The sequence below is a fragment of the Candidatus Pseudomonas adelgestsugas genome (assembly GCF_004124255.1).
GTDB classification, from domain to species: Bacteria; Pseudomonadota; Gammaproteobacteria; order Pseudomonadales; family Pseudomonadaceae; genus Aquipseudomonas; species Aquipseudomonas adelgestsugas.
The window spans coordinates 749,731-807,401 of record NZ_CP026512.1 but is presented as its reverse complement, the minus strand read 5'-3'; the positions used below and the strand labels follow the sequence as shown (position 1 = coordinate 807,401).

The window sequence follows — 57,671 nt, the reverse complement described above, 5'->3', positions numbered from 1 at the left end:
CGTTGCGCAAACAGTTACCGCTAGTTTGAATCGCATGCATTTGCACGGTAGCTAGCTCAGCTAGAATATCCGGCACGTCTTCCAGCGCAAGCCAGTTAAATTGTATGTTCTGCCTGGTGCTTATATGGACATAGCCCTTATCAAAGTCGCGGGCAATCTTAGCCATCATGCGCGTCTGGCGCGAAGTTAATTGACCATAAGGTACAGCAACCCGCAACATAGGCGCAAAGCGCTGAACGTAAAGACCATTTTGCAGGCGCAGAGGGCGAAACTCTTCCTCGCTCAATTCACCGGATAGATATCGTTTGGTCTGATCACGGAACTGCTTGACACGGTCTTCGATGAGGCGCTGATCATATTTGTCGTATACGTACATATAGGTATTTTCTCAGTAAAATCTACGCGTACGTAGACGCTAGCTCAATGGAGTTAGGATGTAATACTATTTTAAATGTATGCGTAAAAGTCATATATAAATTTATATAAATAACTAAATTGATTAATAATAATTAGTAGCACAATAATAACGTTTATCATAAAGGAAAGCATGAACTTTACTATATTTATATCTTTGTACAATCACTAATCAAACCGATCAACCTAACATCATCATTAATATTTGTACCATTATATTTTTTATCATCCTGATGGTCATGACTTACGTCCTTTAAATGACATACTATAAAAAGTTTTTTAACCTCTATTGATTATCGCGTTGTCAACATGAATAGTTGCTTAAAATTTATGTCATAAACAAACATATTAAAAGTTCTTATTACGCATATGTGCATATTGCTAAAATCAATGGCCAAAACAATGTTAGTGGTATATCTCACAGTTGAGATATACCACTAAAACTTTCTGAGCTAAACTACGCGCAATTAATATAGGCTACCGCAAAGATATCAGCTTAAAGTTATGCATGCGTTATTCCAAGTGTAACCAAAACATTAGTATTGACAAGGCTTATAAAACGATGCAAGCTAGCAATAGCTAGTGCCAAAATCACTAGGTGTTGGTCGATAATAAATACATAGCACTGTAAATTCTGAGCCTTGAGCAAGTCGCAGAATGAAGCTATTGATTGTGAACAATACGTTACTTAATGACCAGTTATCTAATACTCACTGAGCTGCTACTTAGGTATAACCACCTACAAGTTGTGCCAGACGACTTTCTTGATCTATTAAATATTTATGGCGCCAGAATACCCCCCTTAGCCACATAGAGACGCAAGCGCCGTTCAAGTGTCTTGTCTATGATTGTTAATCAACAACTTACTTAACCGTTGAGAAAGCTTTAAGTGTTCCTAGCTAATCAACGCCAGTCTGGCATAACGCTATAAGCAGTTTAGTCGCAACCGTATCCAGAGTGACCAATATACGGTTTGCGTCTGCAACTTGTTTAATTAATGATTTAATCGTGAAGAGTCGCTGCACTGGAAACTTGCAATAGCCTTAAGCTTTATACTGTATGCACATTTTTTTCACGTACAGTATATTCGCTTAGAAATTTACCCGTTATGGTCAGCACTTAACTTATAATCAGACTAGTATCAACAAAACCATCACTCCACAGACCAGGAGATACTGGACACTTATAGTAATTACTACTTACGATCTTCAGCGAATACCTTATACGTTAGCATTTCGCTGTTATGCTTATTGTGGATCAGTATTATTGGCTAGCCTAGCCAGGCTGAGGTGGATTAATTTATATGAGAGTTTGGCTAGTCTCTTGACTGAGTATGTCTGGTACGCTGGTCTAGCCATCCTGTAGACATAATAATGCTTTCTGAAAGAATTTTAAGGTTAGCTAGAGCGCGGCATTATTAACACTATCGGGAACCTGTATGGCTTATTGACAGCGCTGCCGCAATAGTTTTTTATAAAAACCTGTACCAATACAATCCATCTTTATGGATTTACTAGTAGTAAATAGCTATAGTATATCCGGTAACCTCAATCTGTTTATCCGAAAAAAACTGCTGAGTACCTATTGCTAAGGCATGTACAACCTCTCACACTAGAGCACTTTTTGTTGTTAGTCTTGAAGATTCACCTTGTAACCTGTTTAGTGTAGCTAGAGGTAAATATTTATGACTGATCGACTAATCTAGTTTATATAGACATAATTAGTTGACTAAAAACATGCCGCTACTTTTACTAGTTTAGTAAAAGTAGCGGCATGTTTTGTTTGATGTAAAACCAGATGTAAACAGAATAGATATTCTAATTAAAGCAATATTATTGCAATTCACATTTTCGCAGTAGCGAGACAACCTTATTTCAGCGTTTTACTAATAGCTCTCGCAAAAGATTTCCTATTCAATTCTAACGCTAGCAATTGTGAGCCATCTTTAATTTATAGCGCGCTGTAGATTTAGGTGCTACAAGTTGATGCCGCTAAATCATGCATTACACTTTGAACTAGAACAGCGACCCCCCCTTTAGCGAGGTTAGCGTATTTTAGGAATTACCATTCCAATATATGGTGCAGACTTCTGAACAGTCTACCATATGCCTGCGGCATTAGCAAATACTCCAACAAAGTATGCAGACATCAAGCGACATCTTTAATAGCGTTGTACTTATCTATGAGATTACAAACAAGATGATGGTATCTAAAAAGATGTGTGAACTTAACTCATCGTACAAAGCCCACACAAAATTACGTGCTTATTGTGCATGATAATGATGAAGTAGCGACAAGTCACTAAAATATTACAGTATTGCACAACTAATCAATGAATACCACTAGCTTACAAGTGATCAAATTACTAATAACGGTGCCCGTCAAATCCTGTTCTAAGCTGACAACATAACCAATCATTTCACTAAGCAGCAACATTATGGTGTTGAACACCAGGCAAGCTCATAATCTAAATTTTGCGTATCAATGGAGAGTATATTTTGGACTGATAATAATCTATTCGTTTGCTATTAAAATCTAATTTTTTATCACTTGGTTGCTAGTCGCTGATAATTTACTGATCACTGACGTAGCCTATTTACTATTGTGCATGGCTAGCGTTTAAATTTTTTTAAATGTGCAGCATTGCATTTATCTATTTTGTACTAGATGCAAAAGTTTGCACACGTATTTTAACGTTAATATCAAGCTAATTTGTACTGCAGTACATGGATTACCATAATATTAGCTATGTGACTTGCCGGCAGTTTGAGGCGTTGCACAAACTACACATTATCTTTGTAGCAGTTAATTAATCCCATAATTCTGGCTATCTGTGTTGGCTATTGACATTTTAGAGTAGATATTATAATCTATACAATTTATCAAACGGCTCAGCCGGCATATTGATGTAGTGGTAGGCAATATGTAACACTGAAGATTTGCGGTCAGCGCTGTAGCAAAATAAGCTGCAGGTTCAGTAGCGCACATATTACTTTTAATGGCTTAAAAGCAAAGAATCGTGCTTTAAATCAGTTAGTATGCTAGTGTATACTGGTCAAAAGGTATTTAGATACGCTCGCAGCGTTTGTCTATGCCAGCACAGATCAGCCTAGTATGCCAAACAAAATCACCATACCCAATTAGAAATAATTGCTACCAGCTACATAAATATTGTAAAAGTAGCCAATATTAACTAGATTTATATCTATTGACTACTTAGTCACCAATCTTGCTGAATAGCAGCAAGGCAACTTTTCCAATAACTTAGCTAGTCGATAAAAACAAGTTAGCACGTGGCCGTGCAACACAGTTTTGCCAGAATACAGCTAACTAGGTATATCATGTATATAGTGATGTTGATGTAATCAAAGGTATATGGCAAAGTAACAAAACACTTTGCGAAAGAATTTATAAAGTATATTGTGTATTAATTATGTCATTCACTATAGTCGTAAGCTTAAACAGATAAGCAGCCTTCTTTTAATATTTTTTTCATAGCAAAGTAGCACGGTCTCTGCTAGGTGGGGCAATTTCAAAAAAAGCTATATGTAGCTAGAATAATCTTCGTATTGTAGAAGACCAGCCTATATGATAGCCGAGCTTTTATATACACCACCAGTATACAAACCTAAGGTTTGTACAAGACAGTTCTTTTATAGCGCTATTCTTAGCATAATACCAACGCAGACAGGTAATGTACCGATCTTGGATATATCACTGCATTATATTAATCATCAGCACTGCTGACTTTCTTACCGAAGCCGAATATCTTTATATCCGGTAGGCTAAATAAGCTAAAGGCAGTCTAGCTCGCTCCTAACTTTGCCATACTTAATATATTCAAATATCTAGAGATATTAGCACCCAAGGTTAACTACAACCAGTTATTACAGGCTACACTGGGACACATTTTTTCTTAGCTGAGCGCTTTAGCGTACTACTGAGTAGCTGTTCAACTGCAGCAAACGCAATAGCGCTGCGCTCTTCCCAGTTGCCGCAAATCAGTACAACTGGCTGCTGATGCTGCTTGATCCAGTTCAGGCTTCCATGAAAAAATGTGCGGCGATCTGTCAGTTCAGGCTGACAGCGCTGACCGTCAGCTGTCCATTCTACATCATCAGGAGATAACAGCAGATGCAGATCATAGTACCTAGCTAGCAGCTCATCGTCCAGCCATGCTGGGTAATAGCCGAACAAGGTTTGGCCCCACAGCCTATTATTCAACAGGTGTGTATCAAGAATTAATAAAGCAGGCTGCTCAGCGCGAGCTGTATCTTCCCAACCTAATTGGCCACGCGCTATCGCCGGTACGTCTGCTAGAGTAATATCACGTTGGTAATACTCGATAAAATATCGAGCGTATTCACCGATCATTAATCCACCGAAATGAGTATGTAGCTCCTGTGCTAGCCAACTTTTACCACTTGATTCAGGGCCGACTAGTACAACTACTTTCATGCTTCTAACACCGAACCGGCACGCCACTCACGCCAACCATGCACCGCAATGAAAGTAAAAAGTGCGTACAGTGTGCTGGTCAAGTATAGGCCATTATAAAGGAACAGCCAGAAAAAGATTACGTCTACGGTAATCCATAATGGCCAACATTCCACATGTTTTTGCGCCATCCATATTTGTGCTACCAGGCTAAAACCGGTCAAAGCAGCGTCAAGCCATGGTTGCGCAGCATCAGTCCAGTTGGCCATAGCAGCGCCTAGTAGCAGGCTAAACAAGGTACTGCAGGCGAGACTGACCATAACTCCTAGCCAGCCTAGATTAGTGACTTTACGCCCTTGTTTAGCCTCACTCACACAAGTCCATTGCCACCAGCTGTATAGTTGCAGGCCAGCGTAGACTAATTGCAGCAACATATCTGAATAAAGTTTTACTTCGAAGAAGACCCAAACATAGATTAAAACCATCACCAGGCCAACTGGCCAACACCAAGGGTTTTGTTTGACCGTCAACCAAACAGAGATTACCCCAAGAGCGGCGGCGAATAATTCAAGTCCGGACATAGTGGTTCCCTGGGCAAACTAAAAAGCTGGATGATTGCAACTAAAGATAAGCAATTTTCAAACTTGGCCAGCTAGCTAGTGTAGAATAAAGCTAGCCAATCATATTACGTTCTGATTAATGTTTTTGCTATATCTCTACTTGTTGAAAAATAATTCTGACAAATGAAGTATTACAGGTCATTGGTTTCTTTAATGCTGAACCAATACTAGCCATGCCTGTACGAGCTTGACTGATTTTCCTAATGATCACTTTCAAGGCACGAAGACTGTCTATGTACGATCGTATACTGGCAACTACACTGCATTGATTACTACAGCAAAACGACTTCAGCTAGCACTAAAGTTAATGCTCAGCTTTGTGAATCATCAGCCCCAGCGCGTTAATATACACCCATAACCAGCCAACTACCTGACGCAGTGTGTTTATGGATATCAAATGTGCAAATTAATCGCTTCTATTACTTGCAAATAATGTCACTAACATGGCTATCACAACGTGATAAATACCTAGATCAATCAGTTTAGGCGCTCTACAAATGGGCTCGGCATACAGTATGCAGATACTATCTGCGTACATACTAAAGTTGATCATCCAGTCTTATGATACTTTGAATGTAAATCCTCGATAGTTAGTAATGCCAGTGCTCTTAGTTTTAGCAAGGATCAAGAGTGTTTCTTGAAAACAGCAGAATAGTCCATGTTAAGGATAACTGAGAGGTCTTAGCTCTCAAGTTTAAAATTAGCCACTTACATGATCACCATAGGGATCAATTAGTTCTCATTCTATGCTTGTATATAATTATGTGCCGCATCAATAGCTCTGATTGACCAGATAAACTATTAGTCTATACTCAAAAAAATCTGAGCGTTACTTGATTTTTTAATATTTTTTTGAGCACAGATTGTACAACAATTAATATTATGTCTTCGGCATATTCGCTTAAGTGCGCCACCCAAAAAGATGGGCAAAGACCATGCCACAGCGCATAATCTTTTGAGGATAACATGAATTTTTGGGTCATCATACAGGCATTAATTCTTGGTGTAGTGGAGGGGCTAACAGAGTTCCTACCAATCTCAAGCACCGGACACCAAATTATCATTGCCGAACTGATCGGTTTTGAAGACAAACACTTCAAACTGTTCAATATTATTATTCAACTAGGCGCAATCTTAGCTGTTATATGGGAGTTTCGACGTAAGATCCTAAATGTAATACTTAGTTTACCAAACCAACGCAATTCTCAACGTTTGACAGTTAACTTGATCGTTGCGCTATTACCAGCAGTCGCACTTGGAATGATTGTTATCGACCTAATGAAGCATGACCCATTCAGTCCTATTATCGTAGCAATTACACTTGTGGTAGGTGGTATGATCATGTTATGGGTCGAGAGCCGCCAACATTTAGTTCACGCTAAAACGGTGTATGATATCACTTGGAAAGATGCGCTCAAAGTCGGCGTAGCGCAATGCTTTTCTATAATTCCTGGTACCTCGCGTTCTGGTGCCACTATTATCTGCGGCTTACTGAGTGGCCTGTCACGTACAGCTGCCACCGAGTTTTCTTTCTTTTTAGCCATACCGACTATGATCGGTGCAGCTGTGTATTCGTGTTACAAATACCGTGACCTATGTCAACAGGATGCTTTGCCATTGTTCGCCATAGGATTTGTCGCCTCATTTATCTTTGCGATGATGACGGTCAAAGCCTTACTCAAGTTTATTGCTAGCCATAGCTACGCGGCGTTTGCATGGTATAGGATTGCGTTTGGTTTGATAATCTTGACTACTTGGCATTTTGGATGGATTAACTGGACAACTGTTTTACCATAAATATTCAGTCGTCTTTGAGTGGTTGTGAAACGTAGATATGCTTTGGTCAGCACTGATAGGATATTGCGGTCAAAGCTAAAATTCATTAATTACCAGGCAAATACTTTATGACAAAGTATATAGTTATTATGTTAGACAATAATTTAGGCAATCATGTTACTGCATCAAATATAATGCTAAATATTTATAGATTGACCATCGTTTAGTCAAGAAAAATTTCTATATACATTTGCACTCTCACAGCATATTCTTGACCGCATCACAATGCAAATATATAGGTGGTATAAAATATAGATTTTATACAAAAACTATCCGTTTGGCGGAACATGATACCATGACCTATTCATTAAGTGATAAGCTACCTACTTACATAACTAGATACTACCTGACATTAAATTATTTTATTTCACTAGGCTATAATTTACTCGCGCAACATTAACAGCCACACCTTTTACCTATGCTGCTCCTTTTGATCACCTTAAAGCTTGTAGTCTTATGCGCTTTATCTGCAGTTAACCATCAGCCAACCACATTATTGGAGTATAGATCTTGTCCAGACTAGCCGAATTTCGTGCAGTAAAAAAAGCCCTTCAAGAACAGTTGGCCAAGCTTGAATCATTGAAGAAAGATGCTGGCTTGCAGAAAGAAATTGAATTCGAAGAAAAACTACAAGACTTAATGAAATATTACAGCAAAAACCTGTGCGATATTATTTCTATCCTTGAGCCTAGTTATGGCAAAGCCAGTACCGCTACCATCGCATCAAAACAGCGCAACATACGTGTTGTTAAAGTGTACCACAACCAGCATACAGGTGATCTAATTGAGACTAAAGATACAAACCATCGCGGCCTGCAAGCATGGAAAGAACAGTATGGCGCTGCCATTGTAGATTCTTGGTTGTGTGGCTGATCAAAAGGTAATGTACATTATAAAATGTACTGTTCCATTTTCGATAATGACATAAATAATTTTTTACCGGCATCAGAATAGTTAAATATAGTAGTGTGCTCTAATGGGGCATATATGCTCATTCATAACTAATATAAAATTATTGTAGTATGCATGTTTTGTGATGCCTATTTCGTGATTTTTTTGATTGAAAGCGTTTAGCACGTGGCTTATTGATTACTAATTTTGTATAGGATACATGCAAACCATGTCTGAAGCTTACAACAAAAAGCTACACGCATCATTGCCATAAGTGTTCAGGTCTGCTCTGTATAATAGACTGCCTATGGTCCTGCAAAAAAGTATTTCCTAAGACCTTACATCGTCATCAAGAAATATGCAGACATTAATAAGCTGGGCAGGATCACTGATGCCAAGTATCACTTTGACTAAGCTTTTAGATTAGCACCTCACATACGGGAAAGTTTTCTATCCATCCAGTTTAGCACATAAAAAAGCCATAGCAAATCCTGCTATGGCATCTTGAGGAAAAATCATAGATTAATGAGTATTATGGCATATAGCCTTAATTAAAGTCTTTGCATACTTAAATCTTGCCGACTAGGTCTAGAGACGGAGCTAGAGTAGCTTCACCTTCTTTCCACCTGGCTGGGCACACCTCGCCGGGGTGTGCAGCTACGTACTGCACAGCTTTTATTTTACGTAGCAGCTCAGACGTGTCACGGCCAACACCGCCGTCACTCAACTCTACAGTCTTGATCTGACCTTCTGGGTTAATGACGAAAGTACCACGTTCTGCTAGACCAGTTTCTTCTATTAGTACGTCAAAGCTACGGGAAATGGTTAGAGTTGGATCACCGATCATGGTGTACTGAATTTTGCCGATAGCTTGTGAAGTTTTGTGCCAAGCAGCATGGGCAAAATGGGTATCAGTAGAAATACTATAAATTTCAACACCAAGTTTTTGGAATCCGGCATAGTTATCAGCTAAGTCCTCTAGTTCAGTTGGGCACACGAAGGTAAAATCAGCCGGATAGAAGAAAACTACAGACCACTTACCTTTCAGGTTAACATCAGTTACTTCTACGAAGCTGCCATTTTTAAATGCAGTAGCCTTAAACGGTTTAACTTGGCTATTGATAAGAGACATCGTTGACTCTCCGTTATTGGTTGATAAATTCATATTTTGAATTATACTTGTTTTTTAATCTTTTAGTCTATGACTCATTGATAAGTCTGATATTAATGATTTATTTTGCATATAAAAGCTAGGTTAAATAGAAAAAAGGCTAAGATCGATAGCCAGGTTGCTATGCTTATCTTAATAAAAAATATCTCTTAAACATAGCACATAGTAGATTTTATGTTGTTTCAATCAAGTTAACCAATTAGTAATCTTTAATTATAGACAGTGAAGTTTCTTCCAGTCCAGATCGCTACAGCAGTCAACTGCACGGAATACAAGACTGCATAACAAGCTACTAAGGATAGCAGCTCTTTTTGATGTGATCCTGATAGCTTTGGATGTACGATAAATGTCAGATGATGCTAGCGCCGATATAACCTGCTACATAATTTATATGTAGGATACGAAAAGAATCACAGAGAAAGTCACGCCAAAATCCAATAAACCCAGGACATAGCGTCTATCTTATATAGAGTATAGCAATCGCTATTTATTGTAAGCTATAATTTAATATCCTGGCCGCTTATGCTAGCTAAAAATTGGCTAGCATTTAAGAATAACCTCACAGTAAATCTGGTATTACAGCAAAAATTAAGTAAATAAACTACACCTGGGAACACCTATAGGTTACTCTGCTATTAAAATTAATGACGACTGGTAAATAATCACTAGCAGCAATATTAGTTTACTGATCAGGCAACCATAGGCGTACGCATGGTAACGAACTCTTCCGCTGCAGTTGGGTGTACACCAATAGTTTCATCAAAATGTTGCTTTGTTGCGCCAGACTTCAGCGCGATCGCTAAGCCTTGAATGATCTCTCCAGCATTTGGCCCAACCATATGGCAGCCCAAAACTTTGTCTGTATCGGCGTTAACTACTAGTTTCATCAAGGTTTTTTCTTGGCAATTAGTTAAAGTAAGATTCATAGGCCGAAAGCGGCTTTCGAATATATGCACTTTATGACCACTATTTTTCACCTCTTCCTCAGTCTGACCAACAGCGCTAATATTTGGCTGGCTAAATATTACAGTCGGAATCATCGCATAATTCACTGGACGGTACTGCTTGGGCCTAAATAGACGGCGCGCTACCGCCATGCCTTCAGCCAAAGCCACCGGCGTTAGTTGCACACGACCAATGACATCACCAATGGCTGAGATCGATGTTTCAGTAGTCTGGTACATGTTATCCACCTGTACAAAACCACGCTGATCTAGTTTAATACTAGTATTTTCCAGGCCCAGATTATCCAGCATCGGACGACGTCCGGTAGCGTAGAGCACACAATCAACTTCTAGTATACGGCCGTCTTTTAGTGTAGTTACTAGACTGCCATTCGCTTGCTTGTTGATGCGCTCAACATCAACGTTGAATTTTAGGTCGAGACCACGCCTGGTCAACTCTTCCCTCAGGTGCATACATACCGAGTTATCAAAACCACGCAGGAAAAGGTCACCTCGATACAGTAGGGTAGTTTGTGCGCCTAAACCATGGAAGATGCCTGCAAACTCAACGGCAATATAACCACCGCCTACTACTAATACGCGTTTAGGTAATTCTTTAAGAAAGAACACATCATTAGAATTAATGACGTATTCACATCCTGGAATTCTTGGAATATTTGGCCAGCTACCAGTCGCGATCAAGATGTGTTTAGTGGTAAAAAGTTTGCCATTCAACTCTACCTGATGCGGATTCATCAAGCGTGCATGACCTTTATGTAGGATAACACCACTATTAGTCAATAAGTTGCGGTAGATACCATGCAAGCGGTTAATTTCACGGTTTTTGTTTGTGATCAAAGTTGCCCAATTGAAATTTACTTCATCTAAAGACCAACCAAAACTGCTAGCCAACTCAAAGTATTCAGCAAAATATGCACTATAAACTAATAGTTTTTTTGGTATGCAGCCAACGTTTACGCAAGTACCACCTAAATAGTGGCTTTCTGCTATCGCTACCCTAGCGCCAAAACCTGCAGCAAAACGCGCTGCACGAATACCGCCAGAACCGGCACCAATTACATACAAATCAAAATCATAAGCCATGTTACTTTCCTGCGTAAAAATATCAAGATACTAACTTGCTGGACTTAAAAATAAAAAAATCACAAGAAGACTAGACTTTGAAGCAAGTCAAGCACGTGCATCAGTAAGCTTGGTTAGCTTTATAAAAGTATTTATAACAAAAGTTAATTGCTTCAATATATCCTTCGGCACCGCCGCAGTCAAAACGGCGGCCTTTAAATTTATAAGCAATTACGCAGCCGTTTTTTGCTTGCCTCAGCAACGCATCAGTGATCTGAATCTCACCGCTTTTGTCTGGCTTAGTTTCTTCGATTAATTTAAAGATATCCGGCGTTAGAATATAGCGACCAATGATTGCTAAATTCGAAGGAGCATCTTCTAGTGCTGGTTTTTCGGCCATGTGACGCACGCGAATCAGGCCATCGCTGATGTAATCGCCAGCAATAATACCGTACTTATTGATTTCCTGCGGGTTAACCTCTTGAATCGCAACGATGGTACAGCGGTACTTTTGGTACAAGTTAACCATCTGGGTTAGTACGCCTTCACCTGTTACGTTAACACATAAATCATCAGTCAAAACTACGGCAAATAGTTCGTTGCCGATCAGTGGTCGGCCAGTTAGGATCGCATGACCAAGTCCTTTTATCTGAGTTTGACGGATATATGAAAACGAACACTTGTTGAGTAGCTTGCGGATACCGGTCAGGTATTTTTCCTGATCAGTGCCCTTGATCTGGTTTTCTAGCTCATAGCTAATATCAAAGTGATCTTCCAATGCATGCTTACCACGACCAGTAACAATAGAAATTTCGCTCAAGCCGGCATCGAATGCTTCTTCAACGCCATATTGAATTAGTGGCTTGTTTACCATGGATAGCATTTCTTTAGGTATAGCCTTAGTGACTGGCAAGAAGCGAGTGCCGTAACCGGCTGCTGGAAACAAGCATTTCTTAATCATCAGAGTCTTGACAAAAGGATACATGTACGTAATATAGCGCAGTTGAATAAAGCTCACCTAAGCCTATAATGCGCTTTATACCTAATAGGCGCTGCGATATTATTGTAAATAATATGTAAGTAGGTTCCGCAAAAAAAACTAATAGTTCACATTACCAATGTGAACAATAAAGCACTTTAAAACCATGAATAATTATAGTGAGCTTTTCGCTTCTAGGCGCTGATTAGTAACAACTTACCTTCCCTTTACTCATTTATCTTTACCATGTATTAAGTGCTTCAATGTACACTACGTGATTAATAAATATTGAAACTACAATAACTGCACCGCCACCTACTTTGCACAGTATACAAAGGGCTATCAATTAATCAATTTCTACAGCGACACTACCATCAGTAGTAACTATCAGATTATTTTCTGCTAATATGTGAGCTCAAGCATACAATTTATGCTGATCGTTATGCTGATTGTCTATCATACACAAGATACAAAAATAAGTCAACATCTTTGAGATGTATATCAAACCCAGATCATGATGAGTTTTTATGCGTTAACGTATGCTAAAATATGAGCGCTAAATTATAAGTTTATGGTTCACTTAAAAAGTATTGTTTTGTATAATGACAATACTTTTTAAGTGAGCTTTATACACATATTATAATATTTATTATTCATGAGTCGTGTCATTTAATTCCTAAAGCTGATATTCAAATATAATTATCCTTATGACTCACGATATTATATAAATACATAACTAAACTAACTAATTAACTAACTACATCAACTATGACTATAGTTTAAATGCTATCTCTAGTTGCAATATAAATAGACATAACTATTCTTTTTAGATCTGTCTACTCACATGCTTATTTGATCAAGCTAAACTTTGGCAAACAGACCATTTGTGATATTATTCAGAGTAATTTTAATATTGTAACTAATGTCGATTCACCTTATAGGTATACCTTCGTCAGTTACTTTCGACTGGTAATCCAGCTTGAGGACGAGAATATTCTCGAACATAATCGCATTACCTTTGATTTGTGTAATATTATATGTGACTTCATTCAATAACTTTAGTTGGAATTAACTAGCAAAACCTACAAAGCAAGCTAAAACGCAGCCAGCTACTGATTAGTGTAAACATAGAAGAATGCACAATATTTGCAAAACTGATGCTGATGCAGTCAATCCATAATCATGACATTCCTGCAAGCAAACATTCATGGTTTATTTTCGGCGGTGGTAGCAATGATTCACTTGCGCTGCAAGATGCCTGCATAAATCTACATGTTAACAACAATACTAATATCGCCAATGAATTGGTTGGCATCATCTTTCTAAAAAACAACTTAATAGTTTTGTAAAGAAGGCGTACTCAAGAATTGAGCAATATCATAAAGTACCTAAATATTATCATTAGTTTTAACCTTTAAAACACGCCTTTAGCGTTGATAACCAGTGCATTTATCTAGTTTACGCCAATATCGATGCATCTGCCGCTATAAAGCCTGATGCAGCATATCTCCTAGCTAGATATGCTGCAAAACACTATAGACAAGAAATACCTAGCCAGACCACGCAAACTGAATGCGAAAAAATATCAACCTCTTCAAACAGTAGTATTGATTGCTCTAGCTAAAGGACATCGCAAGAGATGTTAACTATGCGCTTACCGATATATGAGTTGCCATTACGGTAAAACCAAAAAAAGTCCATAAACATGCTAAACGCTTGGCATAGATTGTGCCAGTTACAAATATTGATTCACTTGAGCAACTCATGCCTCAGCAGTGATATGAAGAATATTGGCAAGGAAAAATACTATAAATATAGCTTGTTGCCATATTTCATTAGCAAAACTATGTTAAATAGGAAGAAGATCAACGAAACTATTTCATAGTCATTAGTCATCCAACTTAACATACTCATCGCCTTACCAGTAGTAACTACGCCTCGACACTGGCCTGATAAGCCACAGCAAATAACATTTTAATGCCAGCCATAGCAAACTGCTTATGCAGGTTAGGGATATAATTCGCAAAAACAAACTCTACATGTACCCAGACTGGATTGACAAATACTATGGCTAGTCTGTTATTATGCGAATGCATTAAGCCAAGCATTGTTGCTTGCCAAGACTACGCTATCAAAGTAAATATACGTGAACTGATCAGCATGGTGTAGCAGCTCTATTAACAAGAAGCTTTGATGTGACCAAAAAACATTACTTTTACTAATCGGTAACGCGACAAGCTGGGGTGAAGCTGATGGGGTAATCTAAGTTAAAAGTGGAAGCACGCTCTAAATGCATAATACCAGTTTCTGATAAAAGCGATTTGGCGCCAACAAAGAACCTTAAGACTCAGCTAGGGCTTTTGTTTATATAGCCTATTTAACAAGTTATTTTAGCTCTATTTTAATGCTAAAATAGCAGCTATTGAACTTGCATCCCAATATATAAATCTATATACTCTAACCCCAGTTTACTGCTCTACCGCCCGAATGGCGAAACTGGTAGACGCATGGGACTTAAAATCCCCCGCCCCAAAAGGCGTCCCGGTTCAATTCCGGGTTCGGGCACTATGAATTTACTATAAATCTATACCTGGGAGCCAGTTACGCTCGACCTTAATAACAGATTCTCTTGCAGACATCTAACGTACCTGTTATTAATACGCATAAGAGCTTCTTGCCAATCTTTTCTATAAAGCTAATGGCCAACACATATTGTGAACGTTGATATTGAACTGTAAGGTATTTACCATTTGAAGGTAGCGTTACATTTACCCTTGTCGCCGCATTTTCTAACCTAGAACAACCTAACCGAAATCACTGCACGCGTGTCCTCATTAAGGTAGCAAGGTTGCAATAACTATAAGCATACAATAATTTATTAGCTAATATTATCGCTATAATATCAAGCATAGCTGATTTTACGCTTGATCGCGCGGCTAATCAGCCACTAAAGCTATTAAGCTCCTATGGTATTACTAAGATTTAGATTGTACAAATCTTTTGTCCTGGCTGGATTGTGCGCTCAAGCAAGCCAGATCTATATACTTTAATAGTCAACATACGACGTACTAGTTACCTTTAATGTTGGCGATAAATCCACTGCACACAGCAAGATTATAGGCTCGACTTCAGCATAGTCTAAATACATTAGATAGCTGCTTACTAGACAATTATAAATCTAGTCAATTACTTAAACCACCATGACACATGAATTGTTAGGGATTACTCTGTTAACTATAATAGAGTGTAGTAACAGATATCAGTAGCAAACAATAGCTGCTAATGATTTTATGCTCATATACTCGGCTAACGTTCCGACTCGTACCGCTCAATGGCTGCTGCAGTGAGGAGTCGTTTGGCTGCGTAGTTTTTTGTGCTGACAGTAACAATAAACTTACCAAACAGCTTCTGTAGCTAATCTGACCTAGCGTTAACCTGACGAATCAATGCTACTGCATTTAATGCAGCCCGTTACCCACAACTACCAGTGTTTATTACAACTAACTACTCAAAGTAGTTAACGTAGTTGTGCTTGCAGCAATACATATTACTATTGGTAGACCATCCGTGCTAACTCTAGAAATTTTATGAATCATAATTTAAACTTTCCTTGCAGCTCACCAATATCATATTTTAGTTTGATTTAAATCTGATTGGCGCGTGGCTATTTCAGCGCAATTAAAACGACCTCAACTCTAGCAATTATCTAAATTTGATATGCAACATTATTACCCTAGAAATACTAAATTTGTCATGTAAATGTAGCAGATCAGCAGGACAAAGTACGCTAAGAGAATTAGCGATCGTCTAGGTATATGCCGTAGCTATTAGTAGCGATAGCAGTACTTCCATGACCTGCCACTAGAATTGAACATTCTAGACATCAACTGCTGCAAAATTATTAGTTATCCTCTAGATGTATGTAAAAGTCATAAACTTTACGTAGGTTACGTTAAGAAAAAGTAGTGCACGCTATTGTCTTAGTGCTGCACGCCGTTCATTGCACCAGCTGATTTGATTCTGCGCTCTACCAAAAATAGACACGGCTGACGATAGGTGCTAGGTTAATATTGGATTATAGTAGATGTGACTACCAATATATCAATGTGCTAATGTAACTATTGTTTATAACTTCAGAAAATCCTGACAGGTACAAAGTATATCATACATTTAATGTCGATTGAGCCATAAACTGCGGTATGCGATTTTAACTACTGCTTGCCTTAAACTATCTTTATTATGTTGGCAGTTGCTGCTGTATCTTAATAGCTAGACCAAGCAAAAATTATAGCTACTACAGCTTAGATTTTCCGGAACTTTACTAAAGATTTATTATTTATTGGTATAACCGTATACTTTTCTAGAACTTGCCAAGTATGATGTTACTAGCAGTAGTATATGTGGCACTGGAGTGATTCTTTGCAAAACACTTTTATTCAAAGTACTCAGTGAGCATTTGTACTCAGTATACGTACTGCACTTAGTAGTGTTTTTAGCTAATAGCTATACTTACCAAGCACTTACGATAATAACCATTATACTGTACTGGCCGTGTTATGTGATGACCGTTTGTCCGTGTAATATAGACAGCTACTGATGACTAGAGCATAGTAGCTATGCTATTAATCAAAGACTAGTTTGATCAATAGAATAATGATTAGATGTTAATCTAATAAAAAACACACAGATTGTGCACCTTCATAGTAAATTAGCACAAAATTTTAGGAAGCCTCTGAGGAGTTTTCATGACTGCCATAACCATTACTGACGCGGCCCATGATTACCTGGCTGACCTATTGTCTAAGCAGAATACCCCAGGTATAGGAATCCGCATTTTTATTACCCAGCCAGGCACTCAATATGCCGAAACTTGCATTACTTATTGTAAACCTGGCGAAGAAAAATCTAAAGATATCGCTCTTAAGCTTAAAAGCTTCACGGTGTACATAGATTACTTCAGTAAAGTTTTTCTTAAGGAGGCGGTTGTTAACTATACTATAGATCGCATTGGTGGTCAGCTAACTATTAAAGCACCTAACGCTAAGGTACCCAGCATTACTGTCGACAGCCCTATCAACGATCGTATTAACTATTACTTGCAAACCGAGATAAACCCAGGGCTAGCTAATCACGGTGGCCAGATCAGCTTGATTGATGTAGTCGAAGACAGTATTGCCGTACTTAGATTTGGTGGCGGTTGCCAGGGCTGTGGCCAGGCTGATAAGACTTTGCGTGAAGGTATAGAGCGCACTCTAATAGAGCGTATTCCAGAGCTTAAGGGCGTCCGCGACATAACTGACCATGCACAGAAAGAAAATGCTTATTACTGAGCAAGATACTTATGGTGAATACGAACAGCGCCCACACTAGAAACGTCTTTACTGAAACAAGGCTATATTAATTTATAGCAGCTAGTGTATTACGCACATGCGCAGTATTTCTGGTCAATATATCCACTTCTGAATTGCGCAGTATATCGTTGACCGGCTGATTCAGCTGGTCAACTTAAACAGTCTTCATCTAGTTTAAGTTGACCGATTGCCCGTAAGCAATCGGGTAGTCTGTACCATAGTACGGCGACAAGCTCAACTGTGGTTTTCTTTGAGAAATGTACAGCAGAGCTATTTTAATCGCCAGCAATTATAGTGCAAGCAGACACCGTTGGCACGCTTTAAAACGATATTTACATAAAATCTAGACATAATCTAAATCTGCACAGGTTTGCTGCATTTTATAAAACTCAAAATTCTTAATTAGAGTTAAGCCTAATGTTAAATTATAAAGCTCTTATGCCCAACCACACAGATTCTTAAGGAACGCATCCTAGTTCTTCATAATAGGTATGGGCACCATAATTTATTGCTATCAGCTAGATAATAAGATTCATCGTAGTGTAGCAAGCATTTCGTTGACTAGCTAAGTAACATCAAAATCAACAACGACTAATTAATATTCATCCTATCCGTACATGCCTGGATACTAGCACCAATATTTTATATATTAACATGTTCAACACTACGCGTATTTTACGATTAATACTATACACATAGTTGACAAGCATGGCTCATGAATGTAACGTTAGAAACGTGTACGATTAGCGCGCAGGTTATCGATAAATTGCACTTCCAGCTGCTTATATATTTTCCAGTAAAGATCTAGCTAATTACTGGAGTAAGGTCAACAGTGACAGTAATAACCGTCAGAAGTGGTTAGAAGAGTTTCTCAATGAGATAATAACCTTGTGCCTTTACCTGATGCCTGTAATATAAGCCAACTACGACAATTGTATTGACTTACTAGCGCTAGCATAAATCATGGCCGCTCATTTTATAAAAAATATATAAGAAGCGTTAGCGTTATTTAACCATAAGTGCCATCACGCTCATGACTTAGGCTGGATACTTTATTATGTAAATGGCAAAAATAGACGTAAATATACTATATCGCTATTATAATTAGCATAACTCGCGATTGACGTGCATCACAACTAAAAATGGCTTAAGTAAATAAGCTCTTCATCTAGCGCTAATATATATTAGCAAAATGCTTTTATAGGTAGCGTGAACCTCGGTAATGCGCTCACGATTAACCAGTCAACGCGGCAAATCTAAAGTACCGACATGCATAATTAGAATCAACCCAATCTTAACAATTAGAGGCGCGAGTATCTTGCGCCGGATGTCATCATCAAGCTAAGCGAAACAGAAACCACCAAAAGACAGACTGATCAATGCTAATTAAGCCTTGCTAGAAAACATTATTACTTTTAACGGATCAATATAAACTAAACATTGCTTATACATTGGATGGTCGGTGCTTGGAATACCGTAATTACAAGATTCTTATCGAAAAGCATCTAATTTATAGGTAATTATACAAGGTCGTACTTTGAGCCTTAACATACATGTTTAACTTTTTGCTGCATCTAAAAAATAAGCATTCAGTAAAGATAATTTTTTTGTTTATACTGAAGATATGTTTTAGGTCTAATACCTTAGTCTATATCACAACTGCATAAATAAGTGGACACATTAAACAACATATTATTAGCAAGTTTTAATATTTCGGTTTTCATTCCTTAAACGGATGTATATGCCAACTAAACTGAATATATTCCAGCATGTCACCATGAAGCTCGATTCAGGATAGTCGGTTAGTCGAACATGTCGCTCTATGCATGGAGAAATACAGCCTTCAAGTGGTTTTATGCCAAATATAGCTACGGCATCAATAGAAAAAATATTGAAGTCTCTCAGCTAGTATACCAGCTTAATCAGCCCAGAACTACGTCAGATATATACATGCCAACAGCTTGGCTCATTTCCTAAAATAGTTGAAAGATCAGTTTGCAAGACAAGCTAGCATGTCTTCTTCATTAAACCATTCAAGAAAGCGCTTCATGTAAATTACTTCCCATGATAGCCTTAGCCATGGACTTAGCTCTATTCTAGGCTTAAGTAGTTAACTATGTCCTGTTAGCTGCTAACGCAGGTTAACTTACTAAGCAGCAACACGTTACGCATTAATGATTAGCGTACCATGAGTATTAACTGAATACGCTGTCAATAAGCCTCATGCTGGGTTATTAATTATCGATATAGTCGACTAGTATAAATTAGCTAGATCATAGCCATGTCCTTATTGAGGTTAAAACAGTCTAGGCTCTCAGATAAACCTAGCATAAGATGCGTTTAACGGCTGTATAACAGTTAAACTATACCCACTCCACGCCAAAGTATTTACGTTCTAACTTATGTGCAGTGTTTAGTTAGGTATTGAAAGACTGCTCATGCACTGTTAGACTGTTTAAAGTTATCAATTGCCTATCAACATTACATCGAAACCAGGATAGTTTGCTATTTATGCTTAGTTAAGATATATTTGAGACTTACTACAGATAGGCACTAAATAATTGCACTTATGCGCCATAAAAGAATTTATCTTCTAGGATGCTTAAAAAATTTTTTTAGACTGTGTTTTTTGCCAGATTGTTACGACTTAAGTATTTTTTTTGCAGGAGCTACATGTATTTATGCATTTGCATTACTGTCTTGACGCTCCTACCGTGCATGCTAGCATTAAAGTAATGCAGCATAAATACATCTGCATAATTCATGCCTAGACAGCTCAATAATATTTTCATACCATCAATTTTGTATACATACAAATAGTCGCAAGCGTTGACGCTACTGCCGATACCGTAATTAACTTTGATTGATGATTGTAATTTCTTTACACGGCGCTATGCACTTAATGGCGCCAATCAGATTACTTTGCTTTTCATAGAAAATTTTTTAGTTTTCAGCCTAGAGCGATTTATATTCTTTGTATCTAAAGTTCACGAGTGAACCTGCCGTCAAGCTATTATAGCGGATATACTCGAAGCTGTAATTAGCCTGTATAGGTTTTTTCTACGGAACCTTTATGCACACTATGTGGATAGTGTGGACCGCTTCCAGTATAGCTGATCAAATTAGTATTTTTTAATGCCATGAAAATCTTATCGATCGTCAATTAACTCCAACTTTTATAGCTTTATGAGTGCTAAACATCAATGCAAGACACATATATACCGTATGTTGACTTGCCTGGCTATGCACTATATATTGTGCTATTAAAAATAAATAGCACAATATATAGTGCACATATTATACTGATATCTACCAACTATTACTGTGCTCAGTATTTCAATACCATAAAGTTTGCAAAAAACTTTTTTGGGCATTTAAGAAGGAAAAATCTTATGTTGAATTGGGATGAAGTCGACAGCGCAACTACTGATGCGTTAGCTATCAAAGGCACTAACACTGGCTATACAAGCAAAGACAGCACATCTCACCTCGACAACGCAGGTATCTCTGCCGCCTGGGAAGCACGCAACGTGACTGACAGCGACTCTGCTGCGGTTGTTCGCGCAAAAGCAGCACTGGAAAAACTTGACGTCGATAAAGGCCTTGCTGAGCGAGAAAGTTCCGCAGCCCGTGTCACCGTTGATGAAAAGCGCATGATTAACTGTCGCGCAGATCTCAACCAACTTGTACCGTTCAAATACGACTGGGCTTGGCAGAAGTACCTTGACAGCTGTGCCAACCACTGGATGCCGCAAGAAGTTAACATGACTGCCGACATTGCTCTATGGAAAAACTCCACAGGATTGACCGATGACGAGCGCCGCATCGTCATGCGCAACTTAGGCTTTTTTTCGACCGCTGACTCCCTAGTTGCAAACAACCTAGTACTAGTTTTGTATCGTTTAATTACTAACCCAGAGTGCCGCCAGTATATCCTACGCCAGGCTTTTGAAGAAGCAATCCATACCCATGCCTACCAGTACTGCATCGAATCATTATCAATGGATGAAGGCGAGATCTTCAACATGTACCACGAAATTCCGTCAGTCGCTAAGAAGGCTGCCTGGAGCCTCAAATACACTCGTTCAATCTCCGAACCAAAGTTCGAAACAGGCACCCTAAAGAATGACAAAGCACTGCTACGCAACTTGATTGCCTATTACTGCGTCCTGGAAGGAATTTTTTTCTACTGTGGCTTCACTCAAATCCTATCCATGGGCCGCCGTAATAAAATGACCGGTGTGGCTGAGCAATTCCAATACATTTTACGCGACGAGTCAATGCACTTGAACTTTGGTATTGATGTTATCAACCAGATTAAAATTGAAAACCCACATTTGTGGGACGCTAAAATCAAGGAAGAAACGACCCAAATGATCCTGCAGGGCACTCAGTTAGAAATTGAATATGCTCGTGACACTATGCCTCGTGGTGTGTTAGGCATGAATGCAGCGATAATGGAGGATTACCTCAAGTTTATCGCAAACCGTCGTCTATCGCAAATTGGTTTAAAGCAAGAATATCCAGGGACCACCAACCCATTCCCATGGATGAGTGAAATTATGGACTTGAAGAAAGAAAAGAACTTCTTTGAGACTCGGGTTATCGAATATCAGACTGGTGGAGCATTAAGCTGGGATTAGTCAATAATATATTTAGAAATATATAAGGGAACTTACCTACGTAAGTTAACATCTGCTACATATTCACGAGCAAACTAATTTATAATATGAAATATTTTTTCCGTATATTGACTGATAAAGATGTATATATAATCAAACTATTATAATACCTTGCGTCAGTCTAAACTGTACCTTTTATGGAGGCTTAGTATACCGTGGCTGCAAGCGTTATCACTATGAAATCATCTAGTGGAACAGTTCAAGTGCTACCAAAAAACAAAAAAAAGTATAGCTGCGCCTAAAGCTGCGCTTTCAATAGTTGCCAGCAGGTAATGGTCGTCAAGGTATCAATACCTGATAAACGCCTCTTGCATCAGCAACTTGAATCTCGTAAGATTTACTTTATATTGTACCGGTCACCAATTAATGCTAGACATACTAGCTAATTTACGAGGCGCGCGGTTAATTTTTTAGATTGGATACGCATATATTAGCGTTATTGCCGAATTTACGCGAGTACTATATAGTAATAGTGGATTTACGAGATGCGATTAACTGTGGTTTTTTACTATCCTAGACACACTGTAAACAAGCATGTCGTATCTTAGCTTCCTAAAAACGTATTGATCAATGCTACTCATGGATCTTCTAATAAACAGCACAAAGTAGTGCTGGAGGTTGTTTATATGCTTCCATATTAAATTTTTGTTACCATGGAGCCTTGTGTAAGCTTTACAATCTGCTAGCAAGCCATCCAGCCCCAATGCTTAACCTACAATACTTGTATCTTCAGAATTATCATTCTGCACTTGCACTGTCAGCGCAATCAATATAAAGCTATACTAACAGGCTAGTAATATACACCATATAGCGACCCATCTACTAAACAACGGTAGCGTGTTTAGTTAATTATATAAGTTCATCATGTTAAACTACTCTACATGACATTTCTTTGATTAGGAATTGTGCGCTTTGAGTTCACAAAAGACTGTGACTGTTACACCACCTAAATCACCTATAAATGGCAAAGTATTACTCCCAGGTTCAAAATCTATTACTAATCGTGTTTTATTATTAGCAGCTCTAGCGAAAGGCACTAGTCGTCTAAGCGGTGCGCTAAAAAGCGATGATACTAACTACATGTCAATAGCTCTACGCCAGATGGGAGTAACTATAGATGAGCCAGATAACACTACATTCGTCGTAACCGGTTCCGGCAAACTACAAATGCCTACGCAGCCACTGTTTTTAGGTAATGCCGGTACCGCGATGCGTTTTCTTACAGCTGCATCGGTATTAGTTGAAGGCATTGTTGTACAGAACGGTGATAACAACATGCATACACGTCCGATAAGCCCGCTGCTAGCAGCTCTTAGCCAGAATGGAATTCGTGTCGATAGCCAAACCGGTTACCCACCAGTGATTGTGCATGGCGTAGGTAAAATGCATGCTAAGCGTTTTGAAATCGATGGGAGTTTGTCTAGCCAGTACGTGTCAGCACTACTAATGCTCGCAGCATGTGGCGAAGCACCGGCCGAGATAGTGCTGACCGGTAAGGATATCAGCGCCAATGGCTATATAGATCTGACGCTCAACTGTATGCGGGCCTTTGGCGCGAAAATTAAAACAGTAAATGATACCACTTGGCATGTGGCTCCAACTGGTTACACTGCACGCAACTACCTTATCGAACCAGATGCCTCTGCTGCTACCTATCTGTGGGCCGCTGAAGTGCTAACTGGTGGGCGTATTGATATCGGCATAGATGCGCCAGACTTTACCCAACCAGACGCCAAAGCCAAGGCCATCATCACCCAATTTCCGAACATACAGACAATTGTAGTTGGTTCAAAAATACAGGATGCAATCCCAACTCTAGCGGTGCTAGCTGCGTTCAACAACACTCCAGTACGCTTTACTGAATTGACAAACTTACGCATAAAGGAATGCGATCGAGTGCAGGCATTATACAACGGTCTCAATAAGATCTGCCATGGCTTGGCCAGCATCGATGGGGACGACCTGCTAATTGCCAGTGATCCGACATTAGCTAACATATCGAGTAACGCTCTAATAGATACTCAAACTGACCACCGCATTGCCATGTGCTTTGCGCTTGCTGGGTTAAAAATAACTGGAATCCGCATTCAGAACCCAGGCTGCGTGGCCAAGACCTACCCTGAATACTGGAAGACCTTAGTTAGTCTTGGAGTTGTACTGTGCTACTGAATCTAAGTTAAAATCTAGGCACATACAGACCATGAACATGATAAATTGCCAACTTATATACTCAACCCCCTAGCCAGTTATTAGTGTCTGCGATCGCTAATAACTAATATAGGCGCAAATAGATTACTCCATTGTACGCGCCTTTAGCTTGATACGTCAGGTAGGTAACAATTTACTCGGGCACTTTAACAGTCCTCTAAAACCTAAACAACTGTAAATACACATAACACAAAAGCCAGTGTATATGCATCTTATTTAGTATTTATATGCATATTACGCTGCAGCATATCAGCATTGATGCATGCTCCCAGACATGCACTATACGGACATGCAAGCAATTCCAACATGCATCTTTGTAGATGCATATAAAAAGCCAGGAATGATCTATTGCTAATCTTGAATAGTCATGATCTATTTCGCAACAGATCACTCGTTCTGTAACTGCTTCATTTTTGTGAAGCTGGCCTTACCTTGTGGTGCTACCATGTACTAATGCATCGGTTTAATAAAAATGGCTGGTATAATACCAAGTCACCAATGATGGCGCATAAGTTAGTTATGGCAGTGTAAGTGAAGTTATGTTAGCAGAAAGCTAAAGGTCAGGAATATTATAGAAATAAATCAAACATCGACATACCGTGAACAGTATAAACTTCACATAAGTATTATTTTACTAGTACTAAAAATCACTTGCAATTCGCCTCAAGTTCTTTCCTTGTGCTACCTGTATAGCAGTCAAACTATAAAACGTGTCAAGCTTGCGTCTCACCTTTTGACTACCTTATAGAATCTGCGCAATGATTGTACTCGATACAAATATCATTGTCGCTAGATTTACTGCAAGCAATAACTGACCTAATTTACTTAGGTATTTTATACTTTGCTTTTGGCTGTACTAAATTATATTAACTTAATTGTTTAAGGCAATTTATAGCCCAACCAAAGATATTGGCACAGCTTTACTGCTAACATCAGCGCTCGGTATTAGTAACCCACACCTTTGACGATGAAGTTGAGCATGCCAAAGCCTAAGAGTTCCATAGCACCCATATGCGTATCGCAATAATGACGGTACTTACCTTAAGTAATTTCATTACCTATACTTCGTTGGTTGCTGACGCTAGCTTTTACCTCAACTGCTACCAATTATTTTAACGATTGCCGTGATTGGTTAGTTAGTGCTAACTAGACTTTATAACAATACACAGAAAAATATTTCTGGCCTACGTGCCAGGTGACCGTGTAGGATCATTTTTTAAAAAATGCTCAATATATTGATATTAGCAAAATCATACTAGCTATACACAAGTCTATATAAGACATTATTAAGTAAATATAGCTACTGTGGACAAATATAGGTACATAACAAACTTTATAGTAATTGACTTACACCATGCGTATTGGCACGTTGCATGAAAAGCAACCTTGAGGAACTTATTATCAGCTGTAAATAGACAACGTCTGGTCTTATAGATTAAGTGCAAGTTGAGCGCTTAAGTAGTGTAGTTATTATTAGTATGGAAGTCTGCTGGTAGCACTATCGTATCATTACCAGAACCTACGCTGGGTCAATCGACGCCACCAGGTTAGCAATACACGATCTACTGCACTGCTAGCAGCTAGGCCTATACGCTCCTTTAAACTTTTATGCTCAGCATAGTGCAGGTGAAACACTTCAGCTGTCTCAGCCTTAATAGATAGGTATTCATCACTGGTTTGCAGCTTATCAACAAGCTGTTTATCTAGGGCTGCAGTACCTAGCCACACTTCACCAGTGGCTACTTCATCGATTGCTAACTGTGGACGATAACGTGCCACGAAATTCTTGAACAGTTGGTGGGTGATATTTAGGTCTTGCTGTAGTTTCTCACGATCCTTCTCAGTGTTTTCGCCAAAAACTGTGATGGTACGTTTATATTCACCGGCAGTCAGTACTTCAAAATCAATATCATGCTTTTTCAGCAGGCGGTTAATATTGGGCAACTGCGTGATTACGCCAATAGAGCCAAGAATGGCAAATGGTGCGCTAATGATCTTTTTACCAATACACGCCATCATATAGCCGCCGCTAGCTGCCACTTTATCAATACAAACAGTTAATGGCACACCAGCCTGGTGGAGACGCGCAAGTTGCGACGCGGCCAGACCATAATTATGTACCATGCCGCCGCCGCTTTCAAGGAGCAGTACTACTTCGTCTTTCGGCGTGGCCATACTCAGCAATGCTGTGATTTCATGACGCAAATTATTGGTGGCTGAGGCCTTGATGTCACCGTCAAAATTTAATACAAACACACGTTGCTTAGCTTCTATCTTCTTCTTGCATTTCTTCTTTTCAGATTTTCTTTCAGATTTACGCAGCGCCTGGAGTTGGTTCTTGTCAAGCAAGCTCAACTCTAGGCTCTCACGTAGGCCTTTATAAAAATCATTGAGTTTATTTATCTGCAATTGGCCAATGGATTTACGACGACCCTTGCTACGCAACGTGACGCAACTGATCAGTATTACTAAAATAGCTATTACTATAGTAAAAGTCTTTGCTAGAAAGCGAGCATATTCAGCCAAAAAATCCATATTTTTCCTTAATAAAGACACTACGCTAAGCGTGCATCACTCGATGCATATCGATGATATCGCCTTTGTGTTACAGTGCTCAAACTGTTAGTAGCCAGCCAACTCAGCTCAAGCGAGCTTGTTTGTAAACAAGTATATACCTATCATTGATAGCTCGCAGGCATATTTATAATACAGCTAAACCTTATGACTTACCCAGAACAAAACGCGTAGGCAGTATTGATTTTATTTAATATATTTTAGCCTCTTTGGGTATAGACTAGTATCTAGTGTAAGCGGCGATCACGATGCCTGAATTGTTTGTCAATATAGAAGTATAATAAGCGCAAGTACTTAACAAGTTATTGAACGGAACCTAACTTCACACTTGACCTAGCCAGCGCCTTTATACGTATAGTTATGCTACTGCACCTTGATGGATACATACACCGATACAGCTACATTTAATCAATACGACGTTTATAGACGACCGGTCTTATCTTTAGAAATAGATACCGTCATCAACTAAGTTAAGAGCAGAGTAATTATTCTTCGCTATTACTTTACGACCTGTTTGCAACTTAGTGCAATGCCGTGGATATTTTGCACAACAAAACGCCGAGCATCAGTGAGTGCCGATCATTTCACCCTAATTATCAGTCGCTAATTAGTTGGCACTAATGCCATACCTTGATTATAAATCTATTTTTAGCTTATGGAGCGTATAAAAAGTGGTTTATAACACATTCTTAAGTCCGCCTAAGCAAGAACCTACAAGATCATCGTATTTAACCTCTGGTAGCACTACAGTTGTACCAAATCATCCAAATGACTGACGTCTAGGCTTTTGAACTGAATTGGCAAATTACTAAAAACTAGCCAAGTAAGCCACAATTTTACAATTGTGAGTTGTCTCCTAGCTTATATTCGATAATCATGTCTATTGACAATAATTAAGGTAGCTAGAGCTCATGAGCTTCTAATAAATTGATGCCAACCGTAACCACTAGGTCAGCCGCAACATACAGAGCAATAAGCCATATCAACATCATTACCAGTAATTTCACAAAGAAAGCTAACGGCCCAACCTAGTTGGGTAGCAATCATAGGAAACAATTAGTAAACACCAAAGCAGGATGCATAAAACATGCAGAAGAGCAGAACTAAATAAACTCTAACCACGCAGCAAATTATATATAATTATTGTATTTAAGGCTAAAATACAACACATGAAATCGGGCATTAGTCGCATTTACTCTCCAAGCTGCTACCCCAGCCTAATTTAGTGCGACATACTTCGTAGTAGTTATGGTCCAACGGATGGATTAACTGCAACTGCTGTGCTTTTTTGCTCACGGTAATGGTATCACCTGGAGCGCAGCTGAAATGGTTCTGCCCGTCACAGGATGTTTGTGGATAAATATGCATGTCTTTCGATACTACGATTTTTAACTCGCTATTACCATCGACCACAATCGGTCGACTAGACAACATATGTGGGTACATCGGCACGATTACAATAGCATCTAGCTTTGGATGCATAATCGGGCCACCAGCTGAAAGCGCATAGGCAGTAGAGCCAGTCGGTGTTGCGACGATTAGGCCGTCAGCCTTCTGACTACATACAAACTGTTCATCTATATACAGTTCGAATTCGATCATTCGCGTGGATTTACCAGGATGCAGCACAACATCATTGAGCGCATCACCATGGCCAATAGCTTCACCATAGCGGCACACTTCAACCTGCAGTAAGAAGCGGTTTCCTACTAAATAATAGCCATCAAGAACTTTAGCTACTTCGACCTCAAGATCATTTGGGAGGATATCAGTAAGAAAACCTAGACTACCACGATTAATCCCCAATACTGGCACGTTGTGCTGCACAAGAGCACGGGCTGCATCTAGCAGACTACCGTCACCGCCGACTACAATTACCATGTCACAGACCTCACCAAGCATTTTACGTGACGAAGTTTGCAGGCCGTGACCTGGAAGAATTTCAGCAATGTTATCCTCAAGAATCACACAAAGATGGCGTGTTAACAAAAACTTCTTCAACCGGTGAACAGTGTTGAGCACCTGGATACTGCCTAAACGACCAATAATGCCGATATTGCGAAATTGCTCCATTTGGTTCCTGTGGAATTATGGTGTAGCAATGATACGATCATTGGCTAAATATAGCGTTAGGTAAAACCATTCACTGCCGTCATACTATTAGTAACAATGGTGTGCAACCATATATGCAGCCGATAAAAAACGATATGCTATCCTATAACTATGCTCAATAACTTTCTCAACTTGTCTGGCTATTTCGTAGCAACCTTCAAGCAATGCGCAATCTGATATGAGTGATATTTACTATCCAATGTTAGCGTAAACACCATAGATGTACACTATCTACATTTTGCTACAAACATAATCTGCATCAATAACTTTAATGGTATCTAGTTCCAGCTATAGATTGTAGATTTATACTTAACACATTTTAGCAAATTATTTGATGCCAGTGATTTCAAACTAGAAGATATCGTCTGAAATAAACTATTCGTAGACATAAAACTGATTCACGATGCGACCGTTACTCTAAACATCAGAGTACCAGGTTACCTGGTAACATATAAAATATAATTGGTTACTAAGACGGTTGCTTTCCGTTATATATTTAGACATATTACATTCCTGGTCATGGCAATGCTCTGAAGCAATCATCTAAAATAAGATAGGCTGAGTTAAGATTTATGCACCAACATCTTCATAACATAGATGTTGGTAGTTAATAAAACGGTTATGTCCATAATGTGCGCTATAGTCATGTAGAATGGTTGAGATAGTAAATTTAATTACTTTATGTGACTAATGCTCGGCATTACTAAAAATTGGCTTGAACTTCATCAGTTTTTATTTTGTACTCACAAATTTAGATGCTACGTAAAAGTTTACCTAATACTGTACGGACGGTGCTAACTAAGATCTAGTATAATTTTTGTCAAACGTGATTAAGAATTTTTTTTACGCATCAGCTTACAGTAAACATAAAAAGGCTATAGAGCCACAGGTGCAAAATTTGTGATAAAATCACGTAGAGAGGAAGATTATTCCTCTACTTTAAGAAACGGTTTAATTAGGACTAGAATGTTGTAAACTTAAATAAATTTAATATGCTCATGTATTCTAGAATGGCACATAACCTTTATAATTTAAGTACATATTACCTACACTCTAGCAGGACTTAAAGTGCCAACTATAGCATGGCTAGCTTTGCTTCTTATTTAGCTATCAGCAACACCGACCTACTGGGTAATAAACCCGTAATTAAACCTGCAAACAACACGCGGTAGCTAATGTTAGACTTTGGTTATATCATCAATAAACGCTTGTGTTAAATAAGTGCACCAGCTGTTTTTGCAGTAATCTAGCAATATTCTTAAAGGATGATCGGAGATCAGACAAGTAAGTGACCAATCGTCTCGGTAACCTAGAACAAACTCAACGACCTGTACGCATATTTTAATTTGCTGTCTCCGCTTAACTTAGGCGTATTAATAAGATGCAACGATAACATCGTTGGGTATTATTAATATACTACAAGAGTTGCATGATGTATAGACAAAAAATTTAAGCCTCCCTCCCTCAAGGAGGGAGGTGTAATCGACACTACAGTGCAATCTGATGATTACCATCAAGATATACGCAGGCGTCTAAATACTAAGCGTTCAGACGTAACAGTACTTTGAAGTTCAATATTCACGTCTTCACTAATCCATAAAAACATTGCATCTATGTGTTAGTAATAATATTTAGTTAGTAGGTTACTGATAATATATTTAAGTTCCATGTTGCACTGATTAGTTAATAGCAATTAAATAATGCGATTATTAAATAATAACATAATAATTAATATTATTACTGAACACTAAAATATGCGTAGTCATTCGTGATATATTATATTCTATAATCAGCAAAAACATTAGCAACTAGTGTGACTTTTTCATTGATATAATGAGTAATTAACTTGTGCCTTAAATTAAGGAGATAAGGAAAATTACACAAGATAAACATTAAAAAATTTATGAATACTGCATAGACTTTTTAAATTACAATTACAATTACAATTACCATTGTTTGCTTTATAACAAGCACATCACACTATCGTATAATAATATCCTTATGTTTACACGACAGGATAAATATCACCTCGCTTCTGTTTAAGAATTAATTTTTTATTCAGCACAAGATATGTGAAATCACCTGCTAATCAGATAAAGTATTTAAGAAACTTAATCTGATTAGCAGTTATAGATTACTATATTATTTATGCTGTACCATATATTAAAAAAGTTTTTTGTCGCTAATAGTGATATATTCGAAATTAAATTGCTTATCAATGTAACAAGATATACTTAATTATTAATATCCGTTCATAAATAATTTAATATGCATGAAGGCAACTTATGCGAAATATATAAATAGCTAGTTTGTTTCATTTTAAAGAAAGTGTTACATGGTGAATCTTTTCTTTAGCGGTAACAGCTAAAGGTACTCGCTCAATAAGTGCTTGTCATATGATATCTTCCTAATTGAAACACCAGGCAAACTAAAAGCATTAAAACTAACTACCTCTAACTAGAGCTTACTCGGCGCAGGAAATACTAAAAATCTGAATAGGTGTAACCTAGATAAGGTAGTCATATGTTTTATTATGTATTACGCTCTTATTAGTTTTGAGTAATTCAATATAACCGTATGCGAACTTTAGATTTAAAGCTAAACTTATAATTAATTCACTACAACGTAATTGAGTTTTCTAAAAAAATAAATATTTGCGATACAAATATCGGTTTTATTTACCTTGTAAATCGACTTACGCTCCTAGCAAAGTAGTGATTTACAGACAAACCTCAGCGTCAAAATATCATCAGTATACGAATTTACTAATACGCAAAGCAGCTTTGCTGACTGTACAATCAGCCATCTACCAGTAGATCGATCCAAAGACATTTTGGTGTGACGAAGTAAATAAAATAAAGCTACAGATAGTCAACTATATAGTGCGCATTTACTCAATACTCATCTCTTTACTTAAGTAAAGTATATTGACATGACCAGACAAACGCAACAGCTTCAGTTGACTACTAAGTAGTAATAAAATAAACCAATGACTTATGATTATGAGAATAATGCTTGCTCGTAGCGCATAATTTTTCCTATCTGCGTCCATGGTTTAAGCTAAACAGCAACTAATGCAGCAATTAAATTGTACATTTTAATGTGAATACTGTATTCTGCAGTATCTTCTATATGCGTAACTATTCAGTACTTGAAACCTTATCATATCACTCGGTTTTATATAAAACTACAAGATTTTGTAAAAGTCTTACTAATAGTATTGACAAGAAACCTTAAGTTATATTTAATATAACTTTTTTATCTGAGGCTAATCTAGACAGATTAGTTCAAACAAAGCTTAAGCAATAATTTATAATAGTGCAGGTTTTACTATACTTCAGTAGATGTGTTCTGTTACTTAAATTACTCTTTTCATCTAAATTTAGATAATATTACTGCATGAATAAAATCATGCTTACAAAATTTTAATATAAGACTACTGTAAATCTACGAGCATGTAAGCAGCCATATCATCAAACATATCGGATCTACACCAAACATCTTAACAAGTTTATCATAGATAAGAAATTTCTATTACCTTGATTAGGTAAGGCTAATACATGAGAGCAAAACAAAAAACATACGACCATCACAATAAAATTAGCTAGTTTTAATTCCGTGAAGCTCAACCTTAGGCGACTAGACATCATTACACATTGCAGACATAGGTTTATTGCGGATTTACTAGAGGGTTAATGCGACAGCTACATAATCAAAATTAGTAAGCTTACTGAGTTGTTGACCAAAAGTTCAGAAATTCTGTTCTTTATTAAACTTTCCAGACTAAATTATAAAAACGCAAAATCTTTGCTTTCTATAGGATCCAACATTTAAGTTGACGGGAAATCAGGGATTTGAACCCTGGAGACGCTATTAACGTCAGCCGGTTTTCAAGACCGGTGCAATTGACCACTCTGCCAATTTCCCTTTTGTGTTAATAGTTTTAATGGTAAACGCATATTATATTACAGGATGCCATAACACCTTCACTTCTGAATAAAACACACTAACAAGATCTCATGATAGCCTATTATAAATTTTGAATTTATGTATATAATAACTGAATATTTCAATAGTATTATTATATGTACACAGAATTACACAGTCAACAGCTTGTATAATAACACGTACAACTTATTCATTATTATTGATCTTCCGTTTATCGCTATAAAAGAATACACGGCGAAAAACATGTATCAACCATGTCACATTGATAGTGAAAACAGGATTTTCCTGTAGCAAATTAGATATCAGCACAAATTTTATGCTGACCTTCACTACATGTGCATTTAATTTTAGACTAGCGTATATTATTCTAGGTAGTGAGCGACATTACATCGATGTGACTATTATCGTATGTGCATCAATCTAAAGCTTGTTTACAAGCTAGTCTTTGGAATAATAAGTGCAAAGAGAAGATTGTTAACGCAATAAATACCAAATTTTATGGCTTGGTTTCATGGTTCAATGATGGTTGGTTCCATTTCTAGATGGACCTTAAAACGCTTAGCAATATCACTCTGAATACGCTTCGCTAAACTGACAATATCACGCCCAGTAGCAGCTCCATAGTTGACGAGCACTAGTGCCTGCATCTTGTATACGCCAGCATCGCCATCACGAAAGCCTTTCCAACCAGATTTATCAATCAACCAGCCAGCAGCAAGCTTTATCTGCCCGTCAGGCTGCTGGTGCGTTACCAAATCAGGATACTGACACTTTAGCTCAGCCGCTAGAACTTCGGAAACCAGCGGGTTTTTAAAAAAGCTTCCAGCATTGCCTAATTTTACTGGATCAGGCAGTGTTTCGCGGCGAATACTGCAAATAGCTCGACTAATGTCAATTGGCGTCGCCTCGGTAATACCTTGCTTGACTAAACACTGTTGCAATGAGCCGTAGTCAAGTTTCTTGTTACTGATGCGACTTAACATAAAGCGCACGCGTAAAACTAACCAACGCCCGATATCATGCTTAAGCAGGCTATCGCGGTAGGCAAATTGACATTCTTGCAAGCTAAAATCCCGTAACTCGCCAGTCTGGCAATCTAAAGCTGTTAAGCCGGCAAAGACATCTTTAATCTCTACACCATAGGCGCCGATATTTTGCATTGGCGCAGCACCTACGGTGCCTGGAATGAGACTAAGGTTTTCCAGACCGTACAAACCATGATCTAAGGTCCATAATACAAAAGGATGCCAAGCTTCACCAGCTTCAGCCTCAATTACTACATGCACACTATCATCTTGTAATACACGAATACCTTGAGTTGCCATTCTCAACACTAACGCATGGATATCCTGAGTTAACAGTAAATTGCTGCCGCCACCAATTATAAACAACGGCAATGCATGTATTACTGCATAGGAGATAGCTTCATGCACATCAGAGTCATCATAGGCCTCAGCAAATAACTGGGCGCACACATCGATACCGAAGCTATTGAATGGTTTCAATGATATTTGCGCAAACACTTGCAAGATTATAACCACCTATTTAATTTGATCACCAATCAATCACAGGCTAGCCAGGATCACATCCTGGAAAAGTTTAAAGCTTTGCTTTACCTCGTACTAAGAATCTGATCACTTCCTATATTATGCATCATGGCGGCACAGGCAAGATTCTCTACTCTACCTTGATCAATGTGCAACTCCTTGAGGTTTACGCCGATTATTGTAATCCCATGATTAAAATCAAACTAGCATGTGCGACACGCAAGCACGCATCGGGGACGTTAGCGAGAAATGGTGTTAATAAACCTCACCTAGCCTGCCATAGCAGGCATCTAATGCGCTCAAGATCTTCCTTGGTGTCAACACCAGCTGGTAATGTTTCCAGCGCATCATCAACATGAATGCGCACGCCATACCATAAGGCGCGTAATTGCTCCAAGGACTCGGTCTTTTCTAGCCAACACGGAGACCAGTTAATAAAGTCATACAGGAAGCCTGCACGATAAGCATAGATGCCAATATGGCGACGGTACAGCACCCCCTTAGGCAATACGTCAAGGTTTTTGATAAAACAATCCCGAGACCAAGGTAATATTGAACGACTAAAGGTAAGCGCAAGACCATTGGTGTCACTAACCACTTTTACTACGTTAGGGCTAAAAAGGGTATCGATGTCTTTAATTGGTTCCGCTAGAGTCGCTATTCGTGCTTCGCCGTAGGCCTCCAGGTTAGCGGCGACTTGGTCAATTAAGCAAGGTGGGATCAATGGCTCGTCAACTTGCACATTTACTACAATCGCATCGGCAGCTAGACCGAGCTGTACAGCGACTTCAGCTAGACGATCAGTGCCAGAATTGTGATCTTCAAGAGTTAGCACGGCTTCAGCACCAAAACCCTTGCAGACTTCGATGATACGCTGGTCATCAGTGGCAACCAAGATCCGTTCTGCGCCACTCTTGCAAGTCTGTTCCCATACTAGCTGGATCATTGGTTTATTGCCAATAAATCGTAGTGGCTTGCCAGGCAGGCGCGTAGATGCATAGCGTGAAGGAATGATAACAGTAAACGCAGTGGTCATTTATCCAGGCGCTCATCAACAGTTAGGGTGCGAGCTTCACTTTCCAGCATCACAGGGATACCATCACGAATTGGGTAAGCTAGACCAGCATCTTTACTGATTAATTCGGTCTTGTCAGCGCTGAGCTTAAGCAGATTTTTACAGATCGGACAAGCGAGGATGTCGAGAAGCTTAGTATCCATGAATATTTCCCAAAAAAAGCAGTTTTAAGGTAAACAGCTAGCAGCTATCAAGCGTATCAATTGCGTGTCAAACCAGGATACAAAAGCTGGTGACGGCAGCGCATCGACCACAAGATACCACCAGTCCGACTTAGCAAAAGCGCGGCACTTTACAGCGTCTTTTTCGGTCATAACTAAAGGTAATGACGGTATAAAATTTAGGATCTCTGCAGTATATGTGGTATGGTTAGTAAACGCATGTGGAATTGGATTCCAATGTAACATTTTAAGGGTATTAAAGAAACGTTGCGGGTTACCGATACCGGCAACAGCATGAACCTGCTGGTCAATCGGCAAATAATCAACTGGTTGTCGCTTACCGGTTTTTAAGTTGATTAGCACCGTGGGTAATAGGCGAAAAGCAAAACCATCCTCGCAATCAGCATTGGCACCGTTATAGAGTAAAGCATCAACACTGTTCAAACGCTCAATTGGTTCGCGCAAAGGCCCTGCAGGCAGACAACGCTGGTTACCCAGACCGCGGACATAGTCAACTAATACCAACTCCAAGTCACGTGCTAGACCATAATGCTGCAATCCATCGTCAGAGAGGATGAGGTCAGTTGGCTTGTTGGCTAACAATGCTTTAACAGCACGACCACGGTCCGGATCAATCATCAAAGGTACACCGCAACGCTGCACGATTAACAATGGCTCATCGCCGACCATCTCGGCGCTATGACAGGCCTCAACCTGCCATGGCAACTGCGGCGGCTTAGCACCATAACCGCGACTAACCACACTTACCCGCAAACCACTGCGACGACAGTGTTCGATTAGCCACAGAATCAAAGGCGTCTTACCGGTGCCGCCTACGGTGATATTACCAACGATCACGACAGGCACTGGTGCTTTATAGATCTCAAGCTTGCCAGAGAGAAAATGCGCGCGCTTACGCTGTACTACGTAGCGGTACAAGGACTCCAGCGGCTTAAGTAGCATAAGTGCAGAATGGCCCTCGTACCAAGCCTTGAGCAAACGTTCGATGGCTATCAGAGTTTGGTCGCCGCCTCTATAGGTATCATGCGCAGATAGCTAAAACCTAACTTGCCGAAAACATCGGCGATGATCACAGCTGAATGCTGGGTTTTGCTATTAGCGCTGATCAATAATAACATTGCAGTATCACTCTGGACTTTTTCTCCAAATTGCTCATGAGGTTAGCCAAATTTGCTTTCTTGGCATTTGGTCGTTTACTGAAAATACTCTATCGGTGCTAATTGAAATATCTAGTTGCTTGATTTCCTCGCTATTGGCTAGCAAGTTGCTCATCGCTGCAGACAAGTCAACACATGGCTTAGCTTTTCTAGTAAATGTAATAGTAACGATAAAAAGCAGCAACATGGTAAGTATTACATAAATCAGCGATGCTGGGCTTATGTCAACATGCTCTAGTTGATTAAGGTAAAATTTCACGATCAATTTCTGATGTAATCAACATTTAGATCGTCTTGCGCTATTTTATTAGTTTAATAGCTTCGTTAGCGTACACGCTAAAACCCATAGACGAATTGAAAATATTTATTTTGCCTTATACTGCAGCAAGAGCATGATAAATACAAATGGTGTTGAGTGCATTCAAAAAAATTACAGCAAACAGGCAGCGTACTTTTAGATAAAGTCATCACCACAAGACAGCTAGATAATAAACTCATGTATTTTAGCTGTAAATGTCATCACTACTTCACTCAAAGTAAGCATAAGAAACAAACACAAATAGCCTCAGCAAACAATGCATTAATGTTGTAACGCTGTGTTATTGAAAATCTACCTGCAGCGCTATTTTAAGCGCGTTTTTCTGTTTCAGTTTAGTTTCAGTTTAATTTGGTTAGCAGACCTTATGCTACTAACGACAAGCACTACAAAGCCACGTAAAACTGATACGTTGATGGCGATTATCTTAGCTACCAACTGCTATTTAACACCAATCACGAGTCCAGTAATCATCGTAAACACTATCGCTGTTAAACATAAGTTATTCTAACTCTGCTTTGACCACGCAGGACAGGCATAATATATTAGTCATAGTGTTCAGGCTAAATGCGAACTCCGTCATGCTCACATTTATATACTAAGCTAGCGAAACTATGTTGCTAGGTTGTAATAAAGACCTCAAGCAAACTTACTACTGTGTGCAGCTAACTACAGCTGACATATACCATTGAGATAGTGATTGATACATAAATCAACTTGTAGCTCATTGCATTCAACGCTAGCCTCATAACCTAGATCTAGGCGCTTCATAACTCCATAGCAACACTTAAGAAGATGCGGTAATATTCCTGGACTGATTTCACGCAAAATCTTCAAACACCTAAACCCCTATTTGATAGCTAGCGGCTAGCTAGCACTTATTGCGATTGAAGTAAATAGCTAGCCGATTCATATTGATCATGAGGTATAAATACCAGTAACCAGTTAGTGTGTATTGGCCATTCAATACGCAGTACCGCAGATGTTTATATCCATCAGTATCAAAGATGTAACTCGACTAGACCATAGAAAAATCTAGCACTTTTGGGCACTATATTTAAATTTGAAATGCCAACATTTCAGAGCTGCATTATGCCTAGCGGCAATCGTCAGAACAATTAATAAGAGTGATAGTTTTAAGCACATTAAGTGTTTTCGTTGCAGCGGCTTTATTGTTTAACCAACGTTTACTTGCGGAGTGTTTAATGAAGTTTGTAATTGCTGTGTTTTCTGCTGCTCATATGCCATCCTCACGTCGTGCCTTGCTGTTTGCCCAAGCTCTTCTTGCTAATAGGCACGAGATTATACGGCTGTTTTTTTATCAAGATGGCGCATATAATGCCTCCAATAACATTGTGGTGCCAAAAAATGAACAAGATACTGCCCTCCAGTGGCGTGAATTTGTAAGCGCACATCAGCTTGATGGCGTTGTATGCATTACTGCCGCCTTGCGCCGTGGTATGCTTAATACAGAGGAAGCTACACGATATCAACGTAGAGCAGTTAATCTAGACACAACGTGGATATTATCTGGCCTTGGGCAACTACATGACGCAGTCCAGACCGCCGACCGCCTCATTTGTTTTAGAGGATCGTGATATGCAATCATTATTGGTGATTAGCCGTCAAGCGCCATGGTCTGGATTAGGTGCACTGGACGCCTTGGATATCGTACTGGCTGGCGGCGTATTTGATTTACCAATCGGTCTGCTATTTATGGATGACGGCGTATTTCAGCTAGCACCAGACCAGAACGCTGCAGCCGTGCAACAAAGAGACCTCTGCGCCAATCTGCAAGTACTGAACCTATTCGGTATCGATGATATATTCGTCTGCAGTCACAGCCTTGCTGAGCGCCAACTAGTATCGCCAACCAGCGTTCAAGTGCTTAGTAATAACGCTATTTACCAGCTCATTGACCAGTACAACCAAATAATTACCATCTAATGTCGACTTTACATGTGGTATCTTATTCCCCATTTACTAATAGTTGCTTAGCTAGTTGCCTACGAGTGTGTAGTGCCGAAAACGCGATCCTACTGTGTGGTGATGGTACCTATGGCTTGTATAACGCCACCCTGCAAACACATGGCGTCAAGGTCTTTGTGCTGGCCGAGGACATACAGGCGCGTAACCTGCTACTGCCAGACTGGGCCTATGACGTTGATTACCCAGGTTTTGTGCAGCTGTCAATCGACTATGACAAAGTCAATATCTGGCTATGAATAGCCAGAATATAGGCAAGCTCACGCTAAAACTGGATAAAGACGGTTATCTTATCGACCCAAATGACTGGTCTAATGACATAGTAAACGTACTCGCCAACGCTGAAAACCTTAAGCTGACTGCTGATCACTGGGAAATTATCAACCTTGTGCGCGATTTTTATGTTGAATACCAATTATCCCCAGCTATGCGCCCACTGATCAAGTATATTGCCTTGAAGATTGGCCATAGAAAGGGCAATAGTCTATACCTTAATAAACTATTCAACGGCACCCCTGCTAAACTCGCCGCTAAGCTAGCAGGTTTACCAAGGCCAACGAATTGCTTCTGACCTACTTTTATTACGCTACTTCCTTTAATGCCTATACAAACACCTGTTTGCGCAATGCTTACGCATCATATACAAGACAAGCGCGGTAAGCGCAACTTCACACTAGCGAAGAAGTCTGTCAAACCATGGCTATGCTTATTAGTGATACAGCTAAGGGTACCCAGCATAACACTTTCTTGATAAGTAACCGTACCATAAGAAAGAAAAAATCTAGAAGAAGCTTGCTAGAATTACTGAGGTCGTGCATAGGTGTTTAAGAATGCTAACGTTGAATATAATTCATTTACTAAGACGCCTAATACCAGTAAGAAACGCTAACTGCACTAGCATTTACTCACAAGCCAAGCGCTTGATACAAGACGGTATGCACATACCGATACACAGCAATAGTATTGCATACGGAAAGCTAATTATACACCGAAGAATTTACTAGAAAGTCAGTAAATTTAACCATGCCATAACCAGTATCACGCTGAAGAAACATTCAAATAAAGCAACTTTATACTTATATCGCTAGGCAACTGGAAGCCGCACTTACAACGCATGATTGACATATGTAGAAAGGCCTACGCTAGCCGATTTATTCCATAGAATGCTTACAAGCAACTAGATATGCTTTTACGGTTTACACAGTATTATGTGTCATAATTATCAAAGCGTACACTGATGATATCAGTGGACCGCTTAACGAAAATATAAGTGTCATCAAAGTATTGATGGCAAAGTAGAGGTTAATCTAGATTTAGATATCTAAATCTAGTATCACTGATAACGAAAGTTAAAACGAAAAAGCAATGCAGACTTTCTGATCAACACCGCAATGCCATGTTAGGTCTACAACTATGTAACCTGAGCAGTTAAAGGTACTTTTGCATAAGTGTGACCGCAAGAATAACTATCCGCAACTAGCAATGAACGCTACTATGATATCAGCTTTATGTGGTATCTTCTGCTAAAGAAGACAGGCGTTTAATGTTGCCTCTAAAATTGTTTAATTAAACAGAATTCAACAATTTAATTTGTTAATCCATAGTTATGTACGCTTTGATTAGGTCAAGCAGAAAACGCTTAGTTAGCCGAAAAAAGTAGCCATAGGTTTGATGATCGCAGGATGCTATGGAGATTAAAAATACGAAACAGCACGAAAAAGCACGACACCGCAAACAGACGATACATAAAGCTATAATGATGTTATCTCTACTTTATAACTTCTAAAATCATCACATGCTAATTCATACCAGTGCTCATGAGCATGGGCATGAAAAGTCTGATTTTATGTATCTGTATATGTCTGTGATTAGTAGACTTACTGGTGGCAAACTGCTAAACCTTTAGCGGGATATATGGTTATAACGGTTGGTAGAGCTCAGTGAGCTTTCACTTTATACTCTATCGCCAAGCAGAGTATAGCGAACACTATAGTGCCGTGCAGTGGTTAAAACTAGCACTAATGGACAAAAGCTCGAGCTTGTTTAATAAATTCTGACCAACAATGCTATTAATTTTTACCATGAAATATTGTGCTCGACTATTTTTACGTTGAAAAAACAGTATCGATCTAACTATGCATAGTTAGCATATACTGAATAAATTTCATAACTTTATAGAGCAACGCGTATACAAAATACGCTCAATAATATATTTTCCAAGACGGATTATCTTGAATAAGATTCGAGCAAAAACATTCATTAGCAAGTAAATACCTAGCTGAAATCGATGCGCGTCTATTTGCTACGCTATATTTAAATATAGCTCTATAATATAGGCTATTTCAAATAGAGCCTATAGTAAATAACCAATATCTCAATTTATCAAACTAGATAAAAAGATGTATTAATGACCGAAACAGTGGATGTTACGTATATAAATTAGTAATGCCATGCCACACATAATAGAGTAGAACTAAACCATAAAAGGGTTTATAGATAATATCTAATATTATGTTTTGTATTAAAAATCATAATAGCAGGTAAGCTCGAGATACCTTTAAAGCTCATACCCTGGACCAAATGGTTTAAAACCACTTAAGCTTCTCTCGCAAAACTACTACCTCACCAACAATCACCAATGTTGGTGCATGCACTTCATGCTTCGCTACTATACACGGCAAGTCTGCTAATGTTCCGGTAAATACACGCTGGTTTGACGTGGAGCCCTGCTGAATCAGCGCTGCTGGCGTATCTGCTGCACGACCGTGCTTAATCAACTGCTCACAGATAATTGGCAGGCTAATTAAACCCATGTAAAACACTAATGTTTGCGATAGGCCAATAAGCTCACCCCAAGGTAAATCTGACGTCCCATCTTTTAGATGTCCAGTAATAAAACGCACTGACTGAGCATAGTCACGATGAGTCAGCGGAATACCAGCATACGCTGCACAACCACTAGCCGCCGTAATGCCAGGTACCACTTGGAATGGGATTCCATGGATCGCTAGCTCTGCAATCTCTTCACCGCCACGCCCAAAGATAAACGGATCACCGCCTTTAAGGCGTAGCACGCGCTTGCCTTGCTTGGCTAACTCAACTAATTGCTGATTGATCTGATCCTGTGGCACCGTATGATCAGCGCGACATTTGCCAACATAGATACGCTCTGCATCACGGCGGCACAATTCGAGAATTGTTGGCGCTACTAAACGGTCATATAACACTACGTCGGCTTGCTGCATTAGGCGCATAGCTCGGAAAGTAAGCAGGTCTGGACAGCCAGGACCAGCCCCTACCAGGTACACTTCACCCTGCGCATGCAACGACTTACCGTGAACTTTCTCAATCAGTAAACGTTCAGCTTCATCACTCTGTCCAGCCAATTGTCGATCAGCAATTGGACCCTGGAAAACTTCTTCCCAAAACGCTAGACGTTGCTGCGCGTCAGGATACAAGCCTTTAACTTGGGTGCGAAAACGTGCCGCCAATCTAGCTAACTGACCGTAGGTAGATGGGATCCAAGTTTCTAGTTTAGCACGGATTAGACGTGCTAATACTGGTGCAACACCACTGCTAGACACTGCAATCACTAACGGCGAACGGTCAACAATTGCCGGAAAAATTACGCTGCATAAAGCCGGTGCATCTACGACATTGACTGGTAAGCAACGACACTGAGCGTCATGAGATACTTGTGCGTTCAGTGGCGCGTTGTCAGTAGCCACGATAATTAGATTATGACCATCGAGATCAGACTCCTGATAACCACGCAAGATCAGTTCTCCACCACTACCCAGTACTAATTCTCGTAAATGATCTTCAATCCGAGGAGCAACTACCCGTAGTAATGCACCAGCAGCAGCCAGCAATCGCGATTTTCGCAAAGAAATCTTCCCACCACCGACGACCAACACACGGCTACCGCGTAGATTATGAAACAACGGTAGAAATTCCATATTAACCGATGACCTCAACGCCTGCCATATACGGCTTAAGAACTTCGGGTACACGAATTGAACCGTCAGCCTGCTGATAGTTTTCTAACACAGCCACTAATGTACGTCCTACAGCCAGACCAGAACCATTGATGGTATACACTAATTCTAGCTTACCACTTTCAGGGTTACGAAAACGCGCATGCATACGACGTGCCTGGAAGTCACCGCAGTTAGAGCACGACGAAACCTCGCGATATTTATCTTGACTTGGTATCCATACTTCGAGGTCATAAGTCTTTAATGCACTAAAGCCCATATCACCAGTGCAAAGTGCTAATACGCGGTATGGCAGATTTAGTAATTGCAAGACCCGCTCAGCATTAACAGTCAGGTCTTCGAGGGCTTGCATGGAAGTCGATGGCTCAACCACTTGCACTATCTCAACTTTATCGAACTGATGCTGGCGCATCATACCATGAGTATCACGACCAGATGCACCAGCTTCACTGCGAAAACACGGACTATGAGTCACAAACTTAATCGGTAGTAGCCTAATGTCAAGGATCTCGTGCGCCACGATATTAGTTAGCGACACCTCAGCAGTCGGAATTAGGTACAAATCGGATGCCCCATCGCGACTGATCTTGAATAGATCATCTTTAAACTTCGGTAACTGGCTAGTGCCTAGCAATGCTGAAGCATTTACTAAATAAGGCGTATAGGCTTCTTCATAACCGTGTTCGTTAGTGTGTAAGTTGATCATGAACTGTGCCAGAGCGCGATGCATACGTGCAATTGGGCCGCGTAACAAAGCAAAGCGTGCACCTGACATCTTAGCGGCAGTTTCACAATCAAGATCACCAGTCAGTTTACCAATGGCTACGTGATCACGAATCTCAAAATCAAAAGATTTTGGAATACCCCAACGACGAACTTCGACGTTTCCGTCTTTGTCTTTGCCAATTGGCGCAGATTCGTGCGGAATATTAGGGATGCCTAGCAGAATCGAGTGTAGCTCAGAATGAATCTTTTCTAGCTTGACTTTACTGTTAGATAGCTCTGAACCTATGCGCTCAACGTCAACCATCAGCGATGCAATGTCTTCACCACGTTGCTTGGCTTGACCAATATATTTAGAGCACGCATTACGTTGGGCTTGCAGTGCTTCAGTGTGAACTTGGACAGATTTACGCTGTTCTTCCAAAACCTTGAAGCGCTCAACACCTAAGGCAAAGCCACGAGATGCCAGGCGATCTGCTGCATTATACAGGTTATTGCGTAACCATTTTAAATCTAGCATGTTTGTCTCTTGTTTGTAAACGTTTGATCAAGGATAAGTCTCGTCAGGGTAGAGAGCAGCTAGCTGATATGGCTTGCTAGCTTTCCAGTAAGCGCATCGTATCTAATAAAAAAGAATGAAAAGTCACTAGGTTATATAACCTGACAATCAAATTAGTCAGAATTTTAATTGTTATGTCATGGAACACTGGAAACCAACTGTACAAGAATCTCATTCTTGATCAATCCACCAATTGAACCGCTAAGATTGCTATATAAAATGCTTCAGCTAATCAGCGCCTGCCTAAACACCGATAACAAAACTCAATAATGTATCGGCGATACTAGCTATGGATACGGCAAGAATTTTCTTTAGCGTTACTTGCTCCGATGTTTAAAACTAAGGAGTTTGAGTTAAGTGAAGTAATTTAAGATTTTTATACATCTTCTACTCCATGACAAATAGTGCATTCTAGTAAAATAGCTATAATTGAAACTCATTAGAAGAATTGTCTTAACTGATGGCCGTAGTCGTTCTGGTAGTTATGGGCATAACGGTATTCGTCATTACAACCAAGCTACTTTATTAGTTTAGTTGGTGCACCACTAAAATACAGCAGCGCTTCCATTGAGATGTATTTCAACAGAGACGCACAACGCGAACTTGAATTCTATGTACACTGAGTTTCTGTTTATTGCACTAGCAAAATCAGTAATGACTTGAACAATGGCCAACTAACTTTCCGAGCTACCAAAATATTTCTATATTTCCTATGCTGCGAAGCACAGACTAAAGATCACGTGGGATTTTACGTTACTGATAGCTTCACTAGCTGTATACGTTATGCGACACGTTACTTAAAGCTAGCCGCAATCACTGTGCATACATGTAAACTAGTGCAACGCACTGTTATATAGTAAGCGCTGCGTACAGATTTATATAGCACGAGTATCGAGTCATACAAGCTGCAGCCGCTTTTGTCAGAATAACGGCCTATCGCCAAGCATGGCTTATAATGGTGGCAACAGTAATTTCATTGCTATCTTTAGCGAAGTTGAAAATTTTTTCAGCACATAAAGAATATGGCAATCGTCAATATCAGTGACACCAACCCTGCACACTCTTAAAATCTTTATCGCTAAGACTAAGCTAGCACCAATTTAGGCTATTATCTTAACTCAAAGTAAAACTCAAGAACTTCCGTGTAACTATTTTATTAAGCCTTTTAAACATATGGACGCTTGCTTGCGAGAGCAAGGCGTTATTAATTTCAATAAAAGATTTTCAGTGATCATGCTAATAAAAAATCAATGCACCATGTTAGATGGCTAGCAAAAGCATTCTGCTGCTACCGTTTAAAGCGTTGAAACTACAAACTTTTTCTATATTAAGCATAATACACTTGCCTTATTACCCAGTCTTTTATTTAGCGACTTCAACTGATTAACAAGATATTTTTTTGACTCTAGCCAGCACCGCTAAAACTATCTTAAAATGTGCATAAAACTTTTATAGCATCATCGAAACAGTGATTTGTTTACCATGCTAATGTCCCAATATACTCATCAAATTCAACGCGTCATACTTTTGACTTAACGTACTGAGCTGCCACAAGCTAGTTAATATTGTAAACCTTACCACTTACTTGAGTTAGTTGAACGAATCAATACTATAGACTAAACAACTAATTCGCCTCGACGTAAATCCATAAACAACATTTTAAGCCTCTAGGCAGGTTATTCCTGAATCACATCGGCATTATTTGGTATGATGAAATTGAGCTTGGATGCATCAATAGCGCCGTTGACTTTGACGTTTGAGAAAAGAATATCCGTAAAATGACCGACGCTGTCGATCAGGCGCATATTATTGATTACACCATTGTTGAATGAAAGCTGCACACTATCAAAAAGTGTATCCTTAGATTTTGGCGTAAGGGTAAACTCGATCACGTTACTGGTTTGCTTAGAAGTAATATCGAAGCTGTCTTTAATTTTTGATACACCTCCATATAGTAATAATGCTGGTGTCTGGTTCAAACGTGAATCTAATTTCTTAATAGTTGCCTGCTCTAAATCAGGGTCCCACAGCATAACCTTCTGGCCATCATAAACTATAGTCTGCTCAGCCTTACCTTCGGTATGCCAGTAAAGTAACCCATAACGTTGTACGACTATTTCGCCTTTAGTTTGTTGTAAACTAGTACCGCTAGCATCTAGTGTCAACTGAGAGAAACATGCAGTTATAGTTTTTGATTTCTCTAATAGGTTGCTCAGGCTAGCCACTGAAGCTAAATCAGCGTGAGCAGACACAGCAGTCACAACTAGCACTGATAACAAAAACATGCGGATAAGGTACATGAAGTCCTCATTTAAGGCGTTAAGAAATACCATATGCTACTTATGCAACGTTGTAGCTGGTCGTGCTTTACCCGTGAGCGATAACTTCACGCGAACCATTAGTGTTCATTGAAGTAATAAGGTTAGCCTTTCCATAGTCTTGATCATGCTGGCAGCACGGTTGTAACCAATTTTTAATTTACGCTGCACCGCAGAGATAGAGGCGCGGCGACTTGTAAGCACGAAGGCAACGGCTACCTCGTAGAGGACATCTATTTTAGTATCCTTGTCACTAACTACCGCTATCACCATCAAAGCCATTATCAGTCTCTCTAATGCTAGCAAGAATATCATCGTTGTATTCTGGCGCACCGCGTAGTTTCCAGGCCTCTACTACACGATGCACTTCTTCATCAGAAACGAAGGCACCGTGAACCCGAATTGGCAGACTAGCACCAGGTGACATGTAGAGCATATCGCCGTGGCCTAATAATTGCTCAGCGCCACCCTGGTCAATTATAATACGCGAGTCAATTTTACTAGAGACCTGGAACGCTATCCGCATCGGGATATTAGCTTTAATTAGACCAGTGATCACATTCACAGACGGCCGTTGAGTTGCCAGGATTAAATGAATACCGGCAGCACGAGCTTTCTGGGCAAGACGTGCAATCAGCTCTTCAACTTTCTTGCCAACAATCATCATCATGTCAGCAAATTCGTCTACTACTACCACAATAATAGGCATCTTAGTTAGCAACGGCACTGTATCGTGGATGCTTTCGCATTTGTGCAGCGGATCAGTCAACGGTGTGCCAGCGCCTTTGGCTGCTTTAACTTTAGCATTAAAACCTGAGATATTTCGTACACCCATTTTTGCCATAAGTTTGTAACGACGCTCCATCTCAATCACGCTCCAGCGCAGGACATTAATGGCGTCCTTCATATCCGTCACTACCGGACAAAGCAAATGAGGAATCCCTTCATAGATCGATAATTCCAACATTTTCGGGTCGATCATTATTATCTTAGCGTCATCTGGACCAGACTTAAACAAGATCGATAAAATCATTGCGTTAACGCCTACCGATTTACCAGAACCAGTAGTACCAGCAACTAATAAATGCGGCATTTTTGCTAAATCAGCGATTACTGGTTTACCGCCGATATCATGGCCGAGAGCAAGGGTAACAGGTGATTGAAAATTATTATATTCCGGCGTCAGCAACACTTCAGAAAAACGCACGATCTGGCGGTTTTCGTTTGGAATTTCTATGCCCACAGTAGTTTTGCTGGGAATCACTTCTACTACACGCACACTAGTAACAGCTAGAGAGCGAGCCAAGTCTTTGGTTAGGATAGAGATGCGGCTAACCTTGACGCCGGCAGCAGGTTGAATTTCGTAACTGGTGACCACCGGGCCAGGATGTATCGAGTCAATAGACACTTCAATACCAAACTCTTTTAGCTTGCTTTCTAGTAGATGACCGAGAGTCACTAAAGACTTGGGTGAATAGTTAAGTGTTTGCTTTTCAGCAAAATCAAGAATTGAGAGCGATGGTAATGTACTTTCAACAGCTTTAACTATGGATAATGGTGTCTGTTTCTCTTTTTGCACGTGGCAGTTCGGCTTAAGCATCTTAGTTGGTGCCTGGACGATCACTGGTGGTAAATACTTTTTGCGATCTAGCATATACTTGCTTATTTCTTGTTCAGACTCGATAAAGCGCTTTTTCAGCTTGGCGTGCATGCATCTTTCGAGCATGCTCTTAGCTAAAACTTCATTAAAACTAGTATCCGCTTCACGCAGTTGTGCGACTATGCGCTTGCTATTAACACGGTGTAACCACCAACAGTTAGTAGCGCTTTGAAATATCTTGAGCAGATCAAAGATAATTTTACCTATCATGTCCATCACCTTGAACCACGACAGATCAATAAACAGCGTAAAGCCAAACATCAATATAGCGATAAACATCAAGGTGCTGCCATAGATGTTCAGCGTCCTGCATGCCAGGTCTCCTAGACTTTTGCCTAGTGCTCCGCCTACGCCTGCTGGCAGACTGGTATATCCATGGAAATGAATATGCGCAAGCGCTGTACCAGATAACACTAAAAATGCTAAGCCGATTAGGCGCCAACACAACAACCAGCTGCTCCACTGCCATGACTTATAACGCTGACTAAATATCTGCTTAGTCTTGATCGATAACAGCAGCGGTACAATATAAGCAAAGTAACCTAGTGCCATAAACAGAATATCGGCGCTATAAGAGCCAGCTAAGCCGCAGAAGTTCTGTACGTATTCAATTTTACTGTTGCGGCTCCAGCCAGGATCATCTTTACCGTAAGTTAGTAAGGCCATCATCAGGAACAAACATAAGGCGCTAATTGCGATCAGCGCACCTTCTTTCAGTCGATCATTCAAGTGCTGACGCCAGCTAGGCGTAACTGCTGCTCTAGGTGTTGTTGCGACGGCTTTCTTCAAAACAAGTCTATTCCTACACTTTAAGTACGCTTATTAATTGCATGACCACACTACTCAATATAAGCAGCTGAAAAAATAAATAAATATTGTTAAATTTATTTTTCATGCTTCTGTAATAAGCAAGTAAAATAACGATAACGCAACAATAAAAGCTGTACTGTAAGAGTTTTTATGCGCTATGCTATGCACTAGACTAATTAATAAGCACTCTAGACAATTAATTAAAGTGTTTATGATATACGTTAAATTTGATTACGTATTATGTGTACCGACAAACGCTGCAGAGCTATTTTAATGACTTTAACGATTTTAGCAGATAACCCGCAAAAACCCAAACTCGATTACAATTTCGCTTGAGAGATTGCATTGCAAAAGTCTTCGTTATCGCTGTTGCTTGCCGATACTCAATTCGAGCTGTCCACACGATGTCGTTTAATCACCCAGCTCTAAGCTAGGATGCCGTGCTGACTTTCCTGCAAAACAACTATATTTTACCACCACCTTACTGACCAAAGGCCATGCACAAATCTAATTGCCTGCCTACTAGCCGGTGCTAACCTGCCAGCTAGCAATTAATGCATGCCTATCGTCATTAATGTTTCCCATTGTTCGCCGCAAGCCAATTAATACTTTAGGGGACATAGAGACCCATGCACAGTGTATTCTAGAAGAATACCACACGTGTCACGCAGCCTAGAAAAACTATTTGCAAGAACGTTATAATAATAGTAAACTTTGGCTAAGACTTAAATGCAGTTACTCTTGCCTGTGTAGCGCCCGGCGCTTACTCTCTGAGTAAGCTTAAATTACCAAAAATATCCACAGAGCATACAAAGTATGTACTGTACGCTATAAAAGCACAGATACACACACTCCATGAAGGTCTAAAGCAAATAGCAAGCTAGCCGGTAGCCTGTATGGCTTAACCATAAGTTAATTATTCCTTGGTGAATCCAACTTTAGCCGCTTTAATCATACCTCCAAATGTATCTTTGTTAAGTTAACCAACTATCTACAAATCTTGAGGTTTTATGATAATCATCTGCCAGACGATCAATAAGCATCTGCACAGCTTCAGTGCTTGCACTATATCAAGCAGTAAATTCGCTAATTTACTGCATAATTATTTAGATTAATTAATCTCTTAATTATAGATTTCTCAGGTAACTTACGCATGCTTAGCATGCACTCATTAGAAGGCTTATCCAGAAAAATAACTATAACTAAACTAGCGCGCCTGAAGTTTTATTCTGCTCAAATAAACTTTTGCAAATATTTGCCACACGAGCAGATTACAATATGTTAACTTTACATTAACTATGAACCAGCCAGCCAATAGATATGAAAAGTATACCGAACATTTTATAGAAGAGCGTTCAATTCGGTGGTGACTTGAAGATCATTGCTACTAGCTTTCAATACAGCTAAAATATTGGGATCTTGACTAGCGCTACATTAAACAGCACCAAGCTGAATAGTGACATATTCACGCTCATCCGCTATCAGTTTTTGACGTTCCTGGTGCGCAACCAATTTTTCTCGCACTACGATAAGTTTCACCTAGGCTGTTTAGCCTGCCGGCAAATAGCCGTAATGAATCTACTAGCCTAACGGTTAGGCCTTCTATGAGCCGACAAAAACGCCGCAACTTTCAACTACTATGTAATTCCTTAAAAAAATTAATGAAACGTCATACTTGAAACTTGAGGCAGATATCTTAGGCTGATAAATCAAGAACTACAACAAAATACACTTTACGAATAAACTTAAAGACTCAATATTAATTAGTTCAATAAAAAATTAGTAACGCTTCAATAAAACCACTTGGCTTAAATACTGTTTTCAAGCATAATACACATCGCTTTATGCTTGAAGCGGTTGCTCTGAATCATATCACTGAATAGCGAGGACTTTACTTCATGTCGAAAGAAGACAGCTTCGAAATGGAAGGTACTGTCGTCGACACTCTACCAAACACCATGTTTCGTGTGGAGTTAGAAAATGGGCACGTCGTAACTGCGCATATCTCCGGTAAGATGCGCAAGAACTATATTCGTATTCTTACCGGTGACAAAGTACGCGTTGAGCTGACGCCTTATGATTTAAGCAAAGGGCGCATTACTTATCGCGCCCGTTAAGCCGGTTAATACAAAACACCAAGTATAACTAAAATGTTGTATGCTAGATTTATCCAAGCAAACGAAATTAGGTTAATCTTAAATATACAGTGGTTTCGAGATCGCAAAATTCTTTTCTCAACAAGTCTGACTTTGTTGAGATAATGCCTCAGACTATTTCAGTTATGACTGCAAATTAAAAGGTTAAGTAGCTATCCTTTAGGTCGACATGCATTACGTCACCACTGATCTACAAGCCTACTAAATAACATGTCTTACACTAGTAGCCGCTTAATCTTATTCTGTATTACGCGACATATTGGGCGAACGCTAATTGCTAGGTTATAATTGTCTTGTGATAGCCAGTTACGTACCGCATCTGTGGTATCCAGCTGCACACGTTTGTCTTCCAGCTACACTTGAAGCTCGATAAAAAATTTATCTACGATAACTTTAGTAGACTCATGGCTGAGGCTACTAAACTGGATGATAGCATCCAGACAGTTGCGGAACTCCTGCATAAAACTTTGCTTGGTTACTTCTGTCGCATCAAATAAGTAATCTTTATAAGTACAGCCAATAGAGGCCAGCGCAGCGATTTCAGCACCAGCATTAGTAGTCATTATTACGATAATGTTACGGAAATTTACCTTACGCCAATTATTATCGGTAAAGGGTAATTTGATCGATAATCTGCAATAGTAGATTGAAAACTTCAGGATAGGCCCTTTATATTTCGTCAAACAATAGTGCGCAATGTAGTTGCTTGGTGATTGCTTCAGTTAACAGACTGCCTGGTTAAACTAGATATAACCAAGCGGCGCACCAAATCAAATGCGATACGGTTGGTGCTCTGTGTGTTCGGACATGTCGAAACGTGCTAACTTGATGCTAATAGCCGCGGCTAATTGCTGCGCTGCTTCAGTCTTAACGACACCGGTTAGGCCTAAGAATAAGAAAGAACCAACCGTTTTATCCGGTTACTTAAGGCCTGCACACGAAAGCTTGATCGCAGTAGACAGCGAATCGTCAGTCTAGCATCTTAACCGAACACAGCTAAGATCAAGGTAACGCTCAAGATTACGCAACAGCTCCTTATTTGAGCTATTGACATGTTTCAGCGGAACCATTGATATTTCCGCCACGATATACTACTCTACCTAAAGAACATAAATACGCTTCATACGTTTCTCTGTCGACTATAAGCACTGATAAGAGTCAGCCTCATCGATCATGTCGATGACTGTTTCTGGCATATTGCCATCATTAATGTAATGTGCTGTCAACTTAGCAGCTACACGTAGAACCTAATCGATATACTCTATGTCATGGTATGTCTAGAAGCACCCCTTGAGGCCGTAGAAGTATTCCACATGGTGTCTACAATCAAAAGTTCAGGCATATTAACTTTCTGGAAACGGCGCACTAGGGCATGATCGTTCTCAAAAAACCACATAAAATTTCTAAAACGCAGTCGAGTCCATGCAGATGATGTCACCAGATGACAGTAACAGCTCGAGCAAGTTAAAAGCGTTCATGATTCCACCGAGCGCCGCATCAACACCAATGATCGTATGGATTTCATCGATGAACAAACAGCCCGCAGAAGCTTTTTTAGTTTACCTAGCAGTACTTTAAAACTCTTCTAAAAATTGCCACAGTACTTAGTGCCAGTAAGCACAGCGCCAAGATCTAACGAATAAACTACACTATTAGCCAACAGATCAGACATTTGATTGTCAACAATACAATTAGCTAGGCCTTTGGCAATCACGGTTTTACCCAAACCAGCATCGCCTACAAACAATAAATTGCTATTTACACTACCGCGCAAGGATCAGCATCACACACTCAACCTCGAGTTCACTCCATATCAGCTGATCAACCAGCACCTAGAGGAGAGGCATGCTAGTTCATTAAGTCTGCTGGCATAAACATACAATGGATTGCTAAAGGAAAACTCACTGCCCTCATCGTCTTGCATATCTAGCTCACTCTAGGCATAATCTCTGTGCCTTGTTATTTTAAATATACCATGCACGGTCATGCACCGTATAGTTGACGACATCAATACAGACAATGCTTTGCTGTGTACGCAAAAAACACTGCCTGGCTTTCCTGTTCGCTAAACAATTACTGCAAGCACGTTAGCACCTGCTAACTTCACGTTTGCCAGAGCTCCGCATATAAAAACAGCACGCTACAAGACTCGCTGAAGGCCTGTGGTTAGCCTGTTTTCAGGGTCTTCATTATAGCATTGAAATCAATGGCGTAATGAAGTCTAGAAACTCCCGAAGATCAGGTTTAAATTTGTCAAAATTAGCACCGCATGCACGCAAAACAGTAGTGGCAGCTTTATTATACGGTAGCGCTAACAGCAAGTGTTAGATGATCATAAACTCATGACGCTTTATAATGTGTCTCTTGGAAAGCAAGATCAATCGTTACATAAAGCCCTCGGTTCAACATAGTTTTACCTCATACCAAAATGAGTGGAATTAAACGTTCTACTCAACTTCACAGAATAGCGAATACTGGCTTGCTCTAGCGTAATAGTTGACTTATAGGCTTTGCTGCAGCGATTTCGTGGGTAAACACACATACTGCCAGTCTTTCTACATGAATAACCAGAATTACCTTGATTGCTAGCTTTCGGTTCAGGCTGCAGGACACCCCTAGCACTTCGACAATAAAATTCCATAGGCGTGTAATCATTATTAAATAACAATTTTGTACATCGGCGACACCTATAGAGCAAGGCTTTGCGTCCTAGGCAACAATATCTGCAGAATCGTAATCATCATATTTCTTATCTCGGCAATACTGATTGAAGATTAATCAATTTATAGCTACTTAAGTGTGCATAAAATAAAAAAATTAATTAGTAGTGCAAGTACAGTGATCTTAAGCATCATATTAGATTTTTAATCTCTAATAACACGGTTATTTCGACGATTAGCGAATCTCTACAATTAATAGAGCTAACAGTGAGTAAAAGGATATATGTAGTCAACCTAATTGATTCAGGTTAGGACGAATAAATTAGGCTGATATTTAGTGATGAAGTGTAGTACAAGTGTACAAGTGGGGGTTGAATAATTAAACATTACAGTCAAGTAACTTAACAATACCAAACTAGCCAACTCAAATTAAAAAAAGCAAATAGCCTACTAGTTTTTCTAAATTTAATATTTAGCAGGCTAACCAGTTTTTATGGTTTACAGCTTGACATATATACAATTACTGCACTACTAATGCTAAAAGATAAAACTAATTTTACAACATCTATCAAGTGTTAAAAAATATAGGTCACAGTCTGAACTGAAACCAACACTGTCTGTTGGTGCAGTTTGAATAATCAAGTGAGCTGCTTTTAATCTAACCAATTATCTACTTTTATTAGGTAAAATGCCGTGAATGTCATCGAGCACCGCTGCGGTCTCAAAGAAATTACCGATTCGACATAATATCCCACTGTCATAGCTAAAGAGTCGAACAGATAAGCGGCCTATCTACGTTGCAATAAGTTAAGCGCAATAGCATTTACCGGAATAGCTGGTAAGTATCATTGGTCGTAAATTCTGGTCACCTTTTCACTGGCATATACCTATATATAAAATATTATGCGTTTGCTGCCATAAGTTTTTGTTCACAATTGCATCGACCATTCTGGTTATTACTGAACTGATGCCGCATCAGGGCAGATCATTTTTTTAATAGTAAAGATAATTAATAAGTCAAAAATATTGAAAGAATAAACATAAATCGGCGGTTATTTTGCTGCAAACTGCTAGAAACTAATTTTTTAGTAGTAGAATGCTGAACCATTGAACCCCATCAATTGATTGAACACCTAACTACATTCTTAGCTCAATCTAAATACATAGCAACTTAAATCTCACTGCCCAACATCTTTATATTAAAAACAGCATAATTCGCTACGAGGCGAGCAAAACAGGCAAGGCAGCTCATCTTAAACACATCGTACAGTGTTGATTACAATTAAGTCCTGTGACCGTTTGCATGAATACCTAATATATAAATATTAGACCTATGCATATAATCACCACGACGCTAACCTAAAGCCCATAATAGTAGACTGCTTTATAGCTATATCTTCCGTTAGAAAGAGTTAGCTATTATAATAGCTAACCAGCGTAGCGTTTAACTAATCCAACTAAACATGATCGCAAAACCTTAATATTTTGCTTATAAATGACTTTACATGAGTGCGTCTTACCCAATGTATTTAGAACTTCTACGCACTCTTTCAGAAAAGAACAGGTTAACCAAAATATGTCCATTAGCACAAAAATTATCTACACATTCACCGATGAAGCCCCAGCTCTAGCCACTTATTCACTCTTACCTATAGTCAAGGCCTTTACTGCTTCTATTGGTATCGATGTACAAACCCGTAATATCTCTCTCGCCTGGCGCATCCTCTCAAATTTTCCGGAGCAACTGAGTTCAAAAACTATCCTGGAAGACCACCTTGCCGAACTTAGCGACCTAACTGTCACACCTGAAGCTAACATTATCAAGCTACCTAATATTAGTGCCTCGACCCCGCAGCTACAAGCTGCGATTAAGGAACTACAGGCGCAGGGCTACGCTTTGCCGGACTACCCAGAAATAGTAATAACAGAAACACAAAAAGAAATTCGCGCACGTTACGACAAAATTAAGGGTAGCGCTGTGAATCATATATTGCGCGAAGGTAACTCTGACCGCTACATACCGCTCTCAGTCAAAAATTACGCACGCAAGCACCCGCATAAAATGGGTACTTGGATTGCTAAATCAAAATCGCATATTGCTCACATGAGCCATGGCGACTTCTATGGCAGCGAAAAAGCCTTAACAATTGAAGCAACCGACACTATAAAGATCGAGTTGATCACTAAAGATGGCACTACTACCGTTCTAAAAGAAAAAACTTTTGTACAATCTGGTGAGATTATCGACACCGCAGTGTTAAGCAAAAAAGCTCTGCGTGCATTCATCGCTAGCGAAATCGAAGACGCAAAAAAACAAGGTATACTGTTGTCGGTGCATTTAAAAGCCACTATGATGAAGATTTCCGACCCAATCATATTCGGGCAAATTGTTACCGAGTTCTATAAAGACGTCATCACTAAACACACTACCGTGCTGAAACAGATTGGCTTTAACCAGAATAATGGCATTGGCGACCTGTATGCTCGTATCAAGACTCTGTCAGCTGCCGAGCAAGCACAGATAGAATCCGATATTCAGACGATATACGCCGTGCGCCCTTCTCTGGCGATGGTTGACTTCGATAAAGGCATTACTAACCTACACATGCCAAACAATGTAATTATTGACTCCTCAATGCCAACCATGATCCGTAACTCGGGCAAAATGTATGATATCGATGGCGAACTGCGCGACACTAAAGCCATAATTCCAGATCGTTGTTACGCCACTATCTATCAGGCAATTATTGAAGACTGCAAGTCTAATGGCGCGTTCGACCCAACTACTATGGGCAGCGTGCGGAACATTGGCCTTATGGCCAAGAGAGCCGAAGAGTACGGTTCCCATGACAAGACCTTCCAAGTTGGGGCTGAAGGCGTAGTCCAAGTTACTGATAGTAAAGGTAATGTACTAATGGAACAGAATGTTGGGACTGGTGACATTTTTCGTATGTGCCAGACCAAAGACGAACCAATCCAAGATTGGGTCAAACTGGCTGTTGACCGTACCCGCACCAGCAGTACCCCAGCTATCTTTTGGCTAGATCCACGACGATCTCACGATAGCATGCTAGCTCAGAAAGTGCAAGTTTACCTAAAAAACCACAATACCGAATACTTGGATATTCGCATCATGTCGCCGGTCGATGCAATGAAGCTCACCCTGGAGCGTACTCGCAAAGGTCTAAATACTATCTCGGTGACAGGCAATGTACTTCGCGATTACCTGACTGACTTGTTTCCAATTATGGAGCTTGGCTCCAGCTCCAAAATA

At 39.5% G+C, this 57,671-nt stretch carries 29 protein-coding genes, 2 tRNA genes and 2 pseudogenes (2 of these 33 only partly in view); 12 read left to right on the top strand and 21 right to left on the bottom strand.

Features of this window, described 5'->3' with window-relative positions; all coding sequences use genetic code 11:
• The 3 genes from C3B55_RS02180 to pnuC form a co-directional block, all read right to left on the bottom strand.
• Positions 1-376 carry the beginning of a nitrite/sulfite reductase gene (locus tag C3B55_RS02180; protein WP_129211069.1) on the bottom strand. 1,283 nt of this gene lie to the left of the window's left edge, so the window shows 376 of its 1,659 coding nt (coding positions 1-376); the start codon lies at positions 374-376; its stop codon lies off the left edge, out of view.
• A gap of 3,932 nt (positions 377-4,308) precedes the next feature.
• Positions 4,309-4,872, bottom strand: coding sequence for an AAA family ATPase (locus tag C3B55_RS02175; RefSeq protein WP_129211067.1), 564 nt, complete (start codon positions 4,870-4,872; stop codon positions 4,309-4,311).
• Positions 4,869-5,432, bottom strand: a complete 564-nt coding sequence (pnuC, locus tag C3B55_RS02170) for a nicotinamide riboside transporter PnuC (RefSeq protein ID WP_129211065.1) — start codon at positions 5,430-5,432, stop codon at positions 4,869-4,871. Before pnuC ends, C3B55_RS02175 begins: the two co-directional genes overlap by 4 nt.
• Positions 5,433-6,437: 1,005 nt before the next feature.
• On the opposite strand from pnuC, the gene C3B55_RS02165 reads away from it, so the two are divergent.
• Together C3B55_RS02165 and C3B55_RS02160 are read left to right on the top strand one after the other, a co-directional pair.
• Positions 6,438-7,268 (top strand): undecaprenyl-diphosphate phosphatase, encoded by an 831-nt coding sequence (locus tag C3B55_RS02165; protein ID WP_129211063.1) that lies wholly within the window; start codon positions 6,438-6,440, stop codon positions 7,266-7,268.
• A 549-nt stretch (positions 7,269-7,817) separates the two neighbouring features.
• Entirely contained in the window at positions 7,818-8,180 is a 363-nt protein-coding gene (locus C3B55_RS02160; RefSeq protein WP_129211061.1) for a histone-like nucleoid-structuring protein, MvaT/MvaU family, read from the top strand.
• 586 nt (positions 8,181-8,766) lie between these two features.
• Here C3B55_RS02160 and ahpC read toward each other — a convergent pair.
• The 3 genes from ahpC to galU all read right to left on the bottom strand — a co-directional run bounded on the left by ahpC (position 8,767) and on the right by galU (position 12,357).
• A complete protein-coding gene (gene ahpC / locus C3B55_RS02155; protein WP_129211059.1) occupies positions 8,767-9,330 on the bottom strand; it encodes an alkyl hydroperoxide reductase subunit C in 564 nt (187 codons plus the stop codon).
• 728 nt (positions 9,331-10,058) lie between these two features.
• The gene (gorA, locus tag C3B55_RS02150; protein ID WP_129211057.1) at positions 10,059-11,417 is read right to left on the bottom strand and encodes a glutathione-disulfide reductase; all 1,359 of its coding nucleotides are present in this window, start codon (positions 11,415-11,417) and stop codon (positions 10,059-10,061) included.
• Positions 11,418-11,517: 100 nt separating this feature from the next.
• Positions 11,518-12,357 (bottom strand): UTP--glucose-1-phosphate uridylyltransferase GalU, encoded by an 840-nt coding sequence (gene galU / locus C3B55_RS02145; RefSeq protein WP_129211055.1) that lies wholly within the window; start codon positions 12,355-12,357, stop codon positions 11,518-11,520.
• A 2,499-nt stretch (positions 12,358-14,856) separates the two neighbouring features.
• On the opposite strand from galU, the gene C3B55_RS02140 reads away from it, so the two are divergent.
• The 4 genes from C3B55_RS02140 to aroA all read left to right on the top strand — a co-directional run bounded on the left by C3B55_RS02140 (position 14,857) and on the right by aroA (position 24,577).
• A tRNA-Leu gene (locus tag C3B55_RS02140) sits at positions 14,857-14,940 on the top strand.
• Between the two features lie 2,180 nt (positions 14,941-17,120).
• On the top strand, positions 17,121-17,705 hold the full coding sequence (gene nfuA / locus C3B55_RS02135; protein WP_129211053.1) for a Fe-S biogenesis protein NfuA: 585 nt from the start codon (positions 17,121-17,123) through the stop codon (positions 17,703-17,705).
• 3,413 nt (positions 17,706-21,118) lie between these two features.
• The gene (locus C3B55_RS02130; RefSeq protein WP_129211051.1) at positions 21,119-22,369 is read left to right on the top strand and encodes a ribonucleotide-diphosphate reductase subunit beta; all 1,251 of its coding nucleotides are present in this window, start codon (positions 21,119-21,121) and stop codon (positions 22,367-22,369) included.
• Positions 22,370-23,320: 951 nt separating this feature from the next.
• Positions 23,321-24,577, top strand: coding sequence for a 3-phosphoshikimate 1-carboxyvinyltransferase (gene aroA / locus C3B55_RS02125; protein WP_129211049.1), 1,257 nt, complete (start codon positions 23,321-23,323; stop codon positions 24,575-24,577).
• A gap of 1,548 nt (positions 24,578-26,125) precedes the next feature.
• Here the strand turns inward: aroA and sohB are convergent.
• The 9 genes from sohB to C3B55_RS04575 all read right to left on the bottom strand — a co-directional run bounded on the left by sohB (position 26,126) and on the right by C3B55_RS04575 (position 38,364).
• Entirely contained in the window at positions 26,126-27,151 is a 1,026-nt protein-coding gene (gene sohB / locus C3B55_RS02120; protein WP_129211047.1) for a protease SohB, read from the bottom strand.
• Between the two features lie 1,221 nt (positions 27,152-28,372).
• Positions 28,373-29,263 carry an NAD(+) kinase gene (locus C3B55_RS02115; protein ID WP_129211045.1) on the bottom strand — a complete coding sequence of 297 codons (891 nt, stop codon included), beginning with the start codon at positions 29,261-29,263 and terminating at the stop codon, positions 28,373-28,375.
• 3,878 nt (positions 29,264-33,141) lie between these two features.
• Positions 33,142-33,229, bottom strand: a tRNA-Ser gene (locus tag C3B55_RS02110).
• A 530-nt stretch (positions 33,230-33,759) separates the two neighbouring features.
• On the bottom strand, positions 33,760-34,785 hold the full coding sequence (murB, locus tag C3B55_RS02105) for a UDP-N-acetylmuramate dehydrogenase (RefSeq protein WP_129211887.1): 1,026 nt from the start codon (positions 34,783-34,785) through the stop codon (positions 33,760-33,762).
• 277 nt (positions 34,786-35,062) lie between these two features.
• Positions 35,063-35,833 (bottom strand): 3-deoxy-manno-octulosonate cytidylyltransferase, encoded by a 771-nt coding sequence (kdsB, locus tag C3B55_RS02100; protein ID WP_129211043.1) that lies wholly within the window; start codon positions 35,831-35,833, stop codon positions 35,063-35,065.
• Positions 35,830-36,015: a Trm112 family protein gene (locus C3B55_RS02095; RefSeq protein ID WP_129211041.1), complete on the bottom strand. Its 186-nt coding sequence runs from the start codon at positions 36,013-36,015 to the stop codon at positions 35,830-35,832. Before C3B55_RS02095 ends, kdsB begins: the two co-directional genes overlap by 4 nt.
• A 24-nt stretch (positions 36,016-36,039) precedes the next feature.
• A complete protein-coding gene (gene lpxK / locus C3B55_RS02090) occupies positions 36,040-36,996 on the bottom strand; it encodes a tetraacyldisaccharide 4'-kinase (RefSeq protein ID WP_457912692.1) in 957 nt (318 codons plus the stop codon).
• A gap of 50 nt (positions 36,997-37,046) precedes the next feature.
• Positions 37,047-37,172 carry a hypothetical protein gene (locus C3B55_RS04670; RefSeq protein WP_457912691.1) on the bottom strand — a complete coding sequence of 42 codons (126 nt, stop codon included), beginning with the start codon at positions 37,170-37,172 and terminating at the stop codon, positions 37,047-37,049.
• 1,024 nt (positions 37,173-38,196) lie between these two features.
• Positions 38,197-38,364, bottom strand: coding sequence for a hypothetical protein (locus C3B55_RS04575; protein WP_157978053.1), 168 nt, complete (start codon positions 38,362-38,364; stop codon positions 38,197-38,199).
• Positions 38,365-38,732: 368 nt separating this feature from the next.
• Here C3B55_RS04575 and tusD point away from each other — a divergent pair, with 368 nt between their 5' ends.
• From tusD to C3B55_RS02065, 4 genes are read left to right on the top strand one after another with little or no spacing between them, the layout of a single operon-like run.
• On the top strand, positions 38,733-39,125 hold the full coding sequence (gene tusD, locus C3B55_RS02080) for a sulfurtransferase complex subunit TusD (protein ID WP_129211037.1): 393 nt from the start codon (positions 38,733-38,735) through the stop codon (positions 39,123-39,125).
• Positions 39,076-39,474 (top strand): sulfurtransferase complex subunit TusC, encoded by a 399-nt coding sequence (gene tusC / locus C3B55_RS02075; RefSeq protein ID WP_457912690.1) that lies wholly within the window; start codon positions 39,076-39,078, stop codon positions 39,472-39,474. The genes tusD and tusC overlap by 50 nt, the downstream gene beginning before the upstream one ends.
• Positions 39,474-39,752, top strand: a complete 279-nt coding sequence (tusB, locus tag C3B55_RS02070) for a sulfurtransferase complex subunit TusB (RefSeq protein ID WP_129211035.1) — start codon at positions 39,474-39,476, stop codon at positions 39,750-39,752. Before tusC ends, tusB begins: the two co-directional genes overlap by 1 nt.
• Complete coding sequence (locus C3B55_RS02065) at positions 39,749-40,084, top strand: TusE/DsrC/DsvC family sulfur relay protein (protein WP_129211033.1); 336 nt, start codon at positions 39,749-39,751, stop codon at positions 40,082-40,084. Before tusB ends, C3B55_RS02065 begins: the two co-directional genes overlap by 4 nt.
• A 2,014-nt stretch (positions 40,085-42,098) precedes the next feature.
• On the opposite strand, the gene cysG is transcribed toward C3B55_RS02065, so the two are convergent.
• The 4 genes and pseudogenes from cysG to C3B55_RS02045 all read right to left on the bottom strand — a co-directional run bounded on the left by cysG (position 42,099) and on the right by C3B55_RS02045 (position 49,560).
• Complete coding sequence (gene cysG, locus C3B55_RS02060) at positions 42,099-43,472, bottom strand: siroheme synthase CysG (protein WP_129211031.1); 1,374 nt, start codon at positions 43,470-43,472, stop codon at positions 42,099-42,101.
• 1 nt (position 43,473) lies between these two features.
• Positions 43,474-44,754 (bottom strand): serine--tRNA ligase, encoded by a 1,281-nt coding sequence (gene serS, locus C3B55_RS02055; protein ID WP_129211029.1) that lies wholly within the window; start codon positions 44,752-44,754, stop codon positions 43,474-43,476.
• Between the two features lie 1,715 nt (positions 44,755-46,469).
• Positions 46,470-47,093, bottom strand: a complete 624-nt coding sequence (lolA, locus tag C3B55_RS02050) for an outer membrane lipoprotein chaperone LolA (protein WP_129211027.1) — start codon at positions 47,091-47,093, stop codon at positions 46,470-46,472.
• 67 nt (positions 47,094-47,160) lie between these two features.
• Positions 47,161-49,560: pseudogene (locus tag C3B55_RS02045) on the bottom strand (DNA translocase FtsK).
• Between the two features lie 1,919 nt (positions 49,561-51,479).
• Here C3B55_RS02045 and infA point away from each other — a divergent pair.
• Positions 51,480-51,698 carry a translation initiation factor IF-1 gene (infA, locus tag C3B55_RS02040; RefSeq protein ID WP_002553999.1) on the top strand — a complete coding sequence of 73 codons (219 nt, stop codon included), beginning with the start codon at positions 51,480-51,482 and terminating at the stop codon, positions 51,696-51,698.
• Positions 51,699-51,873: 175 nt separating this feature from the next.
• Here infA and C3B55_RS02035 read toward each other — a convergent pair.
• Together C3B55_RS02035 and C3B55_RS04665 are read right to left on the bottom strand one after the other, a co-directional pair.
• Positions 51,874-54,146 (bottom strand): annotated as a pseudogene (locus C3B55_RS02035) (AAA family ATPase).
• A gap of 75 nt (positions 54,147-54,221) precedes the next feature.
• The gene (locus C3B55_RS04665; RefSeq protein WP_457912689.1) at positions 54,222-54,392 is read right to left on the bottom strand and encodes a hypothetical protein; all 171 of its coding nucleotides are present in this window, start codon (positions 54,390-54,392) and stop codon (positions 54,222-54,224) included.
• A 1,581-nt stretch (positions 54,393-55,973) separates the two neighbouring features.
• Between C3B55_RS04665 and C3B55_RS02025 the strand changes: the two genes are divergently transcribed.
• Positions 55,974-57,671, top strand: the 5' portion of a protein-coding gene (locus C3B55_RS02025; RefSeq protein ID WP_129211025.1) for an NADP-dependent isocitrate dehydrogenase. It continues 531 nt past the right edge of the window; 1,698 of the gene's 2,229 nt are visible here — the first part of the coding sequence; its start codon is at positions 55,974-55,976; its stop codon lies beyond the right edge, outside the window.

What these genes read in the sequence shown, in the direction of transcription:
- C3B55_RS02175 (WP_129211067.1), bottom strand. Translation starts at nt 4,872, where the DNA reads ATGAAAGTAGTTGTACTAGTCGGCCCTGAATCAAGTGGTAAAAGTTGG.
- pnuC (WP_129211065.1), bottom strand. Translation starts at nt 5,432, where the DNA reads ATGTCCGGACTTGAATTATTCGCCGCCGCTCTTGGGGTAATCTCTGTT.
- C3B55_RS02165 (WP_129211063.1), top strand. Translation starts at nt 6,438, where the DNA reads ATGAATTTTTGGGTCATCATACAGGCATTAATTCTTGGTGTAGTGGAG.
- ahpC (WP_129211059.1), bottom strand. Translation starts at nt 9,330, where the DNA reads ATGTCTCTTATCAATAGCCAAGTTAAACCGTTTAAGGCTACTGCATTT.
- gorA (WP_129211057.1), bottom strand. Translation starts at nt 11,417, where the DNA reads ATGGCTTATGATTTTGATTTGTATGTAATTGGTGCCGGTTCTGGCGGT.
- galU (WP_129211055.1), bottom strand. Translation starts at nt 12,357, where the DNA reads ATGATTAAGAAATGCTTGTTTCCAGCAGCCGGTTACGGCACTCGCTTC.
- nfuA (WP_129211053.1), top strand. Translation starts at nt 17,121, where the DNA reads ATGACTGCCATAACCATTACTGACGCGGCCCATGATTACCTGGCTGAC.
- C3B55_RS02130 (WP_129211051.1), top strand. Translation starts at nt 21,119, where the DNA reads ATGTTGAATTGGGATGAAGTCGACAGCGCAACTACTGATGCGTTAGCT.
- sohB (WP_129211047.1), bottom strand. Translation starts at nt 27,151, where the DNA reads ATGGATTTTTTGGCTGAATATGCTCGCTTTCTAGCAAAGACTTTTACT.
- C3B55_RS02115 (WP_129211045.1), bottom strand. Translation starts at nt 29,263, where the DNA reads ATGGAGCAATTTCGCAATATCGGCATTATTGGTCGTTTAGGCAGTATC.
- kdsB (WP_129211043.1), bottom strand. Translation starts at nt 35,833, where the DNA reads ATGACCACTGCGTTTACTGTTATCATTCCTTCACGCTATGCATCTACG.
- C3B55_RS02095 (WP_129211041.1), bottom strand. Translation starts at nt 36,015, where the DNA reads ATGGATACTAAGCTTCTCGACATCCTCGCTTGTCCGATCTGTAAAAAT.
- lpxK (WP_457912692.1), bottom strand. Translation starts at nt 36,996, where the DNA reads ATGCTACTTAAGCCGCTGGAGTCCTTGTACCGCTACGTAGTACAGCGT.
- C3B55_RS04670 (WP_457912691.1), bottom strand. Translation starts at nt 37,172, where the DNA reads ATGTTATTATTGATCAGCGCTAATAGCAAAACCCAGCATTCAGCTGTG.
- tusD (WP_129211037.1), top strand. Translation starts at nt 38,733, where the DNA reads ATGAAGTTTGTAATTGCTGTGTTTTCTGCTGCTCATATGCCATCCTCA.
- tusC (WP_457912690.1), top strand. Translation starts at nt 39,076, where the DNA reads ATGACGCAGTCCAGACCGCCGACCGCCTCATTTGTTTTAGAGGATCGT.
- tusB (WP_129211035.1), top strand. Translation starts at nt 39,474, where the DNA reads ATGTCGACTTTACATGTGGTATCTTATTCCCCATTTACTAATAGTTGC.
- C3B55_RS02065 (WP_129211033.1), top strand. Translation starts at nt 39,749, where the DNA reads ATGAATAGCCAGAATATAGGCAAGCTCACGCTAAAACTGGATAAAGAC.
- cysG (WP_129211031.1), bottom strand. Translation starts at nt 43,472, where the DNA reads ATGGAATTTCTACCGTTGTTTCATAATCTACGCGGTAGCCGTGTGTTG.
- serS (WP_129211029.1), bottom strand. Translation starts at nt 44,754, where the DNA reads ATGCTAGATTTAAAATGGTTACGCAATAACCTGTATAATGCAGCAGAT.
- lolA (WP_129211027.1), bottom strand. Translation starts at nt 47,093, where the DNA reads ATGTACCTTATCCGCATGTTTTTGTTATCAGTGCTAGTTGTGACTGCT.
- infA (WP_002553999.1), top strand. Translation starts at nt 51,480, where the DNA reads ATGTCGAAAGAAGACAGCTTCGAAATGGAAGGTACTGTCGTCGACACT.
- C3B55_RS04665 (WP_457912689.1), bottom strand. Translation starts at nt 54,392, where the DNA reads ATGATTACACGCCTATGGAATTTTATTGTCGAAGTGCTAGGGGTGTCC.